Here is a 56,099-nt window from a genome sequence, read left to right as displayed (position 1 = left end):
CCGATGCTCTGGCTTAATGTTGCTCGCGACCATCCGAATCGCAGTCGCAAGCACGGCGGCGTCATCGGTGAATCCGAGCACCGGCAACATGTCCGGCATGAAATCGAACGGCAGCACGAAATAGGCGATCGCGCCGAGCAGCGCAGCCTGAACGTGGCGCGGCGTCTCGCGGTCGAACGCACAATAATAAGCCGCGAGTAAATCCTCGACAAAAGGCAGCTTCGCCGCGACGCGCTTGAGCTTGATCCAGAAACTCTTGCGCACGCGCTCGGGATCTTTCGCCAGCCGCTCGGCCGGTTCAAAATCGACGGTACGTTCGGACGTCATCACGCAGCCTCTCGAAGCGTCGCGGACCGCAATGCCGCACATCCGTCATGTGGTGATTTGCCTGCGCCGCGACAAGAGAATGTAGTGCGCCGCTAAATTCCGGCGATCCGGTTCATCGCCTCCGCCAGCGTCACGTCACGTTCGGTGACACCTCCCGCGTCGTGGGTGGTGAGCACGACCTCGACCGTCTTGTAGACGTTGCGCCACTCGGGATGATGATCGTTCTTCTCGGCCACCAGCGCCGCACGGGTCATGAAGCCGAAGGCCTCGTTGAAATCCTTGAACACGAATGTCCGCGCGATGGCGTCCCGCCCGGCGACATCGGACCAGCCCTTGAGCTTCGTCAGCGCCGAACGCCGTGTCTCCGCCGAAAGCTTTTGAACCATCATCCTCTCCCTGTTCACGACGGCGTGACCTTACACCTTCCAAAGTCCCGGCGACTGGAACTTTCGGAGTCCGACGCGAACCATCATCCGGCCACAATGATCCCCGTCAACCATCCTGACATCAACTGCGGCGCGCCTGCATGAAACCTGATATAAACCACGGGCGAGCGATCGCCAGCAGAACCGGTGACGAATGGACCTGAGGAGTGGACCGGCCGAGGTTTCCGCGCGTGATCCGCCTGGATCGCCGACGCCCCGCCGCACAACATCGCGCGTGACGCTCGTCATTGTCGCTATGATACTCGGGCTTGTCGCCGTTCTCGGCGGCGCGACCTATTACTTCACCCGCCCTGTCACCCTGCGCATTGCGGTCGGCCCGCCGAACAGCGACGACGTCAAGGTCGTCCAGGCGATCGCGCAAGCCTTCGCCCGCGAACACGCCCACATCCGCCTTCGTCCCATTGTCACGGAAGGTGCTGCGGCGAGCGCTGCCAGTCTCGCGGCGAACAACTCCGATCTCGCCATCGTGCGCGGCGACCTCGACATGTCGAAGGACGCCCAGGCCGTCGCCTATCTACGCAAGAACTTTGCCGTCCTGTGGGCGCCGGGTAGCAAATCGAAAAAAAATCAGATCAAGTCGATCAAGCAACTCGCCGGCCATCGCATCGGCGTGATCGGCAAGACGCCGGCCAACGTCAATCTGCTCAAGGTCATTCTTGAGTATTCGGGCGTAAAGGCGGAAAGCGTACAAACCGTCCAGTTCAGCACCAACGGCATTTCGGAAGCCGTGCGCAACCAGAAGCTCGACGCCTGGCTCGCCGTCGGCCCGCTCAACAGCCGTATCACCGCGGAAGCCATTGCCGCGACATCGCGTGCCGGGGCAGAGCCGACATTCCTGTCGGTCGAGGCCTCGGAGGCGATCGCACAGAAGGTCGCGGCTTACGATTCCGGTGAAATTCCCGCCGGCACGTTCAGCGCCGCTCCGTTGCGGCCGGACGACACCGTGACCACCATCAGCTTCGGCCATCACTTCGTCGCCCGCAAAGCGCTGTCCGAAGCCACGGTTGCCGCCTTCACCCGGCAGTTGTTTGGCGTCAGGCAATCGATCCTCAACGAATTTCCGCAGGCGGCGAAAATCGAAACACCGGACACCGACAAGGATGCCGCGATCACCGTGCATCCGGGCGCCGCAGCCTATGTCGACGGCGAGGAAAAAACCTTCCTCGACAAGTACAGCGATTATATCTGGGGCAGCATCATGCTGCTGTCGGCGCTCGGCTCGGTCGGCGCGTGGTTCGCTGGCTACCTGAAGCGCGACGAGCGCACCGGAAATACATCGCAGCGCGAGCGCCTGCTCGAAATGCTGACAGCGGCGCGAAAATCGGACTCCATCGACGACCTCGACGCAATGCAGGCCGAAGCGGACATCATCATGCGCGAGACGCTGCACTGCTTCGAGGATGGCGCCATCACCGAGGGATCGCTGACCGCGTTCAGCATCGCGCTCGAGCAGTTCCATAACGCCGTCGCCGACCGCAAGACCTTCCTGATCGAGATGCCGGAACGGCCATCGCGGCCACGACCGCAGGTCGCCTGACCCCCCCGGGGCCGGGCGGGAACCGCCCTGACCGACCGATTAACCGTAAAAAGAGGCCCGGCGGCACCCGCTGAACCGTTGTTTTTCGATCAATTCCGACTATATTGCGCCGCAATGAGTGCCATGTGCCCGGTTCTTTCTGGACCGGGCACCGCGTTTTTTGGGCGTCCTGCGCGCATCAACGAGATCGCCCTGCACTCGCCGTCTCACGACGTCGCGCCTCTGTAGCTGGAAGACCATAGACATATGAATTTGCGAAACATCGCCATCATCGCCCACGTCGACCATGGCAAGACCACCCTCGTCGACAAGCTGCTGCAGCAGTCCGGCACCTACCGCGACAACCAGCGCCAGGTCGAGCGCGCCATGGACTCGAACGACATCGAGCGCGAGCGCGGCATCACCATTCTCGCCAAATGCACGTCGGTGCATTGGGGCGACGCCCAGATCAACATCGTCGATACGCCAGGCCACGCCGATTTCGGTGGCGAGGTCGAGCGCATCCTCTCGATGGTCGACGGCGTGATCGTTCTCGTCGATGCCGCCGAAGGCCCGATGCCGCAGACCAAGTTCGTGGTCGGCAAGGCGCTCAAGCTCGGTCTCAAGCCGATCGTCGCCATCAACAAGGTCGACCGTCCCGACGCGCGTGTCATCGAAGTGGTCAACGAGGTGTTCGATCTGTTCGCCGCACTCGACGCCACCGACGAGCAACTCGACTTTCCGATTCTCTACGGCTCCGGCAAGAACGGCTGGATGGGCACCTCCGTGGAAGACAACGCCAGCGGCATGACGCCGCTGTTCGAGCTCGTGATCAAGCACGTTGCGCCGCCGGTCGTGGAAGAAGGCCCGTTCCGCCTGCTCGGCACCATTCTCGAAGCCAACCCCTATCTCGGCCGCATCATCACCGGCCGCATTGCCTCCGGATCGGTCAAGCCGAACCAGTCGGTGAAGGTGCTGTCGCGCGACGGCAAGACGGTTGAAACCGGCCGCATCACCAAGATCCTCGCGTTCCGCGGCCTCGAGCGGCAGCCGGTCGAACTCGCCGAAGCCGGCGACATCGTCGCCATTGCAGGCCTGACCAAGGGCACCGTTGCCGACACGTTCTGCGACCCCACCGTCGAGACTCCGATCCAGGCGCAGCCGATCGATCCGCCGACCGTCTCGATGTCCTTCATCGTCAACAACTCGCCGCTCGCCGGCACCGAAGGGGACAAGGTCACGAGCCGCCTGATCCGCGACCGCCTGCTGCGCGAAGCCGAAGGCAATGTCGCGCTGCGCGTTGTCGAGGCCTCCGACAAGGACGCGATGGAAGTATCGGGCCGCGGCGAATTGCAGCTCGCGATCCTGATCGAGAACATGCGCCGCGAAGGTTTCGAACTGTCGGTGTCGCGCCCGCGCGTCGTTCTCAACAAGGACGAGAATGGCCAGTTGCAGGAGCCGATCGAGGAAGTCGTCATCGACGTCGACGAGGAGTTCTCCGGCGTCGTCGTTCAGAAGATGAGCGAGCGCAAGGCCGAGATGATCGAGATGCGGCCCTCCGGCGGCAACCGTCTGCGTCTGGTGTTCTACGCGCCGACCCGCGGCCTGATCGGCTACCAGAGCGAACTGCTGACCGACACCCGCGGCACCGCGATCATGAACCGCCTGTTTCACGGCTATGCCGGGTACAAGGGCGAGATCCAGGGCCGCCGCAATGGCGTGCTGATCTCCAACGATCAGGGCGAAGCTGTCGCCTACGCGATGTTCAAGCTGGAAGACCGTGGCCCGATGATGATCGAGCCGGGCTGGCGGGTCTATCGCGGCATGATCGTCGGCGAGCACACCCGCGAAAACGACCTCGAGATCAACGTGCTCAAGGGCAAGCAGCTCACCAACATCCGCACCACGTCGAAGGACGAAGCGGTGCGCCTGACCCCGCCGATCCGCATGACGCTGGAAAAGGCGCTGGCCTATATCGAAGACGACGAACTGGTCGAGATCACGCCGAAGTCGATCCGGCTGCGCAAGCGCCACCTTGACCCCAACGAGCGCAAGCGCGCCGAGAAGACCAAGGAAGCGCTGGTCGGCTGACCGTCCGCGCGCGCTCCGCGTCATATCAAATTCACGATGCCCGGCCTTGTGCCGGGCATCGGCGTCTTATAGGTCGAGGTTGACAGGATTCCTGGCAATCTTCTCGGCAGTTCATGGGCGCCCGCATGACCCTTCCCTCCGATGTCGATGTTGCGATCATCGGCGCAGGCGCGGCCGGACTCGCGGCAGCACGGACGCTGGAAGGCTCATCGCTCTCTGTCCTCATTCTCGAAGCCCGCGATCGTATCGGCGGCCGCAGCCACACGGCAATTCTTCGGAACGACATCGTCTTCGACGTCGGCTGCGAATGGCTTCATTCGGCTGACAAGAACGCCTTCGTGCCGATCGCCCGCGATCTCGGATTTGCGATCAACGACACGCTGCCGCGCTGGCGCGAACAAAGCCTCAATCTTGGTTTCGCGCCTGACGACCGCGAAGACTTCCTGAAGGCCATGGATGAGTTCGAGACTCGCGTGGAAGCGGCCTCCGATCTGCCGGAGGATTCACCCGCGAGCCGATGGCTCGAACCCGGCAATCGCTGGAATGCGCGGATCGATTCGATCAGCACCTACATCAACGGCTGCGAACTCGACCAGGTATCGGTCTATGACGCCGATGCCTATGAGGACACCGGGATCAACTGGCGCGTCCGGCGCGGCTATGGCGCACTGATCGCGGCGTACGGCGCGCCCTGCCCGGTTGCGTTCGACACCAAAGTCACGCTGATCGACCATTCCGGATCGCGCATGAAAATCACGACATCGCGCGGCACGCTCACCGCCGGCAAGGTAATCGTCACCACGCCGACCAGCCTGATCGCCAACGAAGCGATCCGCTTTCATCCGGCATTGCCGGACAAGGTGGCCGCCGCCGCCGGGTTACCGCTCGGCCTCGCCAACAAGGTGATGCTGGCGCTGAGCGAGCCGGAGACGCTGCCAGTCGACGGACATCTGTACGGCGCGAACCGGGTCGGCACCGGCAGCTATCACCTGCGCCCGATGGGACAGCCGTGCATATCGGGATTTTTCGGCGGCAGCTTCGCACGCACATTCGACGACAAGGGCGATGGCGCGCTGAGCGCGCAGGCGATCGACGAACTGGTGGCGCTGCTCGGCTCGGAGTACCGCAACAAACTCACGCCGATTGGCGAATCGCGCTGGGCGCAAGACGCATTCGCGCTTGGCTCATATTCCCGTGCACTGCCGGGACACGCCGACGGCCGCGCGGTTCTCGCTGCGCCCGTCGATGGCCGGCTGTTTTTTGCCGGCGAAGCAACCTCGCCGAACTTCTTCTCCACCGCCCACGGCGCACAGGAAAGCGGGGTCAGGGCGGCGGGAGAAGTGATGGACGACTAACATATGCTGCTCAATGGTGCGATTGACGGGACCGAGACTTAATCGCAGTCTACGATCTCTGCTAATGACTCAAATCGTCCGTTGGAATTGTTGTAATGAGCGAGAACAAGCAGAACTGTCCAGCTAACGCAATGTTCGCAAAATGGCGGAGGGCTGTCGATATCCGGCTCTACAAAGTCTACGGCATTACAATTGATGATGCTGGCATCGATGACAAACGACTGACCAATCATTTTCAATCCGCCGAAACTCCGAACGATTTCGTTTATTGGGTTGGTGAAAAATACGATCTCGATCCGAAAACCGATTACCTTTGGCATCAACGCTAGCCTCCCCGGTAACCAGCGAGCCTTTTCAATGAGAAGATCGAATTATGAACGCCGCTGATCGCTTTGGGCAGGATTGGACGGACGAGGAACTTGATCTCATCGTTACTGATTACTTCGCGATGCTAGCTTCTGAACTCCGCAATGAGACTTACAATAAGTCCGAATTTCGCAGATCTCTTGTAAAAGCCACTGGAAGAACCGATGGCTCCATTGAACGTAAGCACCAAAATCTTTCAGCTGTTTTTGTCGAATTGGGACTACCTACTATTGCTGGATACAAACCGCTCGTAAATTTTCAAAAATCTATTCTTGATGCAGTCGAACGGCATCTTATCCAGAATCCGAGCGACCTAAGCTACAATCCACCCTCACCTGGATTCCATAAAGCTCCTGAATTATTCGTCGAATCACCACCATCCTTGCGGCCCGCTACTACCAAGCAAGTTGAACTAGAGCGCCTCATAAGAAAGTTTGATCCCGTTGAACGCGATTTTCGCAACCGCGCGCTAGGGAAAGCGGGTGAAGAGATTGTTCTAAATTTTGAATGCAGCCAGTTGAGTTTGAGAGGACGCTCAGACCTAGCAAAACAAGTAAAGTGGGTGTCACAAGAAATCGGAGACGGTGCGGGATATGATATTCACTCTTACAATGTTGATGGGTCTGAAAGGCTGATCGAAGTGAAAACAACGGTTGGCCTCGAAACGACGCCGTTCTATCTGACTAGAAATGAGCTTTCCTTTTCGAGGGAGCGACCAACCGAATTTCGGATTTGCAGATTGTATGATTTTTCAAGAAAGCCGCGAATGTTTGAGCTTTCTCCACCACTCGATAAGCTTGTCCGCCTTGAACCGCTCACATTCTCTGCTTCATTTGATTAGTTAGCTTTTGTTGCCTGTCCTCGTACCGGCATCCTGAACATCGTTACTCACGAGGACCGAACACTGCGCCGAGCCCTCGCTCCATCTCGTCCTCACCTCCCGCTTCCGCCACCCAATGCCCTTCGCTGCCGAATGGCGGCAGCACGCGAAAATCCACCTTGTCGCCCCCGGCGCGGAAGGCATCCGCCATCTGTTTTGAGAACGCAGGCGGAAAATACGAATCGTTTTGCGCCACCAGCCACGTCACCGGCACTTTCGCACCCGCGCCGAAGCCGCGTGCGGCGTCGATAAGCCTCTCCGGCGCGCAAATTTCGCCCGGCCGGTCGCTGGCGTGACCGCCGCGGCCCGGCGCGAATACGACGATGGCGGAGATATCTTTCGGGTTATGGCGCGCCAGCGCCAGCGCACCCCACCCGCCTGCGGAATGACCGACGATCACGACAGCCTCCTTGCGGACGAACGGCTGGCTGCGCATGAACGTCATAGCGGCTGAAATCGAGTCGGCCGTTGCGCGCCCGGCGCGCGCGTAGTCGGGCGCATCACACCCTCCCTGATCTTCGAGATAAGGACCACCGGTCGCGCCGTGGCCCGGCCGCTCCGGCACCAGCACCGCGAAGCCCCGCGCCACCAGCGCCGCCGCCAGCGCCCGGTACTCCGGTTGCGGCATCTGCGCGCGGGAGATGCGGTTCTGGGTCGAGGCATGGACGATAATGGCGATTCGGAATGGCCCGTCGCCGGCCGGCCGGAACAGGATCGCCCGCGACGCCGTTGCCGAATCGGACGCCGGAACCAGCCATGGCTGACGCCGATCCGGCGCGCCCTCGAGCCCTTGCGCACCAAAGCGTCCCTGCGCCAACGCCGCGGATTCGCCGCAAAGGCCGATCGCCGCCGCCACCGCACAGACCTTGAGAAATTCGCGTTTCATCATCGCGACCGATCATTGCCCGCCCTGACCGGCGCGCCAAGCGCGTCGCAGCCCCGCCTATGTCCGCTTTCGGTACAGAGTTACGGCGACGTGATGCAAAAAACGCACATATTAACCGATTATTAAGGATGGACCTTGAAGCCGGGGCGGCGACTTGCTTTGATTGGATCATGAGCACGATCCTTATCGAGGTCCGCCCAGCCAGGGCATCCGATGCACCCGCCATCGCGGCAACGCATGACGAAGCCTGGCGCGCCGCATACCAGGGAATCATCCCCGGCGCGGAGCTTGAAAAGCTGATCAACCGTCGCGGCCCGCAGTGGTGGGATAGCGCGATCCGCAAGGGCAGCCGCGTCAGCGTCCTGTCATTCGGCGACAAGGTCGCGGGCTATGCCAACTACGGCCGTAACCGCGCACGCAGCCTGCATTTCGAAGGCGAAATCTACGAGCTCTATCTGCGCCCCGAATTCCAGGGCCTCGGCTTCGGCCGCCGCCTGTTCACCTTCGCCAAGCGCGATCTGGTCCAGAGCGGACTGCGCAGCATGGTGATCTGGGCACTGTCGGACAACGACCCGGCGGTCGAGTTCTATCGCGGGCTTGGCGGCCGCATGGTGGCACGCTCCTCCGAGCGGTTTGGCGCGAAGTCGCTCGACAAGGTGGCGTTCGCCTGGGGCGCCTGATAATCGGCTTCCTGAAAGCGGCGCATCGGGCTTGAACTTGCCGGATTTGGCGCGTTTCATGTCCGCGTCACCGATCATCGTTTTCTTTTTCTCGACAGCTCGACAAGGCCCCTGATGCGTATCGACGCCATTTCGCTTGGACAGAACCCGCCGCACGAGGTCAACGTCATCATCGAAGTTCCCGTCGGCGGCGAACCGATCAAGTACGAAATGGACAAGGACGCCGGCACGCTGGTGGTCGATCGCTTCCTCTACACGGCGATGCGCTACCCCGGAAACTACGGCTTCATTCCGCATACATTGTCCGACGACGGCGACCCTTGCGACGTGCTGGTGGCGAACACCCGCGCCATCGTTCCGGGCGCGGTGATGAGCGTGCGGCCGGTCGGCGTGCTGTTCATGGAAGACGAAGCCGGCGGCGACGAAAAGATCATCGCGGTGCCGTCATCGAAACTCACCCAGCGCTACGACAAGGTGGGAAACTACAGCGATCTGCCCGATATTACGTTGCAGCAGATCCAGCACTTCTTCGAGCACTACAAGGATCTCGAGCCGAAAAAATGGGTCAAGGTGCTGCGCTGGGGCGATGCCGCGGATGCGCACAAGCTGATCCTTGAAGGCATTGAGCGGGCGAAAAAAGAGAAGGCATGACGCGCCGCGCTTCGGCCGGTCGTGCCCGGGCATGGGGCTTCGATGCGCAAGCTGATCAGGACGATCCGAAATCTCGTCGCGCTCCTGATTGCCGCCGGCATCATCCTCGCCTGTGTGCTCGGCTATAACGCGCTCACCCGGCAGTCACGCCAGATCGCGGTCACGCCCATTCCGCGCGCCGCAGTCGACGAGAAAAATGCCGCCGACCACCTCAGCGCCGCGATCCGTTTCCAGACCATTTCCAGCGCTACCGATCCCGACCAGAACGCTGACGCGTTTCGCGGCCTGCAGACCTACATGGCCGAAACGTTTCCGGCATTTCATGCCGCCGCGAAGCGCGAGGCCGTCAATGGCCTGAGCCTGCTTTACACCTGGCAGGGCAGCGACCCGAACGCGGTGCCGATCGCGCTGCTCGCACATCAGGACGTCGTGCCGATTGCGCCAGGCACCGAAAGCAGCTGGCAGGTTCCGCCGTTCGACGGCACCATTCGCGATGGGTTCATCTGGGGTCGCGGCTCGTGGGACGACAAGGGCAACCTGTTCTCGATCCTCGAGGCGGTCGAGCAGCTTGCCAAGGAAGGCTTTCGCCCCAAACACACGATCTATCTTGCCTTCGGCGCGGATGAGGAGGTCGGCGGGCTGCGCGGCGCCAGCGAGATCGCGAAGCTGCTGGCGCAACGCGGCGTCAAACTCGACTACGTCATCGACGAAGGACTGGTGATCGCCGACGGCATGCTGAAGGGTCTCGACCGGCCGGCGGCGCTGATAGGCATCGCTGAGAAAGGTTATGCCACGGTGGACCTGAGTCTCACCGCGACACCCGGCCATTCCTCGATGCCGCCAAAACAATCGGCGATCGGCATCATGAGCGCGGCGCTGGCGAAGCTCGACCGGCACCGGATGCCGGCGCGAATTCAGGGCGCCGCGCAGGAGATGTTGCAAACGCTGGCGCCCGAGATGAACGCGATGAATCGCATCGTGCTCTCGAATCTGTGGCTGTTCAAGCCGCTGCTGCTGCGCGAGTTCGGCAAATCGCCGTCAACCGATGCGCTGATCCGCACCACCACCGCGCTGACCATCGTCAACGCCGGCAATCAGGACAACGTGCTGCCGGGCCGGGTCGACGCCACCGTCAATTTCAGGTTACAGCCCGGCGATACCGAGGCGACCGTGATCGACCACGTCAGACGAACCATCGACAACGATGCCATCACCATCACGCGGCGTGACGTCAACACCGAGCCGCCGCCCGTGACATCGACCCGGACCGATGCATATCGCGCACTCAACCGCACCATTCGCGAGGTGTTTCCCGATGTGGTGGTGGCGCCGGGCCTGATGCTGGCCGCGACCGATTCGCGCCACTACGCCGGCGTGACCAAAAGCATTTTCAGGTTTTCACCTGTTCGCGCCAAAGCCGAAGACCTGTTGCGCTTTCACGGCACCAACGAGCGTCTCAGCATCGCGAACTATGCCGACATGATCCGGTTTTATCGGCGGCTGATCGAGAACACGGCAACGAAATAGCTCGTCACACCGCCGGCGCGGGAAGACCCTTGATCGCGCAGGCGGCGCGCAGCGTGTTGACCAGCAGGCATGCGACCGTCATCTGGCCGACGCCACCAGGCACCGGCGTCACCGCGCCCGCGACCTGCAACGCTTCCTGATAGGCGACATCGCCGATCAGGCGATCCTTGCCGCTGGAGCCCGGAACGCGGGTGATGCCGACATCGATCACAGTTGCGCCGGGCTTGATCCAATTACCCTTCACCATCTCGGCGCGGCCGACGGCGGCGTAAACCAGATCTGCGTTACGGCACAGCGCCGGCAGATCGCGCGAGCGCGAATGGGCGATGGTGACGGTCGCGTTCTCATTGAGCAGCAATTGCACCAGCGGACGCCCGACCAGATTGGAGCGGCCGATCACGATCGCGTTCATGCCTTCCAGCGAGGCGTGGACGCTCTTGGTCAAAATGAGGCAGCCGAGCGGCGTGCAGGGCGACAGCGCCGGCAGACCGGTAGCGAGCCGCCCGGCATTGACCGGATGCAGCCCGTCGACATCCTTGGCCGGATCGATCGCGTTGACGACGGCGTCGGTGTCGAGCCCCGCCGGGAGAGGAAGCTGGACCAGAATGCCGTGCACAGCGGGATCGCGATTGAGCTTGTCGATCAGCGCCAGCAGCTCGCCTTGCGCGACGTTGGCCGGCAGCAGATGTTCGAACGACGCCATCCCGGCGGCCTGAGTCTGCTTGTGCTTGCTGCGGACATAGACCTCGCTGGCCGGATCGCTGCCCACCAGAACCACCGCAAGACCGGGCGTCAAACCGTGCTGAGCTTTGACTCGCTCGACTTCGGCGGCAACACGGGCACGGAGGTCCGCAGCAATAACTTTTCCATCGATGATCCGGGCGGTCATCCCTTCGTCCTTCATTCTGATCAGGCGTCGGGCGACGCCGAGAGATTGCGCAACATTTCGCCGAGACGGCGCGGGTCGCCATCGACCGCGATCTGCTTGAGACGCGAGGTGGCGCCGGATAGCACGCGCGCGCTGCTTTTCGGCACCCCCAGCGCCTTGGCGAGCAGCTCTGTCACCGCGCGATTGGCCGCGCCGCCGTCCGCGATGGCCCGGACCCGTACTTTCAGAACACTGCGGCCGTTGGCCAACGTCTCGATACCGTCAATCGCGTCCGAGCCGCCGCGCGGAGTGACGCGAACGGAAACAGCAATGCCCTGCGCCGAGTAGCGCCACGGATCCATGCAAAAGGCCCATTGCCCCCAGCGGCGCGATCAGATCACGTTCGGATAGATGTAATAGGTAATGACGCGCTGGATGAACATGATGATGAGGATGACGATGATCGGCGAAATATCCAGACCGCCGAAATTCGGCATGAAGTTCCGGATCGGCCGCAGCGCCGGCTCGGTGATCTTGTAGAGAAATTCCGCCACCGATGCCACGAACTGGTTGCGTGTGTTGACGACGTTGAACGCGATCAGCCACGACAGGATCGCGGATGCGATCAGCAGCCAGACATAAAGATCGAGAACGATCAGAATAATATCGAGAATGGCGCGCATCGGTGGGTCCGGTTCACTGGTGGGAACTGGCCCCTAAATACCGGCTCAACCGCAGCCAAACAAGGGACGTCTCCGCCGCAGCCCGCAAAACATCAGATTTGACGCGTTCTTGACTCGGAGTCGGCCGGGATTGTAAATGGCGGCCTTGCGAGCCGGTTCGCGTCCGCGCGGCCGGCAGATGGGGCCATAGCTCAGCTGGGAGAGCGCGTCGTTCGCAATGACGAGGTCGGCGGTTCGATCCCGCCTGGCTCCACCAAATCCCCCAATCCGCCACTGTTGCGCGATATTCCAGCCACGCGGACCATCCCGCCATTCCCTGCGGGCGGCTTTTCACCACCCATTGTCCGGTCACGCATTTGGGGCTTAATGGATTGCGATCACCCGCGTCCGCCGGCGCGCCATCCCGCGCGAATCGCCGAGGACCGCAGCCAACCCATGGAGGCTGAACGTGCCGACACAACGCTTTCAATTCCCGGATACGGATGGACAGATGCTGGCGGCATCGCTGGATTTGCCGGAGGGTGAGCCTTCGGCCTTGGCGCTGCTGGCGCATTGCTTCACCTGCGGCAAGGACGTGCTGGCCGCCAAACGGATCGCCGAAGGACTGACAAAGCGTGGCATCGGGGTGCTGCGTTTCGATTTTACCGGCATCGGCGCCAGCGAAGGTGAATTCGCCAACAGCAACTTTTCATCCAATATCGCCGATCTGGTGCGGGCAGCCGATTACTTGCGCAAATCGTACAAGGCCCCGGCGATCCTGATCGGCCATAGTCTCGGCGGCGCTGCGATTCTCGCGGCGGCTGCGCAAATCCCGGAAGCCAAGGCGGTGGCGACGATCGCCGCACCGTCCGATCCGGGCCATGTCACTCACCTGTTCAAGGGTCGCCTTGACGATATCGCCAAGGACGGCGAGGTCGAGGTCTCTCTCGCCGGCCGGCCGTTCCGGATCCAGCGCCAGTTCCTCGACGACGTTACCAGCCACCGGCTGCTCGACCACGTGGCAAGCCTGCACAAGGCGCTGCTGATCTTTCATTCGCCGACCGACGACACGGTGGGAATCGACAACGCAACGCATATTTTCGTCGCCGCAAAACATCCGAAGAGTTTCGTGTCGCTGCAGGGCGCCGACCACCTGCTCAGCAAAAAGCAGGATGCGCTTTACGTCGCCGACATGATCGCGGCCTGGGCGGCGCGCTATCTCGACGCCACAACCGCGGCTGTGGCCGATGCATCGAACGCTCCGGCAATATCCGACGGCGTCATTGTCCAAGAAACACGGGCAAGCACGTTCCAGCAGACGATCTCGGTCGGCAAGCATCGGTTGATCGCGGACGAACCGGTTTCGGCCGGAGGCCTCGACACCGGACCCGGACCTTATGACTTCCTGCTCGCCGGGCTTGGCGCCTGCACCTCGATGACGATGCGGCTTTACGCCGACCGCAAGGCGATCCCGCTGGAGCGGACCACGGTGGCGCTGAAGCACAACCGTATCTACGCCAAGGATTGCGAAGAGTGCGATACCAAGGAGGGCATGATCAGCCAGATCGACCGTATCATTACCATGGAAGGCAACCTCGACGACGATCAACGCAAGAAGCTGCTGGAGATCGCCGACAAGTGCCCGGTCCATCGCACGCTGACATCGGAAATCCGCATCGTCACGCGCGCCGCGGAGTGAACTATTTCGCGGGCACCTTGGCGCGCCGCGACCGCGCGAGATAATCCCTGGTTTCCGGCCGCTCCCGCAGCCAGCCGGACCAGCGCTTGAGGATTTTCACGATCCGCTCCGGCTCGACGCCGAGTTGCGCCATCGCCACGCCGCCATTGACCGATTCGCGATATTCCGCGATCAACCCGTCGCGCAGCACGAAGCGGCTGATGCCGTCGATTACCACGAACTGCCCTGCGAATTGCGGAACCCGCGAGGTGAAGCTCGACAGCGACCACGCATAGCCGATGTCGCCGTTGATGACAGGATCGAACATTTCCCAGCGATAATCTTCGCCGGCGTCGCGATGGAACAGATGCTCCATCATGTGGGCGATCTCGGAGCGGCCTTTGTGCGCACCGTAGATATAGTCGTAATAAACCGCATCTTCGGTGAAGTGGCGGGCGAAGCGCGCCCCGTCACCCGATTCGGCGGACAGCGTGAACGCGCTCAGCAGGGCCGCGAAGCTCGACTGATCCAATGCGTGCTCCCTCGCCGGAGAATTCACTCGGCCGCGTTGAGAAGATCGGTCTGCGTGCCGTTGGAGAGCCAGCGCTCGAGGAAGGTGTTCAGCCACGCGCGCTCCGAGACATCGTGAACCGCGCGCCATGTGAAGTGATCGGCGCGGGGCCGCACGCCCGGCAGCGTGAACCGCTCATGTCCGCGTGTCGTCCAGCGATGCATCATCGCGGTTGTCACGTCGGGGTGGAACTGGACACCGAAGCACGACCCGGACCGAAACGCCTCGTTCGGGAAATCGTCGCCTTCCGCCAGAAGCTCGCACCCGGAGGGAAGTTCAAAGCCCTCGCGATGCCAGTGATAAACCTGATCCGGCCACTGCGCGCAGACGGCGCGGCCGGCGGCGGTCGGCCGGACGGCATAGTACCCGATCTGGGCGCGCCCGTCGGGATGCGCGGCGACCCGCGCACCAAGATGCTTCGCCAGCATCTGCGCCCCGAGACAGATTCCGAAAAACGGCTTCTGCTCTTTCAACGGTACCGCGAGCCAGTCGATTTCGCGGCGAATGTAGTCATCGGAATCGTTGACGCTCATCGGGCCGCCGAACATCACGGCGCCGGCGTGATGCTCCAGCGTTTCAGGAAGAGGATCACCGAAGCGCGGACGGCGAATATCCATCGGATGGCCAAGGACACGCAGCACATTGCCGATCCGCCCCGGCGTCGACGCTTCCTGATGCAGCACAATCAGAACCGGAAGAGAGTTCGAAGACTGATCTGAAGGCGTCTGGTTCATGATTCCAAAAATACCGCGACCGACCGTGTCGTTATAGACTCGTGCGCGCCTCATCATTCAACGATATGAGGCCCTCGGCAAGCTAATCATGCGCCGGCGCGTGCGATCCATCCCGTCATCCGACGCGCACATCTGATTCACGCTACGGGAATGATAGGCGCGGAAGGTTACCAGAATCGGACCGGCACTCCGCCATCACGATATTTTCAACGCCGTCGCTGCTGCACCCGCGACACCGCCGCCAGCACCATTCCGCGCGGCGCGAACCGCAGCAGAAAGGGAATCATCCTGATTCCGACGCCGGGAAGCACGAGACGCTTGTTGGCTTTCAGGCCGCGATAACCCGCCATCGCCGCCGCGCGCGGCGACACGTTCAGGATCGCTGAATCGAGGCCGGGCTCAAGGCCGGCCCGCTGCTGGAATTCGGTCGGCACCGGACCAGGGCAGAGCGCGGTGACGCGGACGCCGCTCGGCCCCCATTCGCCGCGCAGCGCCTCGGTGAGCGACAGCACGTAAGCCTTGGTCGCATAATAAACCGCCATGCCCGGCCCCGGCAGGAACGACGCGATCGACGCCACGTTGAGGATGCCTCCGCGGTGGCGGATCACCTGATCGGCAAAGCGCAGGCACAGATCGGTGAGCAGACGAACGTTCAGATCCGCCATCTCCAGTTGCTGAGTGCGGTCGAGAGCGATGGCCTTGCCGAACAGGCCGAACCCCGCATTGTTGACCAGTATTTCGACCTCGACGCCTTCGGCGGCGAGAGCCGCGGCGATGGTATCGCCCGCGTCCCGCTGCTGCAGGTCACAGGCGATGACGATGGGCGGCGAATGTCCGGCGGCGGCGAGTTGGTCGGCCAGACCCTTGAGGCGATCCCCGCGCCGCGCCACCAGCGCCACCCGGTGTCCGTTAGCGGCGAAGATTCGTGCCAGCTCCGCGCCGATGCCCGAGGATGCCCCAGTAATCAACGTCACGCGAGCGGTCATCGAGGCTCTTCAGTGCGGTCGAAGGGTTTCAGAAAACAGAAAGAACGGTCGTGTCTGAATATCTCAGGTCGCAGCGTCGGGGGTGAGCCGGCTATCGGCGACGCGATGCTTGAGATTGAGCCGTTCGCGCGACGAAATGCCGAGCAGATCCGCCGCACGCCAGACCACATTTTCCTCAAACTCGCTGACATGGCCGTCAGCATAGACCAATTCCCACATCATTTCGATAATTCGCAGCCGCCCGTCTTCGGCAACGGACCGCATGATCACGCTGGTGAAGTGGAAAAGGTCAACAGCCTCGCCTTCCACCACGGTGGCATCGGCGATCAGGGCGGCGGCTGTGCCGGGATCAAGCTCGAACCGGTACTCCAGCAGCGCATGGAGCTTCCGCATTTCGGCCTCTGACGGCGGGCCGTCCAGCGAGATCACGTGAATCAGCAGGGCGGCGGCCGCAAGCCGGTAATCGCCCTCTTCAAAGGCGCGACGTTCGGTTCCGGTTGGGGAAACAACGTCCGAAATGAATTGGCGCAATCTGTCCAGCATCAATCTCTACATTCGAACAACGGTGGCGCCCAACGCACTTGGTACCAATAGGCATCTAGTACGAATTCAGGGCGGGACCTATGACCGGAAAATTAAAGTCTGGCAATCTGGATGGGTTCCGCCGGGGAGAGTTCGCGCGGATTTTTTGAGTCCGCTGTGGCAGGCCGGCATCAGCTGCCGCCTGATCCGGAGCCCGTTTCGCAACCGTCAGGGAATTTCGTAGATCACAACCTTGTCGGTGATGCCGCGCAGCGCCACGCTTTTCTCGCTCGGCGTCAGCCCCGCTTTGCCCAGGATCGCCGCGACCGCCGGCTCGTTGATGACCGAGCCGGTGGCGTTGATGGCCTGCGAGGTCGCCTGTCCCTGAACGCGGGCGGCGATGTTGACGGTCTGGCCGAAGTAATCCTGCCGATCGTTGAGCATGACGGCGAGACAAGCGCCTTCATGAATCCCGATCTTCACCAGCAGATCCTTGGTGCCGCGCTCGTCATTGAGCGTGTCCATGGCCGCGCGCATCCGCAACGATGCAGCGACCGCCTGTTCCGGCCGCACGAAAGTCGCCATCACGGCATCACCGATGGTCTTCACCACCGCCCCACCCTCCGACGCGATGATCTCGAGCAGCGCACGAAAATGCGCCCGCACCAGATCGAACGCCGCTAGATCGCCCACCCGCTCGTAGAGCGCGGTCGATCCCTTGAGGTCGGTGAACAGGAAGGTGAGCGAGGTGATCTTCAGCCGCTGGTCGACATTGAGGTTGTCGGCCTTGTAGACGTCGCGGAACGTCTGGTTGGCCAGCATCCGCTTCGCGGTGACGATCGGCTTGCGTTTGCCGAGCAGGTCGTGGAGCGCATCGCCGGCGATCCAGACCGACGGCAGCACCCGCACCTTGGCCTGATTCTCCAGCGACAGCCGCAACGGCCCCGGACGCATCACCGTGGTTCCGGTCGGCGCGTGAATGCCATTGTAGACCAGCGACAGATTCTGCTTCTCGCTGGTCGGCTCACCCTGCACGTCGAGAAATTGCGCTGCATGGGTCACCGGCTCGAACACGATGACAAACTGCGCCGGCAATTGCAGCGACAGCATCGCCTTCTCGCCGGGCGGCAATTCGATGGCCTCCAGCGTCGCTTCATTGACGAGACGCGAAAACGAATCCTCGGAAATCTCGATGCCCGAGCTCCAGAAGATCTGGCGGCAGTAATCCCACAGCGGCAGTGTATTGGGATCGTGCGCCGCGATCCGGCGCACGCGCGGACTGACGGTGAAGGCGACTTCAACCTGCTCGTCTACCGAGGCCTGATAACCCGCCGCGCACAGGCCACACTGATAATCGTCGGGGCTGAGCGCTTTCAGTGTGTCGTGGGCGTCGAGTACACCGCTGCAGCCAGGGCACAGCACGTTCCACGTCAGATCGAAAATCCCGAGCCGCGACGCATGGAGGAATGCCGAGATCACACGCTCCTCGTCGAGCCCACGGCGAGAGGAGAAGTCGATCAGATTAATCCGGTTGAGCTCATGGTCGGCGCCGGTATCAACCAGCCGTTCGATCGCCTGAACCACTGCGGGATCAGCCGTTTGTCTCAGAACGGAAAACAGGGCTTGTGCATTGCTCATATTGAGATTTTACGCCGGAACGCGAGAACGGTCCAACCGAATACATTCGGACGGCAACACACCCGCGTCACGAAATCTTGCTCAGCGGCGCTCGATCCGGAATTGCGGCGAGTGGTCCGGCTGTGTGGTGACAACGCCGATCGGCATCGCCGGCCGCGTGCTGATCAACGAGACCCGGAACGTGCCTATCAGTTTCGACAACGCCAGTGTCGCCTCGGTCAACGCGAAATTCGCACCGATGCATACGCGCGGCCCCACGCCGAACGGCAGATAGGAAAAACGGTCCGGCGGCGGCGCACCGGGCATGAAGCGCGCCGGGATGAACACATCGGGCTCGCGCCACAGTTTCTGGTGACGATGAAGCAGCCACGGCGAAATGATAACGACGTCGCCCTTGCGCACGGTGCGACCGTCGATGATATCGCGACCCGAGGCGGCGCGGGCGATGATGAAGGCCGGCGGATAGAGCCGCATGGTTTCGTCAATCACCGCGCGCGTGAATGTCAGGCGTTCGAGATCGGGTTCGCCGGCAGCATGCGCTTCCGCGGCAACGCGCTCCTGCGTCTCGGAATCCAGCGCCAACAGGTACAGCGACCAGAACAGCGCCGTCGCCGTCGTCTCGTGGCCGGCGAGAATCATCGTCGCGACCTGATCGCCGAGATTCTCATCCGAGAATCCCTCCCCGGTTTCGGGGTCGCGCGCCGCCACCATCAGGTCGAACAGGTCGCGCGGGTGAGCCGCATCCACTCCCATTGCCCGACGCTCGGCGATCAACGATGCGATGAAGCGGGTCCAGCGCCGCCGGAACAGCGCACGCGGCAGATCGCGCGGGGACGGCCAGCTTCCGGGCAGCAGGATGTCGAGAATATCCGGCTGCGCCAGCCGGCTGCCGTAGTCATTGACGAAGCCGCGCAACGCCGCGCCGTGGCGGGCGATCTCGAACGAGAACATGGTGCGGCCGGCGATATCCAGCGCCATCCGCTGCATCGCTTCGCGCAGGTCGACCGGGCCGCCAACCGAACCGTCGAGTTTCGCGATCGTCTCTCCGATCGCGGCATGCATGTGCGGAACCAGCGTCGTCACCGCGCGCGGCGAAAATGCCGGCGCCAGCGTGCGGCGCTGCAGCTTCCATGCCCGGCCTTCCGCCAGCAGGAGCCCCTGCCCAAGCATCGGCAGCAGCACGCGGATGCCTGCCGGCGTTCGGGTGTAATTCTCGTAGTTCTCGACCAGCACATGGCGGATCGCATCGGGGGCATTGACGATGAAGCTGGCGCGGCCAAGCAGGGCGCCCTGCAGGATGTCTTCCTCGTAGGCGCGCTCACCCCAGGTGGCGATCATATTGTGGCGCACCGCCATCATGCGGCTGAAGGTCGACATCGATTGCGGTGCAACCGGCGGACGCGGCGGCACCAGCAACCCGCGCTTTGCGGGAAAGTCGAATATCTCGGCAACGCTCACCGGTGGCCTCGCTGTGCCAAACGCCCCATACGAATAGCTATGATGCGCGGCCCGGACGGTCAACCGAGGCCGGTGCGGCGGATCGACTGCAATTGGGGCCGGGTGCTCGCATGTCCGGCGGCGCCGACCGCTGGGACCGTCGATGCCTCAATCGGTCGATTTTCAAGCCGCAGGCGAATTCGTACAGTTGCGATTAGCAGCTTTGCCAGACCTGAGGGGAAGCGGAAATGAACACTTACAAAACCAGATGGAATACATTTTATGCCGCGCACGTTGAGAAGTCCGTGCAAGGTCTTTTTGGTTATGTCGAAAGAATTATCGTTGGCACCCTGATCGTGTCCGCCGGCTCGCACATTTCCAACCGGCCGTCTTGCTGTTCGGATACCTGCGCCACCAGCAGGGCGACATGATCCCGCTCGGCACTGTTGCGAAGATCACGCCCGCGACCGGCCCGTCGCTGATCAGCCTTTACAATCTCTATCCCTCAGCGACGGTCGTCGGCCTGCCGGCGCAAGGCTTCAGTTCCGGCCAATCGATCTCGATCATGGAACAGATCGCCTCCAAAACACTTCCGCCCGGCACTGCGTACGAATGGACGGCGATGTCCTATCAGGGAAAGATCGTCGGCAGATTTACTATGTCTTCGCGCTGGCGATGCTGCTGGTCTATCTCGTCCTGGCTGGGCAATACGAGAGCTGGTACGCGCCGATCTCCGTCATTCTCGCCGTTCCGTTGTCGCTGATCGGTCCGATGTCGGTGCTGACGGGCCTTCGGATCGAGAACAACCTTTATGTCCAGATCGGTTTGATCCTGCCGATCGCACTGTCCGCCAAGAATGCGATTCTGATCGTCGGGGTTGCGCGCGAACTGCGTGAACGCGACCTCAAGCCGATCCTCGAATCCGCCGTTGAGGCGGCACGGTCCCGATTCCGCCCCATCCTCATGACGTCGTTCGCATTCATTCTCGGCGTCCTGCCGCTGGTGCTGGCAACCGGTGCGGGAGCCAGCGCCCGCAAGTCGATCGGCATTGCGGTGTTCAGCGGCATGATCGCTTCGACCTGCCTTGCGGTGTTGCTAGTGCCGTCGTTCTTTGTCGTCGTCCAGCGTTTCGAGGAATGGCGCGCGAGCAGGAAGAAACCGGCGAAATCGATCACCGCGTAGGGAAATTCGAAAGGCCCGGGATTCGCGTCTCCGCGCTTGCGGCATACACGGTCTGGCTTCGTAACCATGGTGAGAAAAGTGGTGCCGCAAACAGGACTCGAACCTGTGACCCCGTCATTACGAATGACGTGCTCTACCAACTGAGCTATTGCGGCGAACCCCGGCAAGTCGTGAGCCGTGCGCACCTGAATATCGGCCACAGCGCGGCTTTGCAAGAACATCGGCTGCAATGGCGGCAACGTGTTGTTTTCAGCCGCTTTCCCCGGCCCGCACGCGGTTTCGGCGGCGTTGTTCCGGTCGCGGGCCCCTACCCGACCAGACGCGACCAGAATCCGCGCCAGCCGCCGGGCTGGGCCTGGTCCGGCCGTTCAGGATCGAGCAGTTCGGTCATCTCGTCGACGCCGGGATCGTCCGGCGCCCGCACGATGGGAATAACCGCCGGAGCCGCGCTTTTCTCCTGCGCCGGTCGCGGCCGGAACATCGGCGGCGGCATCGCCGGAGCCCGAACCGATGGCGCTGGCGCCGTCACGGCCGGTTCGTCGGTCACGACCGCGCTTTCCGGCACAACCGGAGCGGCCGGGGAATTATCCTGCGGCGCCGGCAGCGGCGCGGGTTCCGGCGATGACGGCACAGTCTCCGGTATCGCCGCCACCAATTCGTCCCCGGCCGGTTCGATGGCGAGGCTCTTGTCGGAGGGCAGCGCCGCGACCGGCGTGATCCATTGGAACGCGTCGAGCCGCCCGGTGACCGGCGACACCGGCCGCCAGTGATCGGACACATAGCCGTCGGCGGTCCAGACCGGATCATGCGCGGCGCGCGCCGCGCGCAGCATCCAGCTTCGCGCGCGGCCGTCGTCGCCATGCTCCGCGCGTTCCAGTTCGGCCATCAGCATCGCCACGCGCTGGGTCGGCGCATCGAGCAGCGGCGCCAGCGCGGTGCGTGCGCGCGCGAATTCGCCGGCATCCATCGCCGCGCGTGCCAATGCGAGCGCGCTCTCCGGATGGCCGGGCATTTTCTGCGCCAGCGATTCAACCCGCGCGAGACGCTCCAACGCTGAATCGCCGAGCCTGACGTGGGCATAGGCGTCCGCAAGGTCCGGATGCGGATGAACGGCCCACGCCGCCTCGATCACACGCATCGCGCGGCGGGTCTGATTGTCCTCGCTGAGAAACTTGGCGGCCAGCACCGCAGCGGGCACCAGCGTCGGCGCCAGCTTGACTGCCTCCATCGCGCTGCCGCGCGAGGCATCGCGGTTCTTGTGCTCGAGTTCGAGAGCGCGCGCGGTCAGCAGCACGCCGCGCTGCCGCTTGTAGGGCGCGGGATCGATCAGACCGGCGGCGAGATTGTTCTCGAGAATTTTCAGCGCGCCGTCCCAGTCGCCCTTGGCGCAGCGAAAGCCCAGCGCGGCGTGCGACGCCCATGCCGAACCCGGCGCGATCTTCAGCGCTTCCTCGGCCATCGCCACCGCGGTGTAAGGATCGTCATTGCGCTGCGCCTCGATGAACAGCCCGCGCAGGCCGAGCAGCCGCGTGTCCTCGCGCTCGGCCATCGCGCGAAACGCGCGCTGCGCGCCGTCGCGATCGCCGTCGAGTTGCGCGGTCTGCGCGTGCAGCAAAAGCGCCAGTGGATCCTGATGAGCCAGACGTTTGGCAATGCCGGCATGACGGCGCGCGGCGAGATGATCGCCGGTGCCGACCGCGATCAGGCCGCGCGTGACGGCATCGCGGCCGCGCTTGTGGCGGCGCTCATGCCGCATTCGCCGAAGCCGTTCCGGCGTGCGCCACGCGCCGCGAACCGCCGACCATATCGCCATCGCGACGATGAACAACGCGGCCAGACCGAAGATAAACACCGGCAGCGACGTCTCGATCTGCCAGATACTCCACGACAGCGACACGCTGCCGGTCTGATCGGCGACCCATGCCACGCCAACGGCAACGGCGGCAATGACAACGAGAAAGGCAATGATGCGGACCATTACAATAACCTGCCACCAGCCGTGCTAACGCGGCGTTGCCAAAACCGGAGAACCCGGCAGCACTGCCATGGTATCCGCCACGAATTTTTGTGAAGCCGCAAGCGCTGCGTCCCGCGCTGCGACCTTGTCGAGCCACGACTGGACCGCCGCACGATCCGCGGCCGGCAGCGCCGACAATTCGCGGCTCGCCGCGGCGACATCGTCGCGCTGCGCCGCCGCCTTGGCGCGCGCGATCACGGCGGACACATCGGAACCCGGAGCATCGACGCGCCGGACGCGCACAAGCTTCATGGCGCTTTGCTGCAGCCGGTCGAGAATTCCGCCGGACGCCGGTGCATCCACCTGCTTCGGCTCCAGCTGCGGCAGCAGTGTCAGCAATTCGCGGCTCAGCGCACCCGCGGCCGGGATGCCGCTGGCGGCAAAAGGCGCAAGCGGCTTGAGGGCATCAGTACCGCCGGCAAGTTTCGCCGCTGCCGCGAGCTGTGTTGCAAATGGCGCCCCATTGCGCACCGCTTGATCGAGCGATGAAGCAGCAGCGACCTGCTGCAGCCTCGGGTCCGGTGCGGGTGCGGCGGGCGGAGAAGGCGGCGGCGCAGCAGCGAGCGCTGCTGTTGCACGTTCGATCTTGCCGAGGCGTTCTTCGATCGCGGAGAAATCCGCGACCGGCGCGGATTCAGCCGGTGCTGATTTGACCGCGCTGACATCGGCGGACGCCTTGTCAGCCTGCGCGCGCAACGCCGTCACATCGTCACGCAAAGACGCCAGCGCGGTTTCGACCGATGTCAGTTTGTCGGCAAGCGCCGGATCCGTCACGGCGGCTTGCGGCGCGGCAGGTTCTGACGCCTTCGACTCGATCCTGGCGACGCGGGCATTGAGCGTTGCGAGAATCGCCGCCTCCTTGCGCTCCGCGACGCCGCCATCATTCGACACGAACGGCCACTCCGCCCACAGCGCGACGGCAAAAATCAGCGCCGTGGCCAGCGCACCCGCCAGCGCGGAAACGCCGATCGGCACGGCCCACGACCGCGACGGCTTGTTCCCGGCATCGGGATCGGCGGCAGCATCCTGCGCCTGTTCCGCATCGGGATTCCCAGCCGTATGCGACGCATCGGAGACGTCGGAAACTTCGGAGGCCTCGAGGTCGATCGTCGGGGCCGGGCGCTTGCGGCGTCCCCCCGGCGGCAGCGGGCCGGAATCGGCCGCCGTCTCGCCAGTATCGGCACCGGGCTTGTTGTCGTCCATGGCCAACTCCTGTCCCGAACTGGCAGATACACCTTTGACGTCAACGACTGTAGCAGATTCGACCGGAACACTTCACCGTGAAGATGGCTTCACGATCCGCTCCAGCGCGTCGAGCACCGCCGCTTCATCCAGTGTGCGCGCTACCGCCACCTGCGCGGCGCCGGCTTCGTGTGCCACGGCGGCGACGGCTTCCGAGATGCAGCAATGCGGCAACGCCAGCGCCGAGATTTCGACGCCGGAGGCGCGCGCAGCCTCAAAGAACGCGCGCGCGCTGCGCCGGGAAAAATGCAACACGGCGTCGATCCTCTCGGCATTGAAAGCGGCGACCACGTCGGCGGACAATTGCGCGATCGGCACCATCCGATAAGTCGTGTGGGTGATGATCGTGAATCCGCGTGCACCGAGTTCCCCGGCGAGATCGCGCGACAGATCGGCACCGGCGAGATAGCACAGCGTGCTCCCCTTCTTCAGTTTCTTCACCACCAGATCGCGCAACGAGGCACCATCCCCCTTTGCGCTGAGAACGTTCTTGAAACCGGCCTCGCGCGCGGCGTCCGCCGACGCTGCGCCGACCGCGAACAATGTGAGCTTACGCAGATGGTTCATCGCCGCATGATCGGCAACCGCGCGCAGGGCGTTGGCACTGGTGACGATAATGCCGTCGTAGCTCACGTCTTCATCGTCGTGAAACGGGATCGCCTCGAAGCGCAACACCGGCGACAGCACGGTGTCATACCCTCTGGCACGCAAGGCTGAGGCGGTTGCGGTGTTGTCCGGTGCGGGGCGCGTGACGAGTACAGCCACGCCTACACCCCGCCGAACAGCGTGAAGAATTTTTCGCCGGCGCGGTCGCGCAATTCACGCGCGGCATCGGCGCCGAGTTCGGCGGCCTCGGCTCGCGCCCCCTCGCGCGCGGTTTCATAAAAGTCCTTGCCGTCGGGTGAGATGATCAGGCCACGAAAATGAATCCGGTCGCCATCGACACGGCAATGACCGCCGATCGGCGTGCGGCACGACCCGTCGAGCAACGCGAGAAAACTGCGCTCGGCATTGAGCGCCACCTCGGTATCGGCATCGCCGATCGCCGCTACCAGCGCATTGATCCGCGTGTCGTCGCGCCGCGATTCGACAGCGATGGCGCCTTGCCCCACCGCCGGCAAAAATTCGTCGATCTCGAAAATCCGTGTCGCCTCTTTCTCAAGCCCGACACGCTTCAACCCCGCCAGTGCCAGCAGCGTCGCGTCGGCCTCTCCGTGCGCGAGCTTGCGCAATCGCGTCTGCACGTTGCCGCGAATGACGTTGACCTTGAGATCGGGCCGCAGCCTCAACACCATCGCCTGACGGCGCAGCGACGCGGTGCCGACCACCGCACCGGCGGGCAATTCGCTCAAGGATTTGGCCTTGTGGCTGATGAAAGCGTCGCGCGCATCCTCGCGCGGCAGAAACGACGACAGCCATGTCGCGTCCGGCAAGAATGTCGGCACATCCTTAGACGAATGGACGGCGAAATCGATGCTGCCGGCCAGCAGCGCTTCCTCTAGCTCCTTGGTGAAGAGGCCCTTGCCGCCGGCATCGAGCAACGCCCGATCCTGGATGGCGTCGCCCGAGGTGCGGATCGGGCGGATCGCAAAGCGCTCGGGGGCGACATTGTGGGCGCGGGCGAGCCGGTCGCGGACTTCATGGGCCTGCGCCATCGCCAGCGGACTGCCGCGGGTGCCGATCGTTGCCAGAACGTCCGTGCCGGACACTTGCGCGCCAATATTCACTTTGCCGACTTCGCTCCGTTGTGCTTTTGGGCCGCTTCAGTAGCAAAACCCGCTCGACCGTCGTTTGGACGCATTTTCTGGTAAAAATACACCCACTTTTGCTCAATGCGCGCCAATGCTACGCCGGGCAAGGAAAACGCCGCTTTGGCGGCAAACGCAAGGGCTGAACTTGGGCAGCGACACCCCCACACTGGTTCTGGGCATCGAGACCACCTGCGACGAAACCGCCGCTGCCGTGGTCGAGCGGCAGCCGGACGGCAGCGGACGCATCCTGTCCAACATCGTGCGGTCGCAGATCGATGAGCATGCGCCGTTCGGCGGCGTTGTGCCGGAAATCGCCGCTCGCGCCCATGTCGATCTGCTCGACGGGCTGATCGAACACGCCATGACGGAGGCCGGAATCGGTTTCGCGGAACTCGACGGCGTCGCGGCTGCAGCCGGACCGGGCCTGATCGGCGGGGTCATCGTCGGGCTGACCACCGCCAAAGCGATCGCGATGGTCCACAACACCCCGCTGCTCGCGGTCAATCATCTCGAGGCTCATGCATTGACGCCGCGCCTCACCGTGCCGCTCGCATTTCCCTACTGCCTGTTCCTGGCATCGGGCGGTCACACCCAGATCGTCGCCGTGCTTGGTGTCGGCAACTATGTGCGGATCGGCACCACCGTCGACGACGCGATGGGCGAAGCCTTCGACAAGGTCGCGAAAATGCTCGACCTGCCCTATCCCGGCGGCCCGCAAGTGGAACGGGCGGCGGCGACCGGCGACGCCACGCGATTCGCGTTTCCGCGGCCGATGCTGGGGCGGCGCGATGCGAATTTCTCGTTGTCCGGATTGAAAACCGCGGTGCGCAACGAGGCCAGCCGCCTGATCCCGCTGGAGCCGCAGGACATCAGCGATCTGTGCGCGAGCTTTCAGGCCGCCGTGCTGGAATCCACCGCCGATCGCATCAAGGTCGGCCTGCGGCTGTTTCACGAGCAATTCGGCCCGCCCCGTGCGCTGGTGGCGGCCGGTGGCGTCGCCGCCAATCTCGCGATTCGCGGCGCGCTTCAGGACATCGCCGCCCGTGCGCAGACCACGCTGATCGTTCCGCCGCCGTCATTGTGCACCGACAACGGCGCGATGATCGCATGGGCCGGCGCGGAACGTCTCGCGCTCGGTCTCGTCGATAAGATGGAAGCCGCCCCGCGTGCGCGCTGGAAACTCGACGAGACCACGCAGACGCCGGCGAAATTCGCCAACACTCGCGCGCGGCACTGAACAGATGACATCGTACCAGAATATTTCAGTAATCGGCGCGGGCGCATGGGGCACCGCGCTCGCCAATGCTACCGCGCGTGCCGGACGCGATGTCGTGCTCTATGCGCGTCAGGCCACGATCGCGACAACCATCCGAACCACGCGCGAAAATCCTCGGCTGCCGGGGATCAAGCTCGACGCCGACGTCGGCGTGACCGACGACCTCGCCGGCGCGGCGAAGGCCGATGCGATCCTGCTTGTGGTGCCGGCGCAGAACCTGCGCTCTGCCGCGATCGATCTCGCGCCGCATCTCGCCAAGGGCACGCCGGTTATCGTCTGCGCCAAGGGCATCGAACACGGCTCGCACAAATTCATGACCGAGATCGTTGCCGCAACGATTCCGGATGCGAAACCGGCGATCCTGTCGGGACCGAGTTTCGCCAGCGACGTGGCGCGCGGACTGCCGACGGCCGTCACCCTGGCCGCGCGCGACGAAACGCTGGCCGCGTCGCTGGTCCACGCGCTCGGCTCCGCGACGTTTCGCCCCTATCACACCACCGACGTGCGCGGCGTCGAAATCGGCGGCGCGGCCAAGAACGTGCTGGCGATCGCGGCCGGAATCGTGGTCGGCAAACAACTCGGCGCCTCGGCGCTGGCGGCACTGACGACACGCGGCTTCGCCGAACTGATGCGGTTCGGGCGCGGCCTCGGCGCGCGTGCTGAAACCATCTCGGGTCTGTCGGGATTGGGAGATCTGCTGCTGACCTGCTCGAGTCCGCAGTCGCGCAATTTTTCGCTCGGCATCGCGCTCGGGCGCGGTGCCTTACCATCGCCCGGCAAACTCGCCGAGGGACAGTTCACCGCGCCGGTGCTGGTCGAGTTGGCCGAAGCGAAGGATATCGATATGCCGGTGGCGAATGCCGTCGCGGCGATTCTCGGCGGCGCACTCACCGTCAATGAAGCGATCGAAGCGCTGATGACTCGGCCGTTCAAGGCCGAGGGATAAATACAACAGGACACGACAGATGAATTACTGGCTGGTGAAATCAGAACCCTCCACATGGTCGTGGGATCAGCAGGTCGCCAAGGGCGCCAAGGGCGAGGCGTGGACCGGCGTGCGCAACCACACCGCCAAGCTCAACATGATGAAGATGAAGAAAGGCGACCGCGCCTTCTACTATCATTCCAACGAAGGCAAGGAGATCGTCGGCATCGTCGAGATCATCCGCGAGCATTATCCCGACCCGACCGACAAGACCGGCAAGTTCGTCTGCGTCGACATCAAGGCCGACAAGCCGCTGAAGACGCCGGTTTCGCTCGAGACCATCAAGACCGACAAGAAGCTGGCGGAAATGGATCTTGTTAAGTTTTCGCGGCTGTCGGTGCAGAGCGTGAAACCCGACGAATGGAAGATGGTTTGCAAGATGGGCGGCATCTGACGGACGCGCGTCATCGCCCCTGCCGAAAGCCCTGATGGACATCAGCCTGCCCAACATCGCCGACAAGGCTGCGTTCATCCGCGACAACACGCGCTTGCGGCCGGTACCGCTGATTCCGGACATCTCGATCTTCGTTGCCGACGAGGCCGTGCCGTTGTGGCACAAGACCGAAGAGGAAATCGGCCGGGATGGCTTGCCGCCGCCATTCTGGGCGTTCGCCTGGGCCGGCGGTCAGGCGCTGGGACGCTACGTCCTCGATCATCCCGATGTGGTTGGCGGCAAACACGTGCTCGATCTCGCCAGCGGCTCCGGTCTGGTTGGCATCGCCGCGATGAAGGCCGGCGCGGCCTCTGTCGCGGTCGCGGATATCGACCCGTTTGCGCGCGTTGCCGCAGACCTGAATGCGCAACATAACGGCATTACGCTCACAATCGTCGCGCGCGATCTGCTGGCATCGCCGGGAGACGAACAGTGGGACGTTATTCTGGCTGGCGACATTTTCTACGAGCGCGACACCGCGCAACGCGCGTTCGATTTTCTGACCCGTCAGGCGCTGCGCGGGACCTCGGTCTTGATCGGCGATCCGGGCCGGAGTTATTTGCCGAAAGACAAGCTCGTGGCCGTGGCGACCTACGGCGTCCCGGTGACGCGCGATCTCGAGGATGCTGACATCAAGCATACCTCGGTGTGGAGTCTGGCTGTCCGGTAACGGCGGTGCGACAAAAGTCCTATCCTTTGGCGCTTGTCGCCCCCTCGGGCAAAAGCGCATAGTCGGGTCAATGGCAAGGACGGCATGCGACCACGTCAAATCGCAGCCGGCACGTGGAGGAAACGATGTCCGAGAAGGTGTACGATGTAGCGGCGGATTGGGCTAAACGGGCCTATATCGACAGCACCAAATACCGCGAGATGTATGCGCGCTCGATCAGCGATCCGAAGGGATTCTGGAGCGAGCAGGCCAAGCGGGTCGACTGGATCGAGCCGTTCACCAAGGTCGACAACGTCTCGTTCGAGCCCGGCAAGGTCTCGATCAAGTGGTTCGAGGACGGCGTGCTCAACGCCTCCTACAACTGCATCGACCGCCACCTCGCCACGCGCGGCGACCAGACCGCGATCATCTGGGAAGGCGACGATCCGTCGGAATCGCGCCACATCACCTATCGCGAGCTGCACGACGAAGTCTGCAAGATGGCCAACATCCTGCGGCTGCGTAACGTCAAGAAGGGCGACCGCGTCACCATCTATTTGCCGATGATTCCGGAAGCCGCTTACGCCATTCTGGCGTGCGCCCGCATCGGCGCGATCCATTCGGTGGTGTTCGGCGGCTTCTCGCCCGACTCCATCGCCGGCCGCCTTCAGGACTGCAACTCGCGCGTCATCATCACCTCCGATGAAGGCCTGCGCGGCGGTCGCACCATTCCGATGAAAGCTAATGTCGATGCCGCGATCGAGAAGGTCGGCGGCGAAGTCGACTGGGTGGTTGTGGTCAAGCGCACTGGCGGCAAGGTCGACATGAATCCGACCCGCGACGTCTGGTACCACGAAGCCGCCGCCGTGGTGGACTCTCACTGCCCCTGCGAGCCGATGAACGCGGAAGATCCGCTGTTCATTCTCTACACCTCGGGCTCGACCGGAAAACCCAAGGGCGTTCTGCACTCCACCGCCGGCTATCTGATCTTCGTCTCGATGACGCACCAGTATGTCTTCGATTATCACGACGGCGACATCTACTGGTGCACCGCCGACGTCGGCTGGGTCACCGGCCACAGCTACATTCTCTATGGACCGCTGTGCAACGGCGCGACCACGATGATGTTCGAGGGCGTGCCGAACTATCCGGACAATTCACGGTTCTGGAACGTCATCGACAAGCACAAGGTCAACATTTTCTACACCGCGCCGACCGCGATCCGCGCCTTGATGCAGGCCGGCGACGCGCCGGTGAAGAAGACCTCGCGCAAATCGCTGCGCCTGCTCGGCTCGGTCGGCGAGCCGATCAATCCCGAAGCGTGGGAGTGGTACCACCGCGTCGTTGGCGACGACCGCTGCCCGATCGTCGATACATGGTGGCAGACCGAGACCGGCGGCATCATGATCTCGCCATTGCCAGGCGCGATCGCGCAGAAGCCTGGCTCGGCGACACTGCCGTTCTTCGGCGTCGTGCCGGAGATCGTCGATGCCGAGGGCAAGGTGCTGGACGGCGAATGCAGCGGCAATTTGTGCATCGGGCGTTCGTGGCCGGGTCAGATCCGCACCGTCTATGGCGACCACGAGCGATTCGAGCAGACCTACTTCTCGACCTACAAGGGCAAGTACTTCTCCGGCGACGGCTGCCGCCGTGACGCCGATGGCTACTACTGGATCACCGGCCGCGTCGACGATGTCATCAACGTGTCCGGTCACCGCATGGGCACCGCCGAAGTCGAAAGCTCGCTGGTTGCTCACGACAGCGTGTCGGAAGCCGCCGTGGTCGGCTATCCGCACGACATCAAGGGTCAGGGCATCTATGCCTATGTCACCCTGATGGCCGGCAAGGAGCCGAGCGACGCCCTGCGCAAGGAACTGGTCGCCTGGGTCCGCAAGGACATCGGCCCGATCGCCTCGCCGGATCTGATCCAGTTCGCGCCCGGCCTGCCCAAAACCCGTTCCGGCAAGATCATGCGCCGCATCCTGCGCAAGATCGCGGAGGATGAGCCGGGAAGCCTCGGCGACACCACGACGCTGGCCGATCCGGCGGTGGTGAACGATCTGGTCAACAACCGCCAGAACAAGAAAGGCGCGTAAGCGCCCGGCCACGGCGCGGATCGATGCGCCGGTCACGTGATTGTCAGCACCGCTCGCCGCCAAATTTCGTTTTGGCGGCGAGTGTTGTTTTCAGGGCATTTACTTTGCCGGCCGTATTTTATCTGGATGCCGGAATTCGGATCGCGCCGGTGACGGGCGCTGTGGAGATTTAGGATGTTGCGGACGTTTGCGGTGGCGTTGGCCGCCACCCTCGGTTTGGGATTGATGTCGGGAACAGCCGCATTGGCGCGGCCCGATCTGGTCACGACGCCGGTCGGCTATTCACCGGGCACCATCGTGGTCAAGACCAAGGAACGCCGCCTCTATTACGTTATCGATGAAAGCCACGCGGTGCGCTATCCGGTCGGAGTCGGCAAGCGCGGCAAGGAATGGGCCGGCGCCACCCGGATCGACGGCAAGTATCGCAACCCGGCATGGTCGCCACCGGCCGACGTGAAGCACGACAATCCCTCGATCCCCGACGTGATTCCCGGCGGCGTGCCGGAGAATCCGATGGGCGTCGCAGCGATGACGCTCGCCGGCGGCGAATACGCCATTCACGGCACCAACCGCCCGAAATCGGTCGGAGGGTTCGTCTCTTACGGCTGCGTCCGGATGTACAATGAAGACATCATCGACCTGTTCGCGCGCGTCTCCGTCGGCACGCCGGTGATCGTCACTGCGCGCTGATTGGCGATAACGCCGGAATGAAAAGGCCGCGCACCAGCGCGGCTTTTTATATTTTGAAGCGGATTATTTTGACGCGATACCGCGCTCCCGGCTCGCCCGCGCGCACCAGCCGCTGCGATGGCCGCCGCCATAGCGTCGCACATGACCGGCCGAAAGAAGCGCCGATGACACATTCGGCGTCCCGCGCGTCGCGGCATCGGCGACAACGCGCCCGTTGTACTTGTCAGGACCGATATTGAAGATCGCGACATCGCCGGCGGCGAGCATTTCCTGCAGGGCGTCCCGTGCAATCTCGGCAGTTCGCGCTCCTCCGGACAATGCGCTTTCAACTCGGGCGCATCGATGCCGCGCAGCCGAACCCGCGTCATCATCTCCAATCCCGGCCACAGATGCACCCGAGCCTCAAGCGTATCGCCGTCGATGACCCGAACGACCTCGACCGGGTGGCGCGCATCCCGGTTTCCACTGCGCGCCCAAACCATGCCGTCCTGTCCGCCATCCGGCGCAACATGGGGCGCTGACGCCCCGGCGCCACGAGCGGCCACCGCTTCGGGCCAGTGGGCCGGCTTCAACGGCAGCAGCGATCCGAAGACGATCCCGAGCACAAACACACAGGCCAGCAACGCCGACGGCGAGCGGCCGAATGACATAGCTGAGCGGGACGCTAGGAACATATCCCTAGATTAGCGCAACCTATGCGATTCGCAACTGCAATCTTGGGTTGTATTGGCGTAATGCGATAGGCCGGATACTAGAAGTCGGACGCAATTCCCTTGCGTTCCCAATCGCCGTACCGGGTCGGCTCCGGTCCCTTCGGTCCCTGAATTTCCTTCTGACCCTTGAGGATATCTTCCTGCTGGCTATCGCGTTCGGCCTGGGCCCGTCGCTCGGCGGCCTCGGCCAGCGCCCGCTGCGCCTCCGGGGTAAGCGGCTTGCGCGGCGGGGCGGCCGCATCGGCGCTAGCCGGATCGGATGGGTGTGCGGGATGGTCGTTCATGCGGAAAACTCCGGACTCGGGCAACAAAGCGGAAAGCACATTCATGCGAGACCGTACTGCATGATTATTCCGCGCAACAACTGTGATCGCATGAAGGCGATTCTTACAATTGGCATATTCGGGTGTCACGGATGCGCTCTCGCCGCGACCCAGGTGTCGCCGTTGTTCCCGCCAAGTGATGTTCCGTCCGCATGAAGCCTTCGAGATTCGTCCCGCCGACCGAGGTGCCCGGCCTCGCCGCGCGTCGGATTGCCGCCGACATCCTGGACGGAGTGCTGCACAAGCGGCGCACGCTCGACGAACAGCTTGAAGGCACGGGCGCTCATCCCGGTCTGAAATCGCTGTCCGACCGCGATCGTGCACTGATGCGCCGTCTGGTCGCCACCATCCTGCGCAAGCTCGGAACTCTCGGGCATGTGCTGTCGCGGCTGCTCGATCGTGGCGTTCCGACCGACGCGCCGCGCGCGCAAAGCGCGCTACTGATCGGCGCGACTCAGATTCTCTGGATGGACGTGCCCGATCACGCCGCCGTCGATCTCTCCGTTCGTCTGGTGCAGGCCGACCGGCGCGCCGCGAAATATGCCGGCCTCGTCAACGCCGTGCTGCGCCGCTGCGCGCGCGAAGGGCACCCGCTCATCGAGGAAGTCCGCACCTCGATGATCGATTTGCCGCCATGGCTGGTGAAGCGCTGGGTCGCGCATTACGGCGAGGACAACGCGAAAGCGATGGCGGAAGCGATCGGCCATGAGCCGCCGCTCGATCTCACCACCAAATCCGACGCGGCCGCCTGGGCAACGCGGCTGCATGGCGAGGCACTCTCCACCGGAACCATCCGCACGGTGCTGCAGGGCCCGATCACCATGCTGCCCGGCTTCAGCGACGGCCAATGGTGGGTGCAGGACGCCGCCGCCGCGATGCCGGCCCGCCTGTTCGGCGATCTCAATGGCAAGACCATCGTCGATCTCTGCGCCGCGCCGGGCGGCAAGACCGCGCAACTCGCTCATGGCGGGGCAACGGTGACCGCGATCGACCGCTCGCCGGCCCGCATCGCCCGTCTCAAGGACAATCTCGCGCGCCTGTCGCTCGGGGCGACAACCGTCGTCGCCGATGCCGCCGAATGGACCGGCGATTTGTTCGACGGCGTGCTGCTCGATGCGCCATGCGCCGCCACCGGAACCATCCGGCGCCATCCCGACGTGGCGTGGCTGAAGCAGGAAAGCGACATCGGCATGCTGGCAGCCGTGCAGCAGCGGCTGCTCGCCAAAGCGGTGTCGCTGCTCAAGCCCGGCGGTACGCTGGTGTATTGCACCTGCTCGCTCGAGCCGGAAGAAGGCGAGCACGCGATTGCTGCGCTGCTCGCCGCCGAGTCCGGCGTGAAGCGGGTTCCCGTCACCGCGAGCGATGTCGCGGGCCATGCCGAACTGATCACGCCGGATGGCGATCTGCGAACGCTGCCGTGCCATCTGCCTCACGCCGATCCCCGGCTTTCCGGGCTCGACGGCTTCTACGCCGCGCGGCTGGTCAAATCCTGACGACAGCCCCGGCCTGAAGCGGCGGGCATCGGTCCGCGACAGGCTTTCCCTTGGCAGACTCTGCCCTGGCAGACCTGGCTTTTGGGCCGGACCGTGCCCCGGATAGAATGGTTCATAACCATTTTGATTCGACGACGCCATGCTGGCGTCGAATTGCGGACTCCGGCGCGGCATTTGCCTGTGCAGCCAGGGTCAACAGGGTGTGTTGCGCGCAATTCCAGACTAAAAGATTGCTTGGGGATTCCAGCGGGCAGGGCGCGTGGCAGGACGAAGACGCATTTCGAGGCTTTTGCTGGTCCGCGCCGCGCGGAAGATGATGGCGCGCGCCAGCGGCAGGTCGGTTGCGGTGTCGCGTCTGTTCCCCGGCCGCACCGATCGCCTGCTGATCGCGCCGCACGATTTGCGCACCACTGACGCCACCCGCGCCGCCGAGGTCTATTCGGGCCGCTTCGTGTTCGCCGGCAAGATCGTCACCTGCCACGGCCGCTCGGTGTTCGATCTCGATCCGCCGTCGGAGGACTGGGAGGTCGCGCTGCTCGGTTTCGGCTGGCTGCGTCATCTGCGCGCCGCCGAATCCGCCATCACCCGCGCCAACGCCCGCGCGCTGATCGACGACTGGCTGTCGAATCCGAAACGCAAGAGCGCGGTCGGGCGCCGCGCTGACGTGCTCGCGCGGCGGATCATCTCGCTGCTGTCGCAGGCGCCGCTGGTGCTCAACGACGCCGACCCCAAATTCTATCGCCGCTTCCTGCGTCATCTGTCGCGCGAAATCCGGACCCTGCGCTACACCGCGGTCGATATTGCCGACGGCCTGCCGCGGCTGCAGGTGATGATCGCGCTGTGCTACGCGTCGCTGTGCCTCGCCAACCAGAGCAAGCATATCCGCACTGCGACGCGCAAACTCTCGGACGAATTGCAGCGCCAGATCCTGCCCGACGGCGGACACATCTCGCGCAATCCCGGCGCGCTGGTGGAATTGCTGCTTGATCTTCTGCCGCTGCGGCAGACTTTTGCCGCTCGCAACATCGCGCCGCCGCAGGCACTGCTCAACGCGATCGACCGGATGATGCCGATGCTGCGGTTCTTCCGCCACGGCGACGGCTCTTTCGCGCTGTTCAACGGCATGAGCAACGCGCCGTCCGGCGTGGTGGCGACCCTGCTCGCCTATGACGACACCCACGGCACACCGATGGCGAGCATGCCGCACACCGGCTTCCAGCGTCTCGACGCCGGGCCGACCGTCATCATCGCCGATACCGGCCCGCCGCCGCCGCCGAGCGTCAGCCACGACGCCCATGCCGGCTGCCTGTCGTTCGAACTGTCGTCGGGCACCAACCGGATCGTGGTCAATTGCGGAATGCCGCCGACCGGGCGCGACAACTGGCGGGTATTCGCGCGCAGCACCGCAGCCCACTCGACGCTGACCTATCACGAGACTTCGTCATGCAAGTTCATCGAACGCTCGGCGATGAAAAAAATGCTGCAGGGCGCGCCGATCGTCTCCGGCCCCGTCAACATCGAAGCCTATCGCGAGGTAACCGAAAGCGGCACGCTGCTGACGATGTCGCATGACGGCTACCTCAGGCAATTCGGCGTCACCCACCGGCGGGTGCTGATGCTGTCCGAGGACGGCAGCCGGATCGACGGCGAAGACACGATCGCCAAGCGCCCCGGCGCGGCATTCAAGGGCGGCGCCGACGACTATACGCTGCGCTTCCATCTTCATCCGTTCGTCAAGGCGAGCCGCCTCAGTGACGGCCGCGGTGTGATGCTGGTTCTGCCCAATCGCGACGTCTGGACCTTCGAGGCCGCCAGCGAAAGGGTTGATCTGGAGGACAGCGTGTATCTGGCAGGCTCCGATGGAGCGCGACGAACCTCGCAGATCGTCATCCGCCAGAACGCCCGGCAGGTTTCGACCATCCGCTGGAATTTCATCCGTTCGTCGGCATCTGCCTCGGCCACCGTGGCCCGCCGCGACGCGCGTCGCGAGCCGGAATTACCGCTCTGATCGAGAGCGCCCGGCGCGCGAGAAAACCGCTTGGCAACGGGTCAATATGGTTTTGCCGCGCCGGAATTCGTGCTACGCGGCAGCCTCAACATCTGGGACCGATCTGATGACCGACCATCCGCGCCGGGTGACCCGCGCATTGCTTTCCGTTTCCAATAAATCAGGCCTGATCGAGTTTGCCCGAGCTCTCGCCGGGCACGGTGTCGATCTCGTTTCGACCGGCGGCACCGCCAAGGCGATCGCCGAAGCCGGGCTGAAGGTCACCGACGTGTCGGACCTGACCGGGTTTCCGGAAATGATGGATGGCCGGGTCAAGACACTGCATCCCAAGGTCCATGGCGGTCTGCTCGCGATCCGCGACAACGCCGATCACGCCAAGTCGATGAAGGATCACGGCATCGCGCCGATCGATCTTCTGGTGGTCAATCTCTATCCCTTCGAGGCAACCGTCGACCGTGGCGCCAGCGAAGAGGATTGCATCGAGAATATCGACATCGGCGGCCCGGCGATGATCCGCGCCGCCGCGAAAAACCACGACGACGTCGCCGTGGTGGTCGAGGCCAGCGACTATCAGGCAGTGCTCGACGAACTCGCCGCCAGCAACGGTGCGACCACGCTCGGTCTGCGCAAGCGGCTGGCCGCAAAAGCCTATGCCCGCACCGCCGCTTACGATGCGGCGATTTCGAACTGGTTCGCCGATCGCCTCAAGATCACCGCGCCGGATTTCCGCGCCGTTGGCGGCAAACTGATCCAGGCGCTGCGTTACGGCGAGAACCCGCACCAGCAGGCGTCATTCTACAAGACGCCGGACCGCCGCTTCGGCGTCGCCACCGCGCGCCAGCTTCAGGGCAAGGAGCTGTCCTACAACAACATCAACGACACCGATGCCGCCTATGAATGCATCGCCGAGTTCGACGCCAGGCGCACGGCGGCTTGCGTCATCGTCAAGCATGCCAATCCGTGCGGCGTCGCCGAGGGCGCTGACCTCTCAGAAGCCTATCGCAAGGCGCTGGCCTGCGATTCCACGTCGGCTTACGGCGGCATCATTGCATTCAACCGCACGCTCGATGCGGATGCGGCGAACGCAGTGGCCGGAATTTTCACCGAGGTGATTATCGCGCCCGACGCCACCGACGAGGCCATCGCCATCATCGGCAAACGGAAGAATCTACGGCTGCTGCTCGCCGGCGGCCTGCCCGATCCGCGCGCGCCGGGACTGACGGCCAAGACCGTCGCCGGTGGACTTCTGGTTCAGGGCCGTGACAACGCGGTGGTCGACGACATGACGCTCAAGACCGTCACCAAGCGGGCGCCAACCGATGCCGAACTGCGCGACCTGCGCTTCGCCTTCCGCGTCGCCAAGCACGTGAAATCCAACACCATTATTTATGCGAAGGATCTCGCCACCGTCGGCATCGGTGCCGGCCAGATGAGCCGGGTCGATTCCGCGCGCATCGCCGCGCGCAAGGCCGAGGACGCCGCGAAGGAACTGGGGCTCGCCGCGCCGATGACCAAGGGCTCGGTGGCGGCGTCGGACGCGTTCTTCCCGTTCGCCGATGGCCTGCTGGTCGCGATCGAAGCCGGTGCGACCGCGGTGATCCAGCCCGGCGGATCGATGCGCGACGACGAAGTCGTCAAGGCCGCCGACGAGCACGGCATCGCCATGGTGCTGACCGGCACGCGGCACTTCAAGCACTGAGCCCAGTCTTTCAGTTTGTCATGGCCGGACTTGTTCCGGCCGTCCCGATTCACGTGGCACAGGGCCTTCCCAAGCGAGATGCCCGGGACAAACCCGGGCATGACATCGAGTACGCCGCAGCAGTTCCGCACGGCGCACCGCGCCTTCCAACCTTGGAGAGTTACGCCCGTGCTGTCTGCACCCGTGACAGCAGCGCCAGGCCGGCGAGGAAGAACACGATCAGCACCGCCATGCCGGCCTTCTGGCTCATGGTGACGGCAGTGACGATCGAGACCACCAGCGGCGCCATGAAAGACGTCACTTTTCCGGACAGCGCGAACAACCCGAAATATTGCGTGATGCGATCCTTCGGCGCGAGCCGGATCAGCAGCGTGCGCGACGCCGCCTGCAACGGCCCTGCGGCCATGCCGATCAGGAAGCCGAGCGCGAGATAAGCTTTCTCCGCGGGTGCTGCGAACAGGCCGCCGCCCGGCACCGGCGGCGCAACCTTGACGACGAAGAACAGCGTGTCGCGATCGATCGACAGGATCGCGGCAATCGCCGCCAGCAGAATGATCATGCTTCCGGCGATCACTTTCTTCGGACCGAACAGATCGTCGAGCTTGCCGCCGAGCCATGCACCGATGGTGCCGGAAAACGCCAGCAGGATTCCGAACGTCCCGATCTGGATAGTGTGCCAGCCGAACGTGCCCGCCGCATAGATGCCGCCGAACGCGAACAGTGCCACCAGCGCATCGGTGTAGACCATGTTGGCGATCAGGAACGTCGCCATCACCGGATTGCCCGGCAATGATGTCAGCGTTTCGCGCAATTCACGCAAGCCTTCGCGCACCGCGCCAAGCGCGGGTTTCTTTGCCGCGACATCCGGCGTTAACAGGAACATCGGCAGCACGAAGATCATGAACCACAGTCCGGTCAAAGGTCCGGTGATGCGGTCGCCTTCATGGGTTGCGGGATCGAGCCCGAACAGCGGCGTAAAGCCGAACAGCGTTTTTCCGGTGTCGGCATTCGCGGCGAGAAAGCCAAGCACGATCACAAGGCTGAGAATGCCGCCGATATAGCCCGTTGCCCACCCGGTGCCGGACAGCCGGCCGATTTTTTCCGGCGGCACCAGTGTCGGCATCATCGCATTGTTGAACACCGTGGCGAATTCGACGCCGATGGTGGCGATGCCGAATGCGATCAGCAGCGGCAGGATCACCGACGGATCGCCGGGTTTGCCGATCCACATGATCGACGATCCGATCACCAACAGCGTGCCAAATGCCGCGATCCACGGCTTGCGCCGGCCACCGGCATCGGCGATCGCGCCGAGAACAGGCGACATGATCGCGATGACCAGGCCGGCCGCAGCGGTCGCAAAGCCCCACAGCGACTGTCCGGTCGCCGGATTCGACGCCACATGGGTGGCGAAGTATGGCGCGAAAACGAATGTCGTGATCAGGCTGAAGTAAGGCTGTGCGGCCCAATCGAACAAAACCCAGCCCAATACGGCCGAACGGGGAGGATATGTTCGCGCAGATGCCGCGCCGCGATCGTCCAACGCGCCGGTCCGCGCCATTCGTGATGCTCCTGCCCGAATCAGCGGGGGCATATCCTCCGCGACGCCGAAAGCATATATAGCCCCGGCATCATTGCTATCGGCTTTTTGCCTAAGACCGTTTGCCGGAGTCGCTTATGGGATCGTTCTCCGTTATCCGCGCTGGCCTGACCGCGATCGTCGTTGCCGCCACCTTGGTGTGTGCGGGGCACGCACAGGATTCGCGACACGGCTTCTATACGCCGCCTGCGCTCGGCACCATCAAGCCGGTACCGGCACAACACGGAATGGTTGTAGCGCAGGAAAAGATCGCCGCACGAATCGGCGCGGACGTTCTGTCGCGCGGCGGCAACGCGGTCGATGCGGCGGTCGCGACCGGTTTCGCAATGGCCGTGACCTATCCCCGCGCCGGCAACATCGGCGGCGGCGGCTTCATGATGATCCATCTCGCCAAGGACAACCAGGACATCGCGCTCGACTATCGCGAGACGGCGCCCGCCGCCGCCACCCGCGACATGTTTCTCGGCGCCGACGGCAAGCCGGATCCGGCGAAATCGCGCAGCAGCGCACTCGGCATCGGCGTGCCGGGCACAGTCGCGGGTCTCTCACTCGCGCTGGAAAAATACGGTTCGGGAAAATTCTCCCTGCGCGACCTGCTGATGCCGGCGATCGATCTGGCGCGCGACGGGTTCATTGTCGCCGACGATACAGGCGATACCTTGCCGGACTGGCACAAGCGGCTGGCGAAGCGGCCCTCAAGCCGATTCATTTTCTCGCGGCCCGACGGCTCATCGCTTGTTGCAGGCGACCGGCTGATCCAGACCGATCTCGCCGCGACGCTGGAGGCGATTGCCGCGCAAGGTCCGCGCGGATTCTATGAAGGACCAGTCGCGGACAAGCTCGCTGCCGGCATTCGCGCCGCCGGCGGCATCATCACGACCGACGATCTCAAGGCTTATCACGCGGTGACGCGACAGCCGGTGCGCGGCAGCTATCGCGGCTATGACATTGTCTCGATGCCACTCCCGTCTTCCGGAGGGACCGTCCTGCTGGAGACGTTGAACATTCTCGAAGGCTACAAGCTGCACGAAATGGGCGCCGGCTCGGTCGACACGCTTCATGTCATGATCGAAGCGATGAAGCGCGCTTATGCCGACCGCGCGCGCTATCTTGGCGATCCCGCCTTCGTCAATGCGCCGCTCGCCCAACTGACCGCGAAAGACTATGCCGCGCGCCAGCGCGCCTCGATCGACATGACCGAGGCAACGCCGGCGGCGAAGCTGCCGGTGACGCCGCAACGCGAAGGCAGCAACACCACGCATTTCTCCGTGGTCGATCGCGAGGGCAACGCGGTGAGCAACACCTACACGCTGAATTTCAGTTACGGCCTCGGCCTCGTGGCCGAGGGCACCGGCGTGCTGCTTAACAACGAGCTTGACGATTTCACCGCCGCGCCCGGCGCATCGAACGCCTACGGTCTGGTCGGCTTCGAAGCCAATCTGCCCGGCCCCGGCAAGCGGCCGCTGTCGTCGATGACGCCGACCATCGTGCTCAAGGACGGTAAGCCGGTTCTGGTTACCGGCTCGCCGGGCGGCAGCCGCATCATCTCCACGGTGCTGCAGGTTGTCGTCAATGTGCTCGATCATCACATGAACGTCGCCGCTGCGGTCGCCGCGCCACGGTTGCATCACCAATGGTTGCCGGATGAAGTGCGCGTCGAGCACGGATTTCCCGCCGATGTTCTCGATGCGCTTAAGGCGAAAGGGCACACCATCGCGATGCCGCTCGGCCAGACCTCGGCCAACTCGATTGCGGTCACCGCCGACGGGCTGCTCGGTGCCGCCGACCCGCGCACCCGCGGCGCGGAAGCAGCGGGTTACTAGGCGGCCGCGAGCAACCTAACGCCCGACCTGATACGGCCCGCCCTTTTCCAGCGCTTGATTATAGGCGGGCCGCGCATGAATCCGTTCAAGAAACGCCATCGCCTTCGGACGGGTTTTGTCGAGACCGCCGCGCGCGGTCGCAGCTTCCAGTGGAAAGCTCATCTGGATATCGGCAGCGCTGAATTCGTTGCCGGCGAACCATTCGCTTTTCGTTAGTTCGCTTTCCCAGAATCCGATGTGCTGTCTCAGCTGCGGATCGACGACCGTCGCGAGCACCTTGCCGAACGCCATCTTCATCATCGGGCGCATCAGCGCCGGCGCCCGCTTCGGGATCACGGTGAACAGCAGCTTTTGCACCAGCAGCGGCATCGCCGAGCCTTCGGCGTAGTGGAGCCAGTAGGTGTAACGCAGACGCTCCGGCGTTCCCGGTGGCGGGATCAGGCGGCCATTGCCGTACGTCTCGACGATGTACTCAACGATCGCGCCGGACTCGGCGATGGTGTTGCCGTTGTCGGTGATGACCGGCGATTTACCGAGCGGATGAATCGCACGCAGTTCTTTCGGCGCGAGCATCGACGGCTGGCGCTGATAGCGCACGATCTCGTAGGGCACGCCGAGCTCTTCGAGCAGCCACAACACCCGCTGTGAGCGCGAATTATTCAGATGATGAACCGTGAGCATCGCGCGTTCCTTGTGCCACCATGGCCACGGAAACCGTGACAGTCGGCAGGATTGATGTCGAGCCGGGATCGGGGCGACCTGCGCCGATATTTTATCCGGGTATTATTGACAGGATAATTTTACCCGGGTAAATATTGATCTGGTCGAATTCCCGAGGATTATCAATGCACCCGCCCGCCTCCCACATCATTGCCTTCGATGGCGACCGCCGCATCGCTTCCGGCCCGCTCCGGGAGGTCGCGGCGGCAGTCAAGGGAGCGCTCGCCCACAACCCCGACCTCGCACCGCTGATGTTCACCGTCAACACCAGCCGTCCGGTCGAAATCGATTTTCGCGGCAGCCTCGCCGATGTGCTGGCCCGGCTGCCGGACGATAGTCACGACGGCGCGGGCGCGGCCCCGGAAGAAGCACCGCCGATGCGCGGACCGGGACGTCCGAAGCTCGGCGTGGTCGCGCGGGAAATCACGCTGCTGCCGCGGCACTGGGAATGGCTCGGCGCGCAGTCCGGCGGCGCATCGGTTGCGATCCGCAAACTGGTCGACGACGCACGCAAGGCGACGTTCGACAAGGATCGCGTGCGTCAGGCGCAGGAATCGGCCTATCGTTTCATGGCGGCGATGGCCGGCAACAAGCCGCACTATGAAGACGCATTGCGCGCGCTCTATGCCGGCGACGCCTCGCGCTTCGGTTCGCTGATCGCATCGTTGCCCGCTGACATCCGCGATCACAGCGCACGTCTGGCCGAATTGGCGCTCGGCAGCCCGCGGTCAACCGCGACCTGATCGATACGCCGCACCGAGCAATCCCGGATATCGGAACGAGCCCGCAGTGATCGTGGGCTCGTTTTGCCGCGCGCTCACTATAGCCGATAAAGATCTGCCTCAATTCCAAAATGATATCTTGATCCTCCACCAATCACCAAGACCTTAGTTGCTGAAAGAGCTATCTTATTTGATTTTCTGCTCATCTGCCGATTTCGCTCAAAGTTCTCTCACGTTGACAGTTCTAAAATAGAACTTTATTGCTGACCCTCATCGAGACCAAAAAACTAATGAGGGAGACACGTCGATGCTCAGGAAATCCGCTTTGGCGGCGCTGCTCGCTACCGCGCTTTGCGCACCCGCTTTGGCCGGCAATGCGCCGGGCGTCACCGCGACCGAGATCAAGGTCGGCGCGATCTTCCCCTTCAGCGGCCCGGCCTCGGCGCTGGGCAATGTCGGCAAGGCGCTGATCGCCTATGTCAACCTGATCAACGACAAGGGCGGTGTGAACGGCCGCAAGATCGACCTCATCACGGCCGACGACGCCTACAGCCCGCCGAAGACTGTCGAGCACGCTCGCCGTCTCGTTGAATCTGACGAAGTCGCTTTCATGTTCTCGACGCTGGGCACGCCGGGCAATCTGGCGATCGCGAAATATCTCGCCGCCAAGAAGGTCCCGCAGACCTTCATCGTCACCGGCGCGGCGCGCTTCACCGACGCCAAGACCTATCCGCTGATCACCACGGCGCTGCCGAGCTACGACACCGAGTCGAAAGCCTATGCGCGCTACATCGCCAAGGACTTTCCTGACGCAAAGATTGCGATCCTCTACCAGAATGACGATCTCGGCCGCGATTTCGTCGCGGGCTTCAAGTCGGAATACAATGACGCCTTCGACAAGAAGGTGGTGACCTCAAGTTACGAGGTCAGCCAGCCGACCATCGACTCGCAAGTGATGTCGCTGAAGAGCACGGGAGCTTCGGTGCTGCTGTTTGCCGGCACGCCGAAATTCGCGGCGCAGGCGATCCGCAAGACTCATGAATCCGGCTGGAAACCGCTGTTCATCACCAATCTGGTGTCGAGCTCGATCTCGTCGGTGCTGACGCCGGCCGGTCTCGATATCTCCAAGGGCGTGGTGACCGCAACCTATCGCAAGGACGTCGACGATCCGCGCTGGGCGGATGACGCCGGCGTCAAGCAGTACAAGGCGTTCATGGAGAAATACATGCCGGGCGCCGATATATCCGAGAGCAACTACTTCACCGGCATGCATCAGGGCGTCGTTCTCGAAGCCCTGCTGAAACAATGCGGCAACGACCTGTCGCGCGAAAACATCGCCAGGCAGGCCCGCAACATCAAGGGGCTGGCGTTGCCGCTGTCACTGCCCGGCATCGTCATGAACACCAGCGCCACCAACAACAAGGTCTATACCCAGCTCAGCCTGCAGCGCTGGAACGGCAAGGCCTGGGACCTCTTCGGCGGCATCATCAACGACGACTCCGAATAACGAGAGCCTGTGACGTGGCCGGCGCAATCGCGATTGATGTTGCCGGCCATGCGGCCATAATCGAGTTCACCCAAGGAGAACGACCGTGACCAAGCGCAATGCAACGGCCGCCGTGATCGGCGCCGGCGACTTCATCGGCGGCGAGATCGCCAAGAAGTTCGCCTCCGAAGGCTTCACGATTTTCGCGGGCCGCCGCAACGGCGACAAGCTAGCACCGCTAGTGAAAGAGATCGAAGCGGCCGGCGGCGAAATTCACGCCCGCTCGCTCGATGCGCGCAAGGAAGATGAAATCGTGTCGTTCCTCAACGACGCCGACAAGCACGCGCCGCTCGAAGTCTGCATCTTCAACATCGGTGCCAACGTCAATTTCCCGATCCTCGACACCACCGAGCGCGTTTTCCGCAAGGTCTGGGAGATGGCCTGCTACTCCGGCTTTCTTGCCGGGCGCGAAGCGGCGCGCCTGATGGTGCCGCGCGGCCAGGGCAACATCTTCTTCACCGGCGCGACCGCCAGCCTGCGCGGCGGCTCCGGTTATGCGGCGTTCGCCAGCGCCAAATTCGGACTGCGCGCGGTGGCGCAATCGATCGCTCGTGAACTCGGCCCCAAGAACATCCACGTCGCCCATCTTGTGATCGATTCCGGCGTCGATACCGAATGGGTGCGACAGCGCCGTATCGAGGCTCTGGGGCCCGATGCGCTCAACAATCCCGACCTCTTGATGCCGCCGTCGTCGGTTGCCGAATCCTACTGGCAGCTTTACCGGCAGCCGCGCAGCGCCTGGACTTTCGAGATGGAGATTCGCCCGTTCGGCGAAAAGTGGTAGAATAGATCGATCCTGCCTTTTCTCCCTGCTCATTCATTCAAAACACTCGGCAAGAAGTGGAGCTGTCATGCGAATTCTGGTGATCGGCGCCGGCGCGACCGGCGGTTATTTCGGCGGCCGGATGTTGCAGGCCGGAGGTGACGTCACCTTTCTGGTCCGCGAAAAACGCGCGGCGTTGCTGGCCCGGCAAGGTCTCATCATCAAGAGCCCGCTCGGCGATGTCACGCTGCCCAATCCGCCCACCGTTACCGCCGGACACATCAAGGCGCCCTACAACGTCATCCTGCTGAGTTGCAAGGCCTACGATCTCGACGATGCGATCGCATCGTTCGCGCCGGCGGTTGGCCCCGACACCGTAATCATCCCGGTGCTCAACGGCATGACGCATCTCGATGTGCTGGACGCGAAGTTCGGCAAGGCCCGCGTGATGGGCGGACAATGCGCCATCGCCGCGCAGCTCGACGACAAAGGCGTGATCCACCACTTCATTCCGATGCTGTCGCTGTCGTTCGGCGAACGTGACGGCGGGATCAGCGACCGCGCGCGGGCGATTGCGGCCGCTCTCAAAGGCGAGGCCTTCGAGGCCACCGCCAGCGACACCATCATGCAGGAGATGTGGGAGAAATGGATCTTTCTCGCCACGCTCGCCGGCGCGACCTGCATGATGCGGGCGCCGGTCGGCAAGATCGTCAGCTCACCCGGCGGCGAAGCGTTTATTCGCGGCGTGCGCGATGAAATCGCGTCCATCGCGAAAGCGGCGGGTCATGAACCCCGCCCGGCCCTTATCGCGCGCACCGAAGCGATGCTGTTCGACAAGAACTCAACCCTCACCGCGTCGATGCTGCGCGACATCCAGGGAAATTCGCGCATCGAGGCCGATCACATCGTCGGCGACCTGATCGTCCGCGCCGAAGCGGCCAGGCCCGCGCTCGACGTGCCGCTGCTGCGCGTCATTTACACGCACCTGAAAACCTACGAAGCCCAGCGCGGCTGACCGTCACCCCATCCGGCCGGAGGAGCGACAAAGGCCGCCCAAGGGCGGCCTTTCGTTCATCACATCACGCTTTTCAGCAAGTTTTTAGATCGCCAAGAAATTTCTGGAGCGGGCGAAGGGATTCGAACCCTCGACCCCGACCTTGGCAAGGTCGTGCTCTACCCCTGAGCTACACCCGCATCGCAGAGAATTGTGGCGCGTCATCCGCGCCGCCGGGCAAACCTATGCCAAAAGCGGCGGTGCATTGCAACAGCCAGACTCCTGACGGGACCGTCTATTTTCGGCACCCTAGCCCATAAATCCGGTGTTCCGAGCAAAATTCGCCCCGATTGCCACGGATTGAAAATCCGGCGCCCCGCCGCCACTTATCCTGCTGGCTGTGCTAGAACCACGGCCATTCAGCAAAATGGCTGGCAGGCGAGGGATCACGTGACAATTATTGACCAGGGCAACGGAGCCGCGGCGGGCGCATCGCCGGATCTGATCAAGGACACCACCACACAAACTTTCGTGCAGGATGTCATTGAGGAATCGAAGCACCAGCCGGTCCTGATCGACTTCTGGGCGCCATGGTGCGGCCCGTGCAAGCAGCTAACCCCGATTCTGGAAAAGGCGGTTCGCGCCGCCAAGGGCCGGGTGAAACTTGTCAAAATGAACATCGACGAGCATCCCGCGATCCCCGGCCAGATGGGAATCCAGTCAATCCCGGCGGTGATTGCCTTCGTCAACGGCCAGCCGGCCGACGGTTTCATGGGCGCGGTTCCGGAAAGCCAGATCGCTGCCTTCATCGACAAGCTGACCCAGGGCATGCCTGCCATGGACGGATCGGCCGATCTTCTGGCCGAGGCCGAAGCGGCGCTGAACGAAGGCGATGCCGCGACCGCCGCCTCGCTCTATGCGCAGGCGCTGAGCGAGGATTCCTCCAGCATTCCGGCGATCGCCGGTCTTGCGCGCTGTTATGTCGTCACCGGCGCGCTCGATCAGGCCAAACAGACGCTCGGCATGGTTCCGGAATCGAAGCGCAGCGACGCGGCGATTTCGGCAGTGCAGACCATGCTCGATCTCGCCGAGCAGGCGCAGGCTGTCGGCCCGGTCTCCGAACTTGAGCAGAAGGTCGCCGCCAATCCGCTCGATCATCAGGCGCGCTTCGATCTCGCCACCGCGCTCAACGCCGGCCACAAGCGCGCCGAAGCAGCGGATCATCTGCTTGAGATTGTCAGGCGCGACCGCAAGTGGAACGACGATGCCGCGCGCAAGCAGCTCCTCCAGTTTTTCGAAGCATGGGGCGGCGATGACGACGCAACCGTCGATGCCCGAAAGCGTTTGTCCACCATCCTGTTTTCGTGAGCATCGAAGCGGGACACGTGAGGGTGCGGATGCCGATCAATTCCGAATACCGCGGACCCGGCGATCTTCCCGAGATCATCCCGGTATTTCCCCTGCCCGGTGCCCTGCTGCTGCCGCGCGGGCAGATGCCGCTGAATATCTTCGAGCCGCGCTATCTGGAAATGATCGACGACTCGCTGCGTGACGGTCATCGCATGATCGGCATGATCCAGCCCGACACCGCGCATTCGCGCAGCGAAGCGGTGCCGTCCTTGTTCAAGGTCGGCTGCGTCGGCCGGATCACGCAGTTCGCGGAAACCGGCGACGGGCGCTACATTCTCGAACTGACCGGCATCGCCCGCTTCAAAGTCGTGGAAGAACTTTCGGTGCTGACGCCCTATCGCCAGTGCAAGGTCGATTTCTTTCCCTTCGTCGACGATTTCGTCGCGCGAAAGGGTGAGGACGATGTCGACCGCGACGCTGTGCTCCATGCGCTGACGCGCTTTCTCAAGGCCAACCAGCTCAAGGTGGACTGGGACGGCATCAACAGCGCGCCCAATGAAGCACTTGTCAACGCGCTGGCGATGATGTCGCCCTACGGCACCGCGGAGAAGCAGGCGCTTCTGGAAGCGCCGGACCTGAAAACCCGCGCCGAAATCCTGATCGCGGTCACCGAGATGGATCTCGCCAAGAAGAAAACGTCCGGCGACCCGCCGCTGCAGTGACCTGCATCACCGCCGGTCGCGGCCGCTGCCATCTGTTTTTCCGACGCAATTTGTTGCACAGTAGCGTAATCATCTGCGTTCACAAGGATACGGCCGGATATGACCATGACGCCTCCCGAACGGCCCGAAGCGGCCGTCGACCCGAAGCTTCTTGAAATTCTGGTCTGTCCGCAAACCAAAGGTCCACTGGAGTTCGACAGCGTGCGGCAGGAGCTGATCTCGCGCTCGGCCAAGCTCGCTTATCCGATCCGCGACGGCATTCCGATCATGCTGCCGGAAGAAGCGCGCCCCATCGAGTGATCGTATCGCGCGCAGCCCTTGCCTCATCCTGAGGAGCACGCTCTTGCGTGCGTCTCGAAGGGTGAGGCGCATGATCTAATTCCAGCGCCCATGGTTCGAGACGGCGCTGACGCGCCTCCTCACCATGAGGCTATGTGATCGTTGAAGACTACAGCGCTTCGCCCTTGAGCAATCGCGGCACTTCGCCGGACAGACCCGCGGCCTGGCGGATGAACGCGCTTTTCAGCGGCGGCAGCCGATCGACCACGCCGAGACCGATGTCGCGCACGGTGCGGAGCAGGGTCGAGTGGTTCGAGAACAGGAAGTTGAGCGAGTTGGTGGCGACACCCATCGCCATGGTGTCGAACCGCCGCCAGCGCTGATAGCGCTCCAGCACATCGGCTTGCCCCGGATCGATGCCGATACGCGCGGCGTCGACAACGACTTCGGCCAGCGCCGCGATGTCCTTGAGGCCCATGTTGAGGCCCTGGCCTGCAATCGGATGAATGACGTGCGCGGCATCGCCGACCAGCGCGAGGCGTTCGGCAATGAAGGAGCGCGCGACGAAATAGCCGAGCGGAAACGCGCGCGGCTTGTCCAGCGCCGCGATCTCACCGAGATGCAGACCGAAACGTGTTTCCAGTTCAGCTTTGAATTCATCCTCCGGCAGCGCAACGATGCGCGCGGCGTCGCTGCGTTTCTCGGTCCACACCAGCGACGAGCGGTTGCCTTTCAGCGGCAGGATCGCGAACGGACCGGCGGGCAGGAAATGCTCTTCGGCGCGGCCCTGATGATCGCGCTCATGCCCGACAGTGACGACGATGCCGGACTGGTCATAGTCCCAGCCGTTGGTCAGGATGCCGGCGCGCTCGCGCAGCCGCGACCGCGCGCCGTCGGCGGCCACCAGCAGGCTCGCCTCGACGACATTGCCGTCGCTGAACGTCACCTTGATCCCGTCGGGACGTGACTCATAGTCCGACACCGCAACCGCGCGCAGTTCGACGCCGTCCTGCTCGGCGCGCTGCGCCAGTGCATCGATCAGATGGCGGTTCTCGACCATGTGCGCGAACGGCTCGCCCGGCGCAACATCCCCGGAGAAGGTGAGAAAGGTCGGCCGCACCGCATCTTCAAGGCGACTGTCGGTCACGACCATATCGAGGATCGGTTGCGAGCCTTCGGCCACCGCATCCCACACCCCGATGGTCTCGAACAACCTCCGACACGCTGCGACAATGGCTGAGGCGCGCGGGTCCCGGCTCGGACGCGTCGCCAGCGCCGGATCGGCGACGATCACCGGCGCGTCGGGCCCGAGGCCCTGACGCAGCGCCAGGGCCAGCGCCAGACCGGCGAAAGCGCCGCCCGCGATCACGATAGCTCGTTGTGCCGCCATGGTTTCCCGTTACCTGATCCGATTTCGCATCAGCGCCCTTGCCTCGCACCGGGCTTTAAGTGAAATACGCGGGAGCCGGGCGCGGTTCCTGCACCGGCGCCTTCTAGCAGAGTTGGGCTGCCGCGGAAACCGTGCCTCCTGTCGCGATCGTGGCACTCACTTCGAGACTTCAGCGAGACCATTTGATGTCGAAAAGCCTGATCGACCTGATTTCCATTCTCGACATCGAGCCGCTCGAGGAGAACCTGTTCCGCGGCCTCAGCCCGAAGACGCGATGGCAACGGGTGTTCGGCGGGCAGGTGATCGGACAGGCGCTCGTGGCCTCATGCCGCACCGTCGAAGGACGGATGCCGCATTCGCTGCATTGCTATTTCATCCTGCCGGGCGATCCGCAAATTCCGATCATCTATCAGGTCGAGCGGCTGCGCGACGGCAAGAGCTATTCGACCCGCCGCGTCACCGCCATCCAGCACGGCCAGGCGATCTTCTCGATGATGGTGTCGTTCCATGTCGACGAGCAAGGCTCGCTCGATCATCAGGACAAGATGCCCGACGTGCCGCCGCCGGAAAAACTCACGGCGGAAGCGCTGTCGAAGGAATCCTTCGGACAGATGCCGGAATTCATCCGCCGCTATTACGAGTCCGATCGTCCGATCGAATTGCGGCCGGTCGAATACAAGCGCTACTTCGGCGAGAAGATTCCGGACGGAAAGATCAATCTCTGGGTCCGCACCGCCGCGAAATTGCCGGACGATCCGGCGCTGCACCTGTGCGCGCTCGCTTACGCCTCCGACTTCTCGCTGCTCGACGCGGTGATGGCGCGCTACGGCCGCACCCTGTTCGACAGCCGGGTGATGCCGGCGAGCCTCGACCACGCGATGTGGTTTCACCGCCCGTTCCGCGCCGACGAATGGCTTCTCTACAGCCAGGACAGCCCGAACGCCCGCAACGGACGCGGCCTGACCCGCGGCCTGATCTTCAAGCCGGACGGCACGCTGGTGGCATCCGTAGCTCAGGAAGGCTCGGTCCGCGAACGGCGCGAGACCCCGGACAAGGCCTAGAATTCTAGAATTGAAGCTAAAGGCCCGACACCCCGAAGGTCCGCCGATCGCTCGCAATGACGACTGTTGCCGAATCTCCCGGCCCGCTGCATTTATCGCAAGCAACGAACCTGCCTGACCGTTGTGCGCCTTGCCAAGTTGATCGGCACAGGTAGAAGTGTGACCCGTGTGCCGGCCGGTCGCCGGTGTCCGCACCAGGGGCCGCGCCATGAAACTCGTCACTGCGATCATCAAACCCTTCAAGCTCGACGAGGTCCGGGTCGCACTCACCGCGATCGGCGTTCATGGCATGACCGTCACCGAGGTCAAGGGCTACGGCCGCCAGAAGGGCCACACCGAAATCTATCGCGGCGCCGAGTATGTCGTGAATTTCCTGCCCAAGCTGCGGATTGAAATCGCGGTCTCGTCGGAATTGGCCGACCAAGCCGTGCAGGTCATCACCGCCGGCGCGCGCACCGGACAAATCGGCGACGGCAAGGTGTTCGTGACGCCGATCGAAAGCGCGGTGCGCATCCGCACCGGAGAGACCGACAGCGACGCGCTCTGATTTCATGATTTCAACGGTGCATCCAAGACACCGGGTTTTTCAGACAGGAATTACGGGCCGGGGGACACCATGATGACCAAACTGCCGCGACGCGCCGCCAGCAAAACAGCTGCGGCCGCACTCACCGCGATCTTCGCCCTGACATTCGCCGCATCGGCCTTCGCGCAGACTGCGGCTCCGCCCGCGCCCTCCACAATCGATCCCGCCGACACCGCATGGATGATCGTCGCCACCGCTTTCGTGCTGATGATGACGGTCCCCGGCCTCGCGCTGTTTTACGCGGGCATGGTGCGCAAGAAGAACGTGCTGGCGACGATGGCGCAAAGCCTCGCGGCGGTGGCGATGATTTCGATCCTGTGGGTCGTCTACGGTTACAGCCTGGTGTTCACCGGCGACGGCGCGGCGATCGGCACGCTTGAGCGCGTCATGCTATCCGGCATGACCATGACCGGCGTCAACGCAGCGGCGAAAACGATTCCTGAAGCGCTGTTCGTGCTCTACCAGATGACCTTCGGCGTGATTACGGTGGCGCTGATCGCGGGCTCGGTCGCCGACCGGATGCGGTTTTCATCCTACATGTTGTTCTGCGCCGGCTGGTTCACGCTGGTCTATGTGCCGCTAGCGCACTGGGTCTGGGGCGGCGGCTTTCTCGGCCAGGCCGGCGTGCTCGATTTCGCCGGCGGCCTCGTGGTCCATCTCAGCGCCGGCACCGCGGGCCTCGTCGCCTGTCTGATGATGGGCAGCCGCCGCGGTTACGGTTCGGAAAATCTCGCGCCCTACGATTTGTCGCTGGCGGTGATCGGCACCGGCCTGTTGTGGGTCGGCTGGTTCGGCTTCAACGGCGGCTCGGCGCTGCAAGCCAATTCGCGCGCGGTGATGGCGATCATGTCGACGCATCTGGCCGCCTGCGCCGGTGCGCTGATCTGGAGCGCGCTGGAATGGGTAACACGCCGCAAGCCGTCGGTGCTTGGCATGGTTTCGGGCGCAGTGGCCGGCCTCGGCACCATCACGCCGGCATCGGGTTTCGTATCGCCGGGTGCGGGCATCGTGATCGGCCTGGTCGCCGGTGCGGTGTGCTTCTGGGCCTGCACCAGCCTCAAGCATCGTTTCAAATACGATGACACCCTCGACGTGTTCGGCATCCACGGCATCGGCGGATTGATCGGCACGCTGTTCGTCGGCGTCTTCGCCTCAAGCGCGATCGGCGGTGTCTCGGGCCTGCTGGAAGGCAATCCGCGCCAGCTGCTGCTGCAGTTTTACGGAGTCGCGGTGACGCTGGTCTGGACGGCGGGCGTGACCTTCGTCCTGCTCAAGGCGATCGACCTCATGGTCAAGATCCGGGTCTCGCGCGAGAGCGAGGTCGAGGGTCTCGACATCACCCAGCACGGCGAAGCGCTCCAGTAACCGGACGACACCGTTCCAGCTGCCGTCTGCCTGCGTGCTGGGCAGGATTTTGGCGATTGTCTGTCGTGCCTATGTTGTGGGCATCCCTGTCGTCATTTTAGGCGACCCCATCAGGCCCCCTCGCGCCTGCGGTCCCGCGACGCCAAAAACCCTCGGATTCATAATCCGTTAGCAAATTCCGCCGCTCTGGCACGGCATTTGAATTCCTTCATTCCCGGATGTGTCCGCGTCGTGGTCGTTCTTCGCGTGGTGACCATCAGTCGAGATTGCCCGGCCGCTCGGCCCGGGCTCAAGCGGGGAATGAACCGATGAAAATCGTTATGGCGATCATCAAGCCATTCAAGCTGGAAGAAGTCCGCGATGCCCTGACCGCCATCGGCGTTCACGGCCTCACGGTGACGGAGGTCAAGGGCTACGGCCGACAGAAGGGCCACACCGAAATCTACCGCGGCGCTGAATACGCGGTGAGCTTTCTGCCCAAGATCAAGATCGAGGTCGCTGTCGCGACCAGCCATGTCGATCAGACCATCGAAGCCATCGCCAGCACAGCCAAGACCGGCCAGATCGGCGACGGCAAGATTTTTGTGATCGCACTCGAGCAAGCGATTCGCATCCGCACCGGCGAAGCCGACGACGCGGCGCTCTGATCTCGCGCTCACCTCATTTCAATCAGGAGTACAAACAAATGACGTTCAAGCGTCCCACCTGCGCGGGATTGGCGGCTCTCACTGTCGGCCTGTTCGCCGCAACCGCGGCCTACGCCGCGCCAACCGTCAACAAGGGCGACAGCGCCTGGATGATGACATCGACAATCCTCGTATTGCTGATGACTATCCCGGGCCTCGCGCTGTTCTATGGCGGCCTCGTCCGCTCCAAGAACATGCTCTCGGTGCTCGCGCAGGTGTTCTACACCGTGTGTATCGTCTGCATCATCTGGGCGATCTACGGCTACAGCCTCGCCTTCACCGGCGGCTCGGCCTATATCGGCGGCTTCTCGAAGGCGTTCATGTCGGGCATCACCACCGACTCGATGGCGGCAACATTCACGGCCGACGTCAACATCCCCGAGATGATCTACTTCTGCTTCCAGATGACGTTCGCGGCGATCACGCCGGCGCTGATCGTCGGCGCGTTTGCCGAACGCATGAAGTTCGCGGCCGTCGCGCTGTTCGTGCCGCTGTGGGTGACGCTGATCTACTTCCCGATGGCGCACATGGTCTGGTACTGGGCCGGACCGGACGCGATCACCGAAGCAGCCAAGGCTCTCGCCGCGGCGGCACCGGATGCAAAGGCTGCGGCACAGGCGAAACTCGATGAGGTGATGGCCGATGGCGGCCAGATCTTCCTGTGGGGCGCGCTCGACTTCGCAGGCGGCACCGTGGTGCACATCAACGCCGGCATCGCCGGTCTGGTCGGCGCGCTGCTGGTCGGCAAGCGCATCGGCTACGGCAGGGAGTTGATGGCACCGCACTCGCTGACCATGACCATGATCGGCGCATCGCTGCTCTGGGTCGGCTGGTTCGGCTTCAACGCCGGATCGAATCTCGAAGCCTCCGGCGGCGCGGCGCTTGCGATGACCAACTCGTTCCTCGCCACCGCCGCCGCGGCGCTGGCATGGATGTTCGCTGAATGGGTCATCAAGGGTCACCCCTCGCTGCTCGGCGCATTGTCAGGCGCGGTCGCCGGTCTGGTCGCGGTCACACCGGCCGCCGGCTTCTCCGGCCCGATGGGTGCGATCGTGCTCGGCCTCGTCGCCGGTCTGGTCTGCCTGTTCGCCTGCACCGTGCTGAAGAACGCGCTCGGTTATGACGACGCGCTCGACGTGTTCGGCGTTCACTGCATCGGCGGCATCATCGGCGCACTCGGCACCGGCATCCTCGTCAATCCGGCGCTCGGCGGCACCGGCGTGATGGACTACGTCGCCGGCAAGATCGCCGACTACGATTTCGTCACCCAGATGACCGCGCAGTGCAAGGCGGTGCTGACCACGCTGGTGCTCTCCGGCATCGGCTCGGCGATCCTCTACAAGATCGTCGATGTCATCGTCGGACTGCGGCCCACCGCCGAAGTCGAGCGCGAAGGCCTCGACGTCACCGAGCACACCGAGCGCGCCTACAACATGTGAGCGCACTAAAAAACTCTGACAACGGACGGGGCACAAACCCGGCAATGCCCCGGCCGTCGGAGGGCTCCAGCGCAAGCTGGGGCCCTTCACTTTTTGAGGGGTCTCAACGGGCTGAAATCGCGTACAAATGGCGATGGTTAATCGCGTCTTAACCTCGCCGTACCTATGGTGACACGATCTAATTTCCGCGCGATCCGAAGGGTCGCGACCGTCGAGAGTGCTGGCACGTCAAGCATGGCCATGACCGCTTCTTCCCGTATCGCACCGGCCACTGGACTCCAGGACGGCGAGCGGTCCCCCTTTGCCCGGCTGACCGAGCTGCTGGCTCCCTATCAGCCCGGTAAGCCATTGATAAATCTATCACTTGGCGAGCCGCAACACCCGGTTCCGGCGTTTGTCGGGCCGGTCCTGGCGGCACATATCAACGAGTTTGGCCGCTATCCGATCTCCAAGGGCATCGAGCCGTTCCGCCGTTCGGCGTCGAACTGGCTGGCGCGGCGCTACCGCCTGCCCCGCGCGCTCGACCCCGAAACCGAAATTCTGGTGCTCAACGGCAGCCGCGAGGGTCTTTTTTTCGCGGCCATCGCGGCCTCGCGCCATGTCGCGCCGCGCAAGGGTCCGCCCGCGATCCTGCTGCCCAATCCGTTCTATCCGGCCTATGCCGCCGGCGCCCGC

General features: G+C 63.5%; 54 protein-coding genes, 3 tRNA genes and 1 pseudogene (2 of these 58 only partly in view). 35 read left to right on the top strand and 23 right to left on the bottom strand.

What is annotated here, in order from left to right:
- A protein-coding gene (locus ASC80_RS19265; RefSeq protein ID WP_056301083.1) for a YkvA family protein crosses the window boundary here: on the bottom strand, positions 1 to 327 show its 5' portion. It extends 51 nt beyond the left edge of the window; only the first 327 of its 378 coding nucleotides appear in the window; the start codon lies at positions 325 to 327; the stop codon falls past the left edge of the window.
- A 92-nt stretch (positions 328 to 419) separates the two neighbouring features.
- Complete coding sequence (locus tag ASC80_RS19260; protein WP_283805055.1) at positions 420 to 731, bottom strand: 4a-hydroxytetrahydrobiopterin dehydratase; 312 nt, start codon at positions 729 to 731, stop codon at positions 420 to 422.
- Between the two features lie 175 nt (positions 732 to 906).
- Between ASC80_RS19260 and ASC80_RS19255 the strand changes: the two genes are divergently transcribed.
- The 5 genes from ASC80_RS19255 to ASC80_RS23260 all read left to right on the top strand — a co-directional run bounded on the left by ASC80_RS19255 (position 907) and on the right by ASC80_RS23260 (position 6,942).
- Positions 907 to 2,310 carry a TAXI family TRAP transporter solute-binding subunit gene (locus ASC80_RS19255; protein WP_056300618.1) on the top strand — a complete coding sequence of 468 codons (1,404 nt, stop codon included), beginning with the start codon at positions 907 to 909 and terminating at the stop codon, positions 2,308 to 2,310.
- 246 nt (positions 2,311 to 2,556) lie between these two features.
- Entirely contained in the window at positions 2,557 to 4,380 is a 1,824-nt protein-coding gene (typA, locus tag ASC80_RS19250; RefSeq protein WP_056300617.1) for a translational GTPase TypA, read from the top strand.
- Between the two features lie 125 nt (positions 4,381 to 4,505).
- Positions 4,506 to 5,735 (top strand): flavin monoamine oxidase family protein, encoded by a 1,230-nt coding sequence (locus ASC80_RS19245; RefSeq protein ID WP_056301080.1) that lies wholly within the window; start codon positions 4,506 to 4,508, stop codon positions 5,733 to 5,735.
- A gap of 95 nt (positions 5,736 to 5,830) precedes the next feature.
- Complete coding sequence (locus ASC80_RS19240; RefSeq protein ID WP_056300616.1) at positions 5,831 to 6,064, top strand: hypothetical protein; 234 nt, start codon at positions 5,831 to 5,833, stop codon at positions 6,062 to 6,064.
- Between the two features lie 44 nt (positions 6,065 to 6,108).
- Positions 6,109 to 6,942 (top strand): protein NO VEIN domain-containing protein, encoded by an 834-nt coding sequence (locus tag ASC80_RS23260; RefSeq protein WP_082512668.1) that lies wholly within the window; start codon positions 6,109 to 6,111, stop codon positions 6,940 to 6,942.
- A 43-nt stretch (positions 6,943 to 6,985) separates the two neighbouring features.
- On the opposite strand, the gene ASC80_RS19235 is transcribed toward ASC80_RS23260, so the two are convergent.
- The gene (locus ASC80_RS19235; protein WP_082512667.1) at positions 6,986 to 7,870 is read right to left on the bottom strand and encodes an alpha/beta hydrolase family protein; all 885 of its coding nucleotides are present in this window, start codon (positions 7,868 to 7,870) and stop codon (positions 6,986 to 6,988) included.
- Between the two features lie 167 nt (positions 7,871 to 8,037).
- Here ASC80_RS19235 and ASC80_RS19230 point away from each other — a divergent pair, with 167 nt between their 5' ends.
- The 3 genes from ASC80_RS19230 to ASC80_RS19220 all read left to right on the top strand — a co-directional run bounded on the left by ASC80_RS19230 (position 8,038) and on the right by ASC80_RS19220 (position 10,725).
- Complete coding sequence (locus ASC80_RS19230) at positions 8,038 to 8,547, top strand: GNAT family N-acetyltransferase (RefSeq protein WP_056301077.1); 510 nt, start codon at positions 8,038 to 8,040, stop codon at positions 8,545 to 8,547.
- Positions 8,548 to 8,661: 114 nt separating this feature from the next.
- Positions 8,662 to 9,198: an inorganic diphosphatase gene (gene ppa / locus ASC80_RS19225; protein ID WP_056300612.1), complete on the top strand. Its 537-nt coding sequence runs from the start codon at positions 8,662 to 8,664 to the stop codon at positions 9,196 to 9,198.
- Positions 9,199 to 9,240: 42 nt separating this feature from the next.
- Positions 9,241 to 10,725, top strand: coding sequence for a M20 family peptidase (locus ASC80_RS19220; protein ID WP_056300610.1), 1,485 nt, complete (start codon positions 9,241 to 9,243; stop codon positions 10,723 to 10,725).
- Between the two features lie 4 nt (positions 10,726 to 10,729).
- On the opposite strand, the gene folD is transcribed toward ASC80_RS19220, so the two are convergent.
- The 3 genes from folD to ASC80_RS19205 are packed head-to-tail and all read right to left on the bottom strand — an operon-like array spanning position 10,730 to position 12,276.
- Positions 10,730 to 11,614, bottom strand: coding sequence for a bifunctional methylenetetrahydrofolate dehydrogenase/methenyltetrahydrofolate cyclohydrolase FolD (gene folD, locus ASC80_RS19215; RefSeq protein WP_056301075.1), 885 nt, complete (start codon positions 11,612 to 11,614; stop codon positions 10,730 to 10,732).
- 20 nt (positions 11,615 to 11,634) lie between these two features.
- Complete coding sequence (locus ASC80_RS19210) at positions 11,635 to 11,955, bottom strand: DUF167 domain-containing protein (protein WP_056300607.1); 321 nt, start codon at positions 11,953 to 11,955, stop codon at positions 11,635 to 11,637.
- Positions 11,956 to 11,985: 30 nt separating this feature from the next.
- On the bottom strand, positions 11,986 to 12,276 hold the full coding sequence (locus ASC80_RS19205; protein WP_056300604.1) for a YggT family protein: 291 nt from the start codon (positions 12,274 to 12,276) through the stop codon (positions 11,986 to 11,988).
- A gap of 180 nt (positions 12,277 to 12,456) precedes the next feature.
- Here ASC80_RS19205 and ASC80_RS19200 point away from each other — a divergent pair.
- Together ASC80_RS19200 and ASC80_RS19195 are read left to right on the top strand one after the other, a co-directional pair.
- Positions 12,457 to 12,532 (top strand) — tRNA-Ala (locus ASC80_RS19200).
- 192 nt (positions 12,533 to 12,724) lie between these two features.
- Complete coding sequence (locus ASC80_RS19195; RefSeq protein ID WP_056300599.1) at positions 12,725 to 13,954, top strand: bifunctional alpha/beta hydrolase/OsmC family protein; 1,230 nt, start codon at positions 12,725 to 12,727, stop codon at positions 13,952 to 13,954.
- Position 13,955: 1 nt separating this feature from the next.
- Here the strand turns inward: ASC80_RS19195 and ASC80_RS19190 are convergent, their stop codons facing one another.
- The 6 genes from ASC80_RS19190 to ASC80_RS19165 form a co-directional block, all read right to left on the bottom strand.
- Positions 13,956 to 14,465, bottom strand: a complete 510-nt coding sequence (locus ASC80_RS19190; protein ID WP_056300595.1) for a nuclear transport factor 2 family protein — start codon at positions 14,463 to 14,465, stop codon at positions 13,956 to 13,958.
- Positions 14,466 to 14,488: 23 nt separating this feature from the next.
- Positions 14,489 to 15,238 carry a glutamine amidotransferase gene (locus ASC80_RS19185; RefSeq protein WP_056301072.1) on the bottom strand — a complete coding sequence of 250 codons (750 nt, stop codon included), beginning with the start codon at positions 15,236 to 15,238 and terminating at the stop codon, positions 14,489 to 14,491.
- A 206-nt stretch (positions 15,239 to 15,444) separates the two neighbouring features.
- Entirely contained in the window at positions 15,445 to 16,224 is a 780-nt protein-coding gene (locus ASC80_RS19180; RefSeq protein WP_056300592.1) for an SDR family NAD(P)-dependent oxidoreductase, read from the bottom strand.
- A gap of 63 nt (positions 16,225 to 16,287) precedes the next feature.
- Positions 16,288 to 16,767: a tellurite resistance TerB family protein gene (locus ASC80_RS19175; protein WP_056300589.1), complete on the bottom strand. Its 480-nt coding sequence runs from the start codon at positions 16,765 to 16,767 to the stop codon at positions 16,288 to 16,290.
- 207 nt (positions 16,768 to 16,974) lie between these two features.
- Complete coding sequence (locus tag ASC80_RS19170) at positions 16,975 to 18,384, bottom strand: adenylate/guanylate cyclase domain-containing protein (protein WP_056300582.1); 1,410 nt, start codon at positions 18,382 to 18,384, stop codon at positions 16,975 to 16,977.
- Positions 18,385 to 18,465: 81 nt separating this feature from the next.
- Positions 18,466 to 19,842 carry a cytochrome P450 gene (locus ASC80_RS19165; RefSeq protein ID WP_056300575.1) on the bottom strand — a complete coding sequence of 459 codons (1,377 nt, stop codon included), beginning with the start codon at positions 19,840 to 19,842 and terminating at the stop codon, positions 18,466 to 18,468.
- 385 nt (positions 19,843 to 20,227) lie between these two features.
- Between ASC80_RS19165 and ASC80_RS19160 the strand changes: the two are divergent.
- Positions 20,228 to 21,003 (top strand): annotated as a pseudogene (locus ASC80_RS19160) (efflux RND transporter permease subunit); the annotation flags it as partial.
- A 79-nt stretch (positions 21,004 to 21,082) separates the two neighbouring features.
- Here the strand turns inward: ASC80_RS19160 and ASC80_RS19155 are convergent.
- The 5 genes from ASC80_RS19155 to hemC all read right to left on the bottom strand — a co-directional run bounded on the left by ASC80_RS19155 (position 21,083) and on the right by hemC (position 25,971).
- Positions 21,083 to 21,158, bottom strand: a tRNA-Thr gene (locus ASC80_RS19155).
- A gap of 152 nt (positions 21,159 to 21,310) precedes the next feature.
- Positions 21,311 to 22,981, bottom strand: a complete 1,671-nt coding sequence (locus ASC80_RS19150) for a heme biosynthesis protein HemY (RefSeq protein ID WP_056300568.1) — start codon at positions 22,979 to 22,981, stop codon at positions 21,311 to 21,313.
- A gap of 24 nt (positions 22,982 to 23,005) precedes the next feature.
- On the bottom strand, positions 23,006 to 24,223 hold the full coding sequence (locus ASC80_RS19145) for a COG4223 family protein (RefSeq protein ID WP_056300566.1): 1,218 nt from the start codon (positions 24,221 to 24,223) through the stop codon (positions 23,006 to 23,008).
- 72 nt (positions 24,224 to 24,295) lie between these two features.
- Positions 24,296 to 25,027, bottom strand: a complete 732-nt coding sequence (locus ASC80_RS19140; RefSeq protein ID WP_056300563.1) for a uroporphyrinogen-III synthase — start codon at positions 25,025 to 25,027, stop codon at positions 24,296 to 24,298.
- A gap of 2 nt (positions 25,028 to 25,029) precedes the next feature.
- The gene (hemC, locus tag ASC80_RS19135) at positions 25,030 to 25,971 is read right to left on the bottom strand and encodes a hydroxymethylbilane synthase (protein WP_283805054.1); all 942 of its coding nucleotides are present in this window, start codon (positions 25,969 to 25,971) and stop codon (positions 25,030 to 25,032) included.
- A gap of 133 nt (positions 25,972 to 26,104) precedes the next feature.
- On the opposite strand from hemC, the gene tsaD reads away from it, so the two are divergent.
- The 6 genes from tsaD (at position 26,105) to ASC80_RS19105 (ending at position 32,142) form a co-directional block, all read left to right on the top strand.
- The gene (tsaD, locus tag ASC80_RS19130) at positions 26,105 to 27,250 is read left to right on the top strand and encodes a tRNA (adenosine(37)-N6)-threonylcarbamoyltransferase complex transferase subunit TsaD (RefSeq protein WP_082512666.1); all 1,146 of its coding nucleotides are present in this window, start codon (positions 26,105 to 26,107) and stop codon (positions 27,248 to 27,250) included.
- 4 nt (positions 27,251 to 27,254) lie between these two features.
- Complete coding sequence (locus ASC80_RS19125; protein WP_056300558.1) at positions 27,255 to 28,235, top strand: NAD(P)H-dependent glycerol-3-phosphate dehydrogenase; 981 nt, start codon at positions 27,255 to 27,257, stop codon at positions 28,233 to 28,235.
- Between the two features lie 19 nt (positions 28,236 to 28,254).
- A complete protein-coding gene (locus tag ASC80_RS19120) occupies positions 28,255 to 28,668 on the top strand; it encodes an EVE domain-containing protein (RefSeq protein ID WP_056300555.1) in 414 nt (137 codons plus the stop codon).
- A gap of 34 nt (positions 28,669 to 28,702) precedes the next feature.
- The gene (locus tag ASC80_RS19115) at positions 28,703 to 29,377 is read left to right on the top strand and encodes a class I SAM-dependent methyltransferase (protein WP_056300552.1); all 675 of its coding nucleotides are present in this window, start codon (positions 28,703 to 28,705) and stop codon (positions 29,375 to 29,377) included.
- A gap of 125 nt (positions 29,378 to 29,502) precedes the next feature.
- The gene (gene acs, locus ASC80_RS19110; RefSeq protein ID WP_056300549.1) at positions 29,503 to 31,452 is read left to right on the top strand and encodes an acetate--CoA ligase; all 1,950 of its coding nucleotides are present in this window, start codon (positions 29,503 to 29,505) and stop codon (positions 31,450 to 31,452) included.
- Between the two features lie 174 nt (positions 31,453 to 31,626).
- Complete coding sequence (locus ASC80_RS19105) at positions 31,627 to 32,142, top strand: L,D-transpeptidase (RefSeq protein WP_056300546.1); 516 nt, start codon at positions 31,627 to 31,629, stop codon at positions 32,140 to 32,142.
- Between the two features lie 63 nt (positions 32,143 to 32,205).
- Here the strand turns inward: ASC80_RS19105 and ASC80_RS24660 are convergent, their stop codons facing one another.
- The gene (locus ASC80_RS24660) at positions 32,206 to 32,460 is read right to left on the bottom strand and encodes a hypothetical protein (protein WP_349509671.1); all 255 of its coding nucleotides are present in this window, start codon (positions 32,458 to 32,460) and stop codon (positions 32,206 to 32,208) included.
- Here ASC80_RS24660 and ASC80_RS24655 point away from each other — a divergent pair.
- Positions 32,460 to 32,663 (top strand): hypothetical protein, encoded by a 204-nt coding sequence (locus ASC80_RS24655; RefSeq protein ID WP_349509670.1) that lies wholly within the window; start codon positions 32,460 to 32,462, stop codon positions 32,661 to 32,663. The genes ASC80_RS24660 and ASC80_RS24655 overlap by 1 nt on opposite strands.
- Positions 32,664 to 32,893: 230 nt before the next feature.
- Here ASC80_RS24655 and ASC80_RS19095 read toward each other — a convergent pair whose 3' ends face one another.
- Positions 32,894 to 33,139, bottom strand: a complete 246-nt coding sequence (locus ASC80_RS19095; protein ID WP_056301066.1) for a DUF1674 domain-containing protein — start codon at positions 33,137 to 33,139, stop codon at positions 32,894 to 32,896.
- Positions 33,140 to 33,330: 191 nt separating this feature from the next.
- On the opposite strand from ASC80_RS19095, the gene ASC80_RS19090 reads away from it, so the two are divergent.
- The 3 genes from ASC80_RS19090 (at position 33,331) to purH (ending at position 38,378) form a co-directional block, all read left to right on the top strand.
- The gene (locus tag ASC80_RS19090; RefSeq protein WP_056300544.1) at positions 33,331 to 34,671 is read left to right on the top strand and encodes an RsmB/NOP family class I SAM-dependent RNA methyltransferase; all 1,341 of its coding nucleotides are present in this window, start codon (positions 33,331 to 33,333) and stop codon (positions 34,669 to 34,671) included.
- A gap of 313 nt (positions 34,672 to 34,984) precedes the next feature.
- Positions 34,985 to 36,679: a heparinase II/III family protein gene (locus ASC80_RS19085; RefSeq protein WP_056301064.1), complete on the top strand. Its 1,695-nt coding sequence runs from the start codon at positions 34,985 to 34,987 to the stop codon at positions 36,677 to 36,679.
- A gap of 106 nt (positions 36,680 to 36,785) precedes the next feature.
- The gene (gene purH, locus ASC80_RS19080; RefSeq protein WP_056300541.1) at positions 36,786 to 38,378 is read left to right on the top strand and encodes a bifunctional phosphoribosylaminoimidazolecarboxamide formyltransferase/IMP cyclohydrolase; all 1,593 of its coding nucleotides are present in this window, start codon (positions 36,786 to 36,788) and stop codon (positions 38,376 to 38,378) included.
- A gap of 160 nt (positions 38,379 to 38,538) precedes the next feature.
- Here the strand turns inward: purH and ASC80_RS19075 are convergent, their stop codons facing one another.
- Positions 38,539 to 39,939, bottom strand: a complete 1,401-nt coding sequence (locus tag ASC80_RS19075; RefSeq protein ID WP_056300538.1) for an MFS transporter — start codon at positions 39,937 to 39,939, stop codon at positions 38,539 to 38,541.
- A gap of 116 nt (positions 39,940 to 40,055) precedes the next feature.
- On the opposite strand from ASC80_RS19075, the gene ggt reads away from it, so the two are divergent.
- Entirely contained in the window at positions 40,056 to 41,801 is a 1,746-nt protein-coding gene (gene ggt, locus ASC80_RS19070) for a gamma-glutamyltransferase (RefSeq protein WP_082512665.1), read from the top strand.
- A gap of 15 nt (positions 41,802 to 41,816) precedes the next feature.
- Here the strand turns inward: ggt and ASC80_RS19065 are convergent, their stop codons facing one another.
- Entirely contained in the window at positions 41,817 to 42,482 is a 666-nt protein-coding gene (locus ASC80_RS19065; protein WP_056300535.1) for a glutathione S-transferase family protein, read from the bottom strand.
- Positions 42,483 to 42,646: 164 nt separating this feature from the next.
- On the opposite strand from ASC80_RS19065, the gene ASC80_RS19060 reads away from it, so the two are divergent.
- From ASC80_RS19060 to panE, 4 genes are all read left to right on the top strand, one after another.
- Positions 42,647 to 43,264 (top strand): DUF2239 family protein, encoded by a 618-nt coding sequence (locus ASC80_RS19060; RefSeq protein WP_056300532.1) that lies wholly within the window; start codon positions 42,647 to 42,649, stop codon positions 43,262 to 43,264.
- 286 nt (positions 43,265 to 43,550) lie between these two features.
- Positions 43,551 to 44,750, top strand: coding sequence for an ABC transporter substrate-binding protein (locus ASC80_RS19055; protein WP_056300530.1), 1,200 nt, complete (start codon positions 43,551 to 43,553; stop codon positions 44,748 to 44,750).
- 85 nt (positions 44,751 to 44,835) lie between these two features.
- Positions 44,836 to 45,573: an SDR family oxidoreductase gene (locus tag ASC80_RS19050; RefSeq protein WP_056300527.1), complete on the top strand. Its 738-nt coding sequence runs from the start codon at positions 44,836 to 44,838 to the stop codon at positions 45,571 to 45,573.
- A 67-nt stretch (positions 45,574 to 45,640) separates the two neighbouring features.
- Positions 45,641 to 46,567, top strand: coding sequence for a 2-dehydropantoate 2-reductase (gene panE, locus ASC80_RS19045; protein WP_056300523.1), 927 nt, complete (start codon positions 45,641 to 45,643; stop codon positions 46,565 to 46,567).
- Between the two features lie 104 nt (positions 46,568 to 46,671).
- Here the strand turns inward: panE and ASC80_RS19040 are convergent.
- Positions 46,672 to 46,746: transfer RNA gene (locus ASC80_RS19040), tRNA-Gly, on the bottom strand.
- Positions 46,747 to 46,996: 250 nt separating this feature from the next.
- Between ASC80_RS19040 and trxA the strand changes: the two genes are divergently transcribed.
- The 3 genes from trxA to ASC80_RS19025 all read left to right on the top strand — a co-directional run bounded on the left by trxA (position 46,997) and on the right by ASC80_RS19025 (position 48,918).
- A complete protein-coding gene (trxA, locus tag ASC80_RS19035; RefSeq protein WP_056300520.1) occupies positions 46,997 to 47,914 on the top strand; it encodes a thioredoxin in 918 nt (305 codons plus the stop codon).
- A gap of 29 nt (positions 47,915 to 47,943) precedes the next feature.
- The gene (locus ASC80_RS19030; protein ID WP_056300518.1) at positions 47,944 to 48,618 is read left to right on the top strand and encodes an LON peptidase substrate-binding domain-containing protein; all 675 of its coding nucleotides are present in this window, start codon (positions 47,944 to 47,946) and stop codon (positions 48,616 to 48,618) included.
- A gap of 105 nt (positions 48,619 to 48,723) precedes the next feature.
- Positions 48,724 to 48,918 carry a Trm112 family protein gene (locus tag ASC80_RS19025; RefSeq protein WP_200941218.1) on the top strand — a complete coding sequence of 65 codons (195 nt, stop codon included), beginning with the start codon at positions 48,724 to 48,726 and terminating at the stop codon, positions 48,916 to 48,918.
- Between the two features lie 148 nt (positions 48,919 to 49,066).
- Here ASC80_RS19025 and ASC80_RS19020 read toward each other — a convergent pair whose 3' ends face one another.
- Positions 49,067 to 50,287 carry a ubiquinone biosynthesis hydroxylase gene (locus ASC80_RS19020; protein ID WP_056300515.1) on the bottom strand — a complete coding sequence of 407 codons (1,221 nt, stop codon included), beginning with the start codon at positions 50,285 to 50,287 and terminating at the stop codon, positions 49,067 to 49,069.
- A 185-nt stretch (positions 50,288 to 50,472) separates the two neighbouring features.
- On the opposite strand from ASC80_RS19020, the gene tesB reads away from it, so the two are divergent.
- The 6 genes from tesB to ASC80_RS18990 all read left to right on the top strand — a co-directional run.
- Positions 50,473 to 51,348: an acyl-CoA thioesterase II gene (gene tesB / locus ASC80_RS19015; protein WP_056300512.1), complete on the top strand. Its 876-nt coding sequence runs from the start codon at positions 50,473 to 50,475 to the stop codon at positions 51,346 to 51,348.
- A 208-nt stretch (positions 51,349 to 51,556) separates the two neighbouring features.
- Positions 51,557 to 51,895: a P-II family nitrogen regulator gene (locus ASC80_RS19010; protein WP_056301059.1), complete on the top strand. Its 339-nt coding sequence runs from the start codon at positions 51,557 to 51,559 to the stop codon at positions 51,893 to 51,895.
- 72 nt (positions 51,896 to 51,967) lie between these two features.
- Positions 51,968 to 53,299, top strand: a complete 1,332-nt coding sequence (locus tag ASC80_RS19005; protein ID WP_056301056.1) for an ammonium transporter — start codon at positions 51,968 to 51,970, stop codon at positions 53,297 to 53,299.
- Positions 53,300 to 53,607: 308 nt separating this feature from the next.
- Positions 53,608 to 53,946, top strand: coding sequence for a P-II family nitrogen regulator (locus tag ASC80_RS19000; protein WP_056300509.1), 339 nt, complete (start codon positions 53,608 to 53,610; stop codon positions 53,944 to 53,946).
- Between the two features lie 38 nt (positions 53,947 to 53,984).
- Complete coding sequence (locus ASC80_RS18995; protein WP_056300506.1) at positions 53,985 to 55,424, top strand: ammonium transporter; 1,440 nt, start codon at positions 53,985 to 53,987, stop codon at positions 55,422 to 55,424.
- A 234-nt stretch (positions 55,425 to 55,658) separates the two neighbouring features.
- Positions 55,659 to 56,099 carry the 5' end (the start) of an aminotransferase class I/II-fold pyridoxal phosphate-dependent enzyme gene (locus ASC80_RS18990; RefSeq protein WP_056300504.1) on the top strand. 786 nt of this gene lie beyond the right edge of the window, so the window shows 441 of its 1,227 coding nt (coding positions 1–441); its start codon is at positions 55,659 to 55,661; its stop codon lies beyond the right edge, outside the window.

It is taken from the genome of Afipia sp. Root123D2, assembly GCF_001425835.1.
Taxonomy (GTDB): Bacteria; Pseudomonadota; Alphaproteobacteria; order Rhizobiales; family Xanthobacteraceae; genus Afipia.
The sequence above is the reverse complement of the archived record's forward strand: the minus strand, read 5'-3'. Positions and strand labels throughout refer to the sequence as shown.

What these genes read in the sequence shown, in the direction of transcription:
- ASC80_RS19095 (WP_056301066.1), bottom strand. Translation starts at nt 33,139, where the DNA reads ATGAACGACCATCCCGCACACCCATCCGATCCGGCTAGCGCCGATGCG.
- ASC80_RS19235 (WP_082512667.1), bottom strand. Translation starts at nt 7,870, where the DNA reads ATGATGAAACGCGAATTTCTCAAGGTCTGTGCGGTGGCGGCGGCGATC.
- ASC80_RS19010 (WP_056301059.1), top strand. Translation starts at nt 51,557, where the DNA reads ATGAAACTCGTCACTGCGATCATCAAACCCTTCAAGCTCGACGAGGTC.
- ASC80_RS19205 (WP_056300604.1), bottom strand. Translation starts at nt 12,276, where the DNA reads ATGCGCGCCATTCTCGATATTATTCTGATCGTTCTCGATCTTTATGTC.
- ASC80_RS19065 (WP_056300535.1), bottom strand. Translation starts at nt 42,482, where the DNA reads ATGCTCACGGTTCATCATCTGAATAATTCGCGCTCACAGCGGGTGTTG.
- purH (WP_056300541.1), top strand. Translation starts at nt 36,786, where the DNA reads ATGACCGACCATCCGCGCCGGGTGACCCGCGCATTGCTTTCCGTTTCC.
- panE (WP_056300523.1), top strand. Translation starts at nt 45,641, where the DNA reads ATGCGAATTCTGGTGATCGGCGCCGGCGCGACCGGCGGTTATTTCGGC.
- ASC80_RS19120 (WP_056300555.1), top strand. Translation starts at nt 28,255, where the DNA reads ATGAATTACTGGCTGGTGAAATCAGAACCCTCCACATGGTCGTGGGAT.
- ASC80_RS19150 (WP_056300568.1), bottom strand. Translation starts at nt 22,981, where the DNA reads ATGGTCCGCATCATTGCCTTTCTCGTTGTCATTGCCGCCGTTGCCGTT.
- ASC80_RS19020 (WP_056300515.1), bottom strand. Translation starts at nt 50,287, where the DNA reads ATGGCGGCACAACGAGCTATCGTGATCGCGGGCGGCGCTTTCGCCGGT.
- ASC80_RS19075 (WP_056300538.1), bottom strand. Translation starts at nt 39,939, where the DNA reads ATGGCGCGGACCGGCGCGTTGGACGATCGCGGCGCGGCATCTGCGCGA.
- ASC80_RS19115 (WP_056300552.1), top strand. Translation starts at nt 28,703, where the DNA reads ATGGACATCAGCCTGCCCAACATCGCCGACAAGGCTGCGTTCATCCGC.
- ASC80_RS19245 (WP_056301080.1), top strand. Translation starts at nt 4,506, where the DNA reads ATGACCCTTCCCTCCGATGTCGATGTTGCGATCATCGGCGCAGGCGCG.
- ASC80_RS19000 (WP_056300509.1), top strand. Translation starts at nt 53,608, where the DNA reads ATGAAAATCGTTATGGCGATCATCAAGCCATTCAAGCTGGAAGAAGTC.
- ASC80_RS19180 (WP_056300592.1), bottom strand. Translation starts at nt 16,224, where the DNA reads ATGACCGCTCGCGTGACGTTGATTACTGGGGCATCCTCGGGCATCGGC.
- ASC80_RS19030 (WP_056300518.1), top strand. Translation starts at nt 47,944, where the DNA reads ATGCCGATCAATTCCGAATACCGCGGACCCGGCGATCTTCCCGAGATC.
- ASC80_RS19025 (WP_200941218.1), top strand. Translation starts at nt 48,724, where the DNA reads ATGACGCCTCCCGAACGGCCCGAAGCGGCCGTCGACCCGAAGCTTCTT.
- ASC80_RS19230 (WP_056301077.1), top strand. Translation starts at nt 8,038, where the DNA reads ATGAGCACGATCCTTATCGAGGTCCGCCCAGCCAGGGCATCCGATGCA.
- ASC80_RS19210 (WP_056300607.1), bottom strand. Translation starts at nt 11,955, where the DNA reads ATGGATCCGTGGCGCTACTCGGCGCAGGGCATTGCTGTTTCCGTTCGC.
- ASC80_RS19185 (WP_056301072.1), bottom strand. Translation starts at nt 15,238, where the DNA reads ATGAACCAGACGCCTTCAGATCAGTCTTCGAACTCTCTTCCGGTTCTG.
- ASC80_RS19090 (WP_056300544.1), top strand. Translation starts at nt 33,331, where the DNA reads ATGAAGCCTTCGAGATTCGTCCCGCCGACCGAGGTGCCCGGCCTCGCC.
- ASC80_RS19255 (WP_056300618.1), top strand. Translation starts at nt 907, where the DNA reads ATGGACCTGAGGAGTGGACCGGCCGAGGTTTCCGCGCGTGATCCGCCT.
- ASC80_RS19125 (WP_056300558.1), top strand. Translation starts at nt 27,255, where the DNA reads ATGACATCGTACCAGAATATTTCAGTAATCGGCGCGGGCGCATGGGGC.
- ASC80_RS24655 (WP_349509670.1), top strand. Translation starts at nt 32,460, where the DNA reads ATGCGCTTTCAACTCGGGCGCATCGATGCCGCGCAGCCGAACCCGCGT.
- ASC80_RS19005 (WP_056301056.1), top strand. Translation starts at nt 51,968, where the DNA reads ATGACCAAACTGCCGCGACGCGCCGCCAGCAAAACAGCTGCGGCCGCA.
- ASC80_RS19060 (WP_056300532.1), top strand. Translation starts at nt 42,647, where the DNA reads ATGCACCCGCCCGCCTCCCACATCATTGCCTTCGATGGCGACCGCCGC.
- ggt (WP_082512665.1), top strand. Translation starts at nt 40,056, where the DNA reads ATGGGATCGTTCTCCGTTATCCGCGCTGGCCTGACCGCGATCGTCGTT.
- ASC80_RS19175 (WP_056300589.1), bottom strand. Translation starts at nt 16,767, where the DNA reads ATGCTGGACAGATTGCGCCAATTCATTTCGGACGTTGTTTCCCCAACC.
- ASC80_RS19170 (WP_056300582.1), bottom strand. Translation starts at nt 18,384, where the DNA reads ATGAGCAATGCACAAGCCCTGTTTTCCGTTCTGAGACAAACGGCTGAT.
- tesB (WP_056300512.1), top strand. Translation starts at nt 50,473, where the DNA reads ATGTCGAAAAGCCTGATCGACCTGATTTCCATTCTCGACATCGAGCCG.
- ppa (WP_056300612.1), top strand. Translation starts at nt 8,662, where the DNA reads ATGCGTATCGACGCCATTTCGCTTGGACAGAACCCGCCGCACGAGGTC.
- ASC80_RS19145 (WP_056300566.1), bottom strand. Translation starts at nt 24,223, where the DNA reads ATGGACGACAACAAGCCCGGTGCCGATACTGGCGAGACGGCGGCCGAT.
- tsaD (WP_082512666.1), top strand. Translation starts at nt 26,105, where the DNA reads ATGCTACGCCGGGCAAGGAAAACGCCGCTTTGGCGGCAAACGCAAGGG.
- ASC80_RS19240 (WP_056300616.1), top strand. Translation starts at nt 5,831, where the DNA reads ATGAGCGAGAACAAGCAGAACTGTCCAGCTAACGCAATGTTCGCAAAA.
- typA (WP_056300617.1), top strand. Translation starts at nt 2,557, where the DNA reads ATGAATTTGCGAAACATCGCCATCATCGCCCACGTCGACCATGGCAAG.
- ASC80_RS19085 (WP_056301064.1), top strand. Translation starts at nt 34,985, where the DNA reads ATGATGGCGCGCGCCAGCGGCAGGTCGGTTGCGGTGTCGCGTCTGTTC.
- folD (WP_056301075.1), bottom strand. Translation starts at nt 11,614, where the DNA reads ATGACCGCCCGGATCATCGATGGAAAAGTTATTGCTGCGGACCTCCGT.
- ASC80_RS18995 (WP_056300506.1), top strand. Translation starts at nt 53,985, where the DNA reads ATGACGTTCAAGCGTCCCACCTGCGCGGGATTGGCGGCTCTCACTGTC.
- ASC80_RS19105 (WP_056300546.1), top strand. Translation starts at nt 31,627, where the DNA reads ATGTTGCGGACGTTTGCGGTGGCGTTGGCCGCCACCCTCGGTTTGGGA.
- ASC80_RS23260 (WP_082512668.1), top strand. Translation starts at nt 6,109, where the DNA reads ATGAACGCCGCTGATCGCTTTGGGCAGGATTGGACGGACGAGGAACTT.
- ASC80_RS19220 (WP_056300610.1), top strand. Translation starts at nt 9,241, where the DNA reads ATGCGCAAGCTGATCAGGACGATCCGAAATCTCGTCGCGCTCCTGATT.
- ASC80_RS19055 (WP_056300530.1), top strand. Translation starts at nt 43,551, where the DNA reads ATGCTCAGGAAATCCGCTTTGGCGGCGCTGCTCGCTACCGCGCTTTGC.
- acs (WP_056300549.1), top strand. Translation starts at nt 29,503, where the DNA reads ATGTCCGAGAAGGTGTACGATGTAGCGGCGGATTGGGCTAAACGGGCC.